Origin of the sequence: Henriciella mobilis (genome assembly GCF_003576315.1) — a bacterium.
Classification (GTDB): Bacteria; Pseudomonadota; Alphaproteobacteria; order Caulobacterales; family Hyphomonadaceae; genus Henriciella; species Henriciella mobilis.
On the sequence record NZ_QWFZ01000024.1, the window covers coordinates 1 to 55,735 of the forward strand.

Consider the following 55,735-nt stretch of genomic DNA (forward strand, 5'->3'; position numbering starts at 1 on the left):
GAAGCGGGGATCGAAAACCAGCAAGCCGCACGTCCCAACGGACGCTGCGGGCGCTGGTGCAGCCTGTTTGCTGGATGGATACCGCATCAGCGCGCTCGCGCCTTACATGGATCGCGCTCAGCCCTGTTTTGGAGTGGTCCTCAGCCTTCCCAATGCACGGCAAGAACGTTCGGGAAACAGATATCACACGTAAAGCTGGTAATCCCTTGCACTGGCGGGGGCTTCGAGACGTAATAGGACGGTGAGGGGTATGCACGCGGAGTGCATTGTCGACTCATGCTCAGGAAAGAATTCGACCCATGTACCGCCTCGTCTATGTCAGCACGGCTGTGGACGGCCTTTCGGATGCCGATATCGATCATATTCTGAACGTCTCGCAGTCGAACAATGATGAACGCTACATCACCGGCTTCCTTGCCCATAATGGCCGCAGCTTCATGCAGGCCCTGGAAGGCGAACGCAATGAAGTCGAGGAGATCTACGACCGCATCGTCAATGATGATCGCCATTTCGGCGTGACCCGCATCATTGGCGAGCCGGTCGGCAAGCGCGCCTTTCCCGAATGGTCGATGAACTATCACCGGGTGGACAATGACGAGGGCTCCTCAGCCATGGTGATCCGCAAAGATGATTCCGTCGATGCGCTGATGAACCCGGATATGCCGCGCGACCTGCTTTACCTGTTCTCGAAGTTCATCCGCATGCGCTAGGGCCCGCTGCGGCGGGCTGGCACAGGGCGCGCTAACGATCCGGAAACCCATGTCTGAAATGCTTCCCGGCACAGTCCGATCATTGCGTTCCCCGGGGGGCATATGGAAACCGAGATACAGCTGCTGATGGCGCGTGTCTCTCATCTCGGCGAGATGAGTGAAGCCGAAGCCCGGCGCATAGTGAACGAAGTCTACCGCGACGGCGTTGTAAACCGCCAGGAAGCCGAAGCGCTGTTCCGCCTCAACGAACAGCTGGCAGAACGCGACCCGGTCTGGGTCGAGCGCTTTGTCGAGGCGATAAAGGACTTCCTGCTGACGCGCGAAGCACCCGAAGGCTGGATCACGGACGAGGAAGCCGGCTGGCTGATCGGTATAATCGGCCGCGACGGGCATATCGAAACAGCGAGCGAGATCGATCTGATGCTGTCGCTGCTGCGCCATGCCGAGGGTGCGCCGGCATCCCTCTCGCACTACTGCCTCGAAGCGATTTCACGCCGGATCATCAAGAATGGTGTTGCCGACGAAGCCATGAGTGAGCGGATGCGGCGCATCCTGCATGCACCGGGCGGCGATTCGGGCCTCTGGGTCAGCCGGGATGAGGCGACGGTCCTGTTCCGGACCAATGACGCCATTGCCGAGGCGCCGAATGCCAAGAGCTGGAACAATGTCTTCGCCAAGGCCATCCTGAACCATCTCCTCGCTGCCGCTCATCCCGAACCGCAGACCGAATCTGATGCACTGTCGCGCGAAGCCTGGCTGCAGGACAACAAGGTCAGCGTCGGCGGCTTTTTCGGCAAGATGGCCAATGCCTTCACGAGCGGCGCCTGGTTCGACAAGGTCAGCTATGACCCGGAAGCGGCCGCCCGCGCGCGCTACATGGCCAAGGAGGCCGCAGCCAAGGCCGGCAAGCAGGTCACCGAGGAAGAAGACAAATGGTTCCTGCGCCGGTTGGGCTGGGACAAGTCAGTCAGTCCGGCAGAGCGCACGCTTATCGAATTGCTGAAAAGCGAAGCGCCGGGGTTCGCGCGCGGTCTCAAGGAGGCGACCCAGGCCATGGACGCGGCATAACACATGCTGATTGTCCTCGGCATTGCCGCCATTCTGGTCATCACCACAAATGCGATTCATCTGGCAGGGCTGGTCGGCCTCTCGGCTGTCATGCGCCGGCAGCGGTTTCACCCCGCACACCTGGAAACCAAGATCGGGCAGGGCATGTCGATCATCGTCTACGTGCTTTCGATTTTCCTGCTCCATGCAGTGGAAATCTGGGTCTACACGGCGGCCTTTCTCTGGGTGAACGCGTTCGATAATGTCTACGAGGCGCTCTATTACTCGATTTCGTCCTTTACGACGGTCGGCTTTGGCGACGTCCTCCCCGACCATCCCTGGCGCATGCTCGGGGCGACAGAATCGGCCAACGGTTTCCTGCTCATCGGCTGGTCGACGGCCTTCCTGGTTTCGATATCCAGCAAGATCCGCATGTTCGAGGCCAGTCTCGAGCGCGAAGGGCCCGCGTCTCAATCACTAAGCACTGCGGCCGAAAGCGAAAACTAAACGGCCTGACGCAAGGGCAGCTGATGGACAGCGCCGCATGCGGGCGATAAGCCACAACCCAGTGTTTTGTAGCTGCTGTTTCAGGGGGCAGTCATGTTCAAGAAAATCCTGATCGCCAATCGCGGCGAGATCGCCGTGCGGGTCATCAAGACCTGCAAGCGTTTGGGCGTGAAGACCGTCGTCGTCTATTCCGATGCCGATGCCGATTCCATGGCTGTCGAAATGGCCGATGAAGCGGTCCATATCGGTCCGCCGCCGGCTGCTGAGTCCTATCTTGTCATGGACAAGATCATCGATGCGGTGAAGCAGACGGGCGCCGAGGCGATCCATCCAGGTTTCGGCTTCCTGTCGGAAAACCCGGCTTTCGCCAAGCGCCTCGAGAAGGAAGGCATCACCTTTATCGGTCCCAACCCGCACGCCATCGAGGCGATGGGCGACAAGATCAGCTCCAAGAACCTCGCGGCCGAAGCAGGCGTCTCCACGGTCCCCGGCCATATGGGGTTGATCGAGGACACCAAGGAAGCGCTGAAGGTCTCGAAGGACATTGGCTATCCCGTCATGATCAAGGCTTCAGCGGGCGGCGGCGGCAAGGGCATTCGCGTTGCCTACAATGACAAGGAGGTCGAGGAAGGCTTCCCGGCCGTGAAGGCTGAAGCCAAGGCCTCCTTCGGCGATGATCGCATCTTCATCGAGAAGTTCATCGAGAGCCCGCGCCACGTCGAAATCCAGGTGATGGGCGACAAGCATGGCAATTGTGTCTACCTGTTCGAACGCGAATGCTCGATCCAGCGGCGCAACCAGAAAGTCATCGAGGAAGCGCCGAGCCCGCTGCTCGACGAGGAAACCCGCAAGAAGATGGGCGAGCAGGCTGTCGCGCTGGCCAAGGCTGTCAATTATGACAGCGCCGGCACGGTCGAGTTCGTCGCCTCCGGCGTCGACAAGAGCTTCTACTTCCTCGAAATGAACACCCGCCTGCAGGTGGAGCACCCGGTGACCGAAATGATCACTGGCGTCGACCTGGTCGAGCAGATGCTTCGCGTCGCTTATGGCGAAAAGCTTGCGATCAAGCAGAAGGACCTGAAGATCAATGGCTGGGCGGTCGAGAGCCGTGTCTATGCCGAAGACCCCTATCGCAAGTTCCTGCCGTCCATTGGCCGGCTGAAACGCTTCCATCCGCCAGAGGAAGGCCCACTCATGGGCGGGACCGTCCGGATGGATTCAGGCGTGCGCGAGGGCGATGAGATCTCGATGTTCTACGACCCGATGATCGCGAAGCTGGTCACGCACGGCAAGACGCGGGACGACGCGCTGGACGTCCAGGCCGCCGCGCTCGACCGCTTCCACATCGAGGGCATCCAGGACAATATTCCCTTCGTGGCCGCGGTGATGGACGAAGAGCGCTTCCGCTCCGGCGACATCACGACGAACTACATCAAGGAACAGTTCCCCGACGGCTTCAACGGCACCGAGCCGACAGACCACCAGACTCTGATCCTGACCGCAGCCGCCGCTTATGTGCACGGCGTCTTCGCCCGGCGCGCCGAGAAGATATCTGGCCGCATGAGCCAGCCCGGCCCACAGCGTAAGGACTGGGTCGTCATCCTGGGCGACACCCATCATGAGATCGAGCTTGATCTGGGCGACCATGAGGCCACCATCGCTATCGATGGGACCAACCATACGCTTTATACGCACTGGAAACCGGGCACCCACCTCTTCGAAGGCCAGCTGGACGGCGAATCCTTCGCAGTGAAGTTCTCCGACAAGACCGAAGGCTATGTCTTCCGCCATCGCGGCGTGTCAGTTCGGGCGCTGGTCTGCACGCCGATGACGGCAGCGCTGCATGCCCGTCTGCCAGAAAAGCCGAAGCCGGACACGTCCAAGCTCGTCATCTCGCCGATGCCAGGGCTTGTCGTCTCGATGGATGTCGAGGTCGGCATGGACGTCGAGGAGGGCGGGGCAGTCTGCATCGTCGAAGCGATGAAGATGCAGAACATCATCCGCGCAGAAGCGAGCGGCAAGGTGAAGGCGATCAATGTCGCAGCCGGCGACAGCGTCGCAGCTGACGAAGTGATGGTCGAATTCGAGTAGGAGGCGATTGTCCCCCTCCCTCGGACATCGTAGTAGTCTGTCCTTCTGACGCTGGAGACACGCTATGGGCAATCTACTATTCAACCCGCAAGGGCGGATCCTGAAGAACAGGTTCTGGCAGGGCCTGGTTGTGCTGACTGTCGCGTCTGTGATCGTCACGGCGCTGCCGGTCTATCTCGGCACGATGTTCGGCATCGTCTCGCTGCTGATGATCTATCCCTATATCTGCGTCTACGCCAAACGCTTCCACGACGCCGGAACGACGGGGTGGTGGGTGATCGTCGTCTGGCTCGGCACCCTGGTGCTCAGTTTCATTGAAGGCATGATTCTGGGCCCGATGTTTCTGGGAGAATCCGGCCGCGCCATCCAGGCAGAAGCGGCCGAACGACTGGCCCAGGGCGAGTTCGACGTCTTCATGCAGGCGCAGGAAAGGCTGGCTGAAATCATGCTGCCGCTGTCCATCATGACTGTTGTCGCAAACAATGCGATCGTAGGCTTCATCGTCGGTTCGCTGGCGACCGAGCCACGCACCAACAAGCATGGTCCGGTGCCTGGAACTGAGCATGACGAGTTCAGCTGACATTTTTCTTATCGTTTATTGATAAATTAGGAAAAGGGCGTATAAGCGTTTTTCGATAAGAACGCGAAGGCCCACCCGGATGTCAGACTCAAGCACGACTGCCCTTGACCGAAAGCGCCCCTGGCTGACGGATGAACGTGAGCTGCCAGCCAACATGAACTGGCTGCAGACGCTGTTCAATCCAACAGGCACGTCGCCGCGCCTGCATTTCACGCGGGCCTGGACCTTGCTGTTCATGCTGCAGCTGCTGGTGATCATCCTGCCGTGGTCGATCGCTCTGATCTTCAATTCAGCCGGCGGGGACGGCCAGCCGATTGGTGAGTTCGGGCTGTTCGCGACGCCGGTGGTGTTTATCGTCACGACGCTGATTTCCTATGTCATCCACTCGCGGCGACTCCTTGATGCCGGAAAGACGCCGCTGCTGGCGATCATCCCGCTGATTCCACTCATTATTGGACTGGCGGTCTTCATGATGACCGCGCAAGGGCAGTCGGCCCAGTATGACAAGCGGTTCGAGATGCGTCAGGACTATCTGGCCGATCCGGACGGCTTCCGCGCAAAGCAGCGTGAAGAGCGGGAAAAGGCGAAAGCCGAAGCCGAGAAGAAGGCCGCAGAGGCTGAGGCCAATGGCGAAGCTGCGCCCAGCCAGCCGCAGGGCCAGGGACGCCGTGGTCCCGGTGGTCCGGGCGGTATGATGAACTTTGAACAGCCATTGCCGCCGAAGGCCGAGTTCGTGCTGAAGAATGCGCTGCCCCCGATGCAGATGATCATGATCCTGCTCAGCGCGCCGATTGCGATCTGGAGCCTGATGTGGGTTGCGCGCGCGCCGTATTTCGGGCGGTATCCGGGCGAGAAAGAAGCCGTGCAGGCGGAAAGTGGCGACCGGCGTCCCTATGAAGCCTGAGCTTCGCTAAGCGGGGCAGGCGCGTCCACGACTTCCGACAGGAAGACCTTCCGGAACGCCTTTTTCAGCGCGTCGTCGGCATCGTCCATCGTCACTGGCAGACCGAGATCGACCAAGCTCGTGACGCCTAATCCGTCCTCGGCAATGCCACACGGTGTGATCCCGCCAAAGTGCGAAAGGTCCGGCTCCACGTTCAGGCTGATGCCGTGGAAGCTGACCCAGCGTTTCAGGCGCAGGCCGATGGCGGCGATCTTGTCTTCCCGCAGCGGGCCGCCCGGCTGGGTGCGGTCGACCCACACGCCGACGCGACCGTCGCGAATCTCGCCCTTTACATTGAACTGGTCCAGCGCCTCGATGATCCAGGCCTCGAGCCTTGCCACGAAATCGCGGACATCGCGCCCGCGCTGGCCGACATCGAGCATCACATAGGCCACGCGCTGGCCGGGGCCGTGATAGGTATATTGCCCGCCGCGGCCCGCCTCGTAGACGGGGAAGCGGCCAGCATCCTTCAGGTCTTCCGGCCGGGCGCTGGTCCCGGCTGTGTAGAGCGGCGGATGCTCCAGAAGCCAGACAAGTTCCGGTGCGCCCGTCTCCCGGATCGCCTGCACGCGGCGCTGCATGAAAGCCAGCGCGGCCTCGTAATCCACAGGCGCGGGGCTGACGGCCCATTCGACGGGAGGAAAATCTGTCATTCTGCGCATATAGAGGTGCAAGGAGGGCTTCACAAAGCCTTCCTGCGCACTTATACCGCGCGTTCTTCCCGTACGGGACTTAGCGGTCGTGGCGGAACTGGTAGACGCGCAGCGTTGAGGTCGCTGTGGAGCAATCCGTGGAGGTTCGAGTCCTCTCGACCGCACCATCCCGGGGAAGATGTGTTGGCAGTAGGGCAGGAATCCTGTCCATTCAGGATAGGAGGTTCTCCCCATGTCCGAGCTGCCTGAGACCCCACAGGAAGATCATGTCGAAGACGTCGTCCAGGCGAAGCATCTCGCCCTGGAGCAGGATGTCCGCGAGGCTGTCTGGGACAAGGATTCGCGCTGGCTGTCGCGTACGCTGAACCGGCTTCATCCGGCCGATGCCGCTGACCTTCTCGAACAGCTTTCGACCGACGACTTCGCCGATGCGGTTTCGCTGCTGGGTGGCCAACTGCCGACGGACATCATTATCGAATTGCGCGACGAGTATCGCGTCGAAGCCGTCGACGTGCTGCCTGACGATGCGGTGGCGGCGGTCCTGGGTGAGCTCGATTCAGACGATGTCACAACCATTCTCGAAGACCTTGAGGATGACCGGCGCGAGCGTATTCTCGACGAACTGACGCCGGCGGACCGGGCCTCCTTCGAACAGGGGCTCGCCTTCGACGAAGACACAGTCGGCCGTCTCATGCAGCGCGAGTATTTCGCGGCGCCTGAATTCTGGACGGTCGGGCATGCCATCGACCATGCGCGTGAAAACGCCGAAGCGCTGCCGGCTGAATTCTATGAAGTCTATGTGATCGACCCGACTCACCGCCTCAAGGGGCAGGTGCCGCTCGCGACGCTCCTGCGGACCCCGCGTGACGTGAAGCTCGACGACATCATGGAAGAGGTCCAGTCGGACATCAAAGGCAACATGGACCAGGAGGATGCAGCCTACCAGTTCCAGAAATACTCGCTTGCCTCCGCGCCAGTCACGGATGATGCCGGACGGCTTATGGGCATGCTGACCGTCGATGATGTGGTCGACGTCATCCAGGAAGAAAACACTGAAGACCTTCTGGCCCTGTCCGGTGTGCGCTCGGCTGAAGGCACAGACACCGTGCTGGATTCGGTGAAGGCGCGTGCCCCCTGGCTGGCGGTCAACCTGCTGACGGCTTTCATCGCCTCAGGCATTATTTCAATGTTCGAGACCACGCTTGACCGGTTTGTTCAACTGGCGATCCTGATGCCCGTCGTGGCAGCGCTGGGTGGTAATGCCGGCAGCCAGGGCCTTGCTGTTGCCGTTCGCGCCATTGCCGAGCGGGAGATGGACGGCGATGCGAGCCGCCGTGCCATTGTCCGCGAAACGCTGACCGGCATCGCCAACGGCGTGATCTTTGCCATCGGCGTGGCCGCGATTGCGGGCTTCTGGTTCCAGAGCGTGGCATTGGCTCTCACCATTGGCATAGCCATGTTCGCAACCTTCGTCTGGGCAGGCTTCTCGGGCGTTATCGTGCCCCTCGGCCTGCGAAAGATGGGCGCCGACCCGGCTGTGGCCTCGTCCGTTTTCGTGCTCACGCTGACAGATGTGATGGCCTTCTTCAGCTTTCTCGGCCTTGCGACCCTTATTCTGCTGTAATTGCGCAGGTTTCTCCTATCAGGCGTATGACTTGCAGTAATGCCTGATCGAACAGTGCCGTCTGTATCGGTTTGGAGCAAAGTATGAGTTCAGCCCTTCGTACGTCCGAAGCCGGACTGAAGCTGATCATGGCGTATGAGGGATTCAGGTCTCATTCCACGCGGCTGCCTGACGGTCGCTGGGTGATCGGCTATGGGCATATGCGTGCCGCCCGCGCCGGGTTGAAAGTCAGCCAGCCGGAGGCCGCTGCCATCCTGAGAGAGTTTGACCTGCCGCCGATTGAACAGGCCTTGCAGGAACTCGTTCTCGTGCCGCTGAACCAGCATGAATTCGATGCGCTGGTGTCCTTTGTATTCAATGTGGGCGTAGACCAGTTCGAATCCTCCGATGTGCTTTCGGCGCTCAATGCCGGTGACCGCATGGCCGCCGCACGGGCATTGGAACTCTGGTGCAATGCGAAGGTCGGCCCGAGGAACATGATCGTGGATCCACTCATCCGTCGCCGCGCAGACGAAAAAGCGCTTTTCCTGAAAACGACCGGCTCGGTTCCGCTCGCCGCCTCAAGCCGGTTCCGCCCGACGCCAGAGCCTCGCCCAGAGCCGGAACCATCCCGCTGGGGAGACTTCAAGGTCAGCGAAGCGGCCGCGCCGGAAGCAGAGGAACAACGCGCCGAAACACCGACGGAAGCGGCTGCGCGTAATGTGAAGGAGCGCCTCACCCGCATTCTGGGCGAGTATGAAGACACAAGCACCAAGGCTGGTTCGGAGGAGGAGGACACCGCCGAAGCTGCCGTCAAGGCGGCTGCCGAGCAGGAAGCGAGCGTTGAAGAAATTCGCGCCGCGATTTCCGCGCTTGTCGCCGAAGACGACGATCAGGACGATGGTGCGGGCCTTGATGCCCAGGATATCGCTGCCGATCTCGATCCCGACGCCTTCGATATTGAAACCGGCCAGCTTGATGTCGTCGAGACGTCGGCTGGGGCACGCCGAAACCGCCTGTATATCGACGATGTAAAGCCAGCCGAAATTCCGCCAGCCGACCCGGACCTGCGCCGCGGCGATGATGCGGGCAACCTGACCGAAATGGTCGTCTTTGCCGTTATCGCGATGGTTGGCGCCCTGATCTTCCTTCTGGGTGGAGCCTTTGGTCTTGGCTGGTTCGGGACAAGCCTTCCAGGCCACGCAAACGCTTATGGCTACCTGCCGCCATTCCTGATGATGACGGGCGCGCTGATTTTCGTGGTGATGATCTATTACTGGATACGCGCCATCATTTCCCGGCGCTGAGACAGGTCAGACCGCAACGCTGTGCAGTTCCGCCGGCTTGCCGAGGCTCAGCACCTGGCCCATGGCGCTGATCAGGCCGCGTTCGTCAATGGGTTTCGAGACGTAGCCGTCAAAACCCATATTGAGATACCGTTCCCTGTCGCCCTCCATCGAGTCGGCTGTCAGCGCGATCACCGGGACGAAGCGGTTGGGATTGGCAGACATGCGCAGCCTCTTCAGGGCCTCGATGCCGTCGAGGCCCGGCATATGGACATCCATCAGGACAATGTCGAACGCGCCGTCATTCAGGTGCTCCAAGGCTTCTGCACCATTGGACGCCTCAGTAATCTTGAGATCGTAGCTGTTCAGGAATGAGCGCGCGACGCGCAGGTTGATGTGATTGTCGTCAACGACCAGCACCCTGCAACCGCCGAGGCCGGAACGGGGTCTGTGGCTGGCCAGTTGAACCGTGTTGTTCTCCGCCGGCGCGCGGGCACTATCCGCGACGTCCGCGCTGAAGGTCAGCGTGAAGATCGATCCACGGCCAGGTTCGCTGACCGCGGTGACATCGCCGCCCATCATCTGTGCCAGCTGGCGTGTGATGGCCAAGCCAAGTCCCGTGCCGCCAAAGCGGCGGGTCGTCGAGCCATCCTCCTGGGAGAAGGACGCGAAGATGTGTTCGATCTTGTTCTCGGCGATCCCGCAGCCTGTGTCAGTGACGTGAACGGTCACAGTCGCCTTGCCGCTTTCAGCCGGTGAACAGGTCACAACGATCATCACCTCGCCTTCCTCGGTGAACTTGATCGCATTTGAGACAAGGTTGCCGATACACTGGCGAACACGGACAGGGTCGAAGGCAAGACGAGACGGCACGTTGGGGTCGACATGCAGGCGCAGGTCAATGCCCTTTTCTTCCGCGATCGACATATGCAGCTTGAACAGGCTGCTCAGCTTGTGGCGGATGTCGCTCTCGACGGGGGAGATTTCGAGCTTTCCGGCTTCGATCTTTGACAGGTCGAGAATGTCGTTGAGCAGCACCATGAGCGCGCGCCCGGAATCGAGGATGATCGAGACCTGTTCGGTCTGCGAGGCTGTAAGGTCTTCATGGGCCAGTGCCTGCGCCATGCCGAGGACGCCGTTCAGTGGCGTGCGGATCTCGTGGCTCATATTGGCCAGGAACTCCGACTTCATGCGGGTCGCTTGCTCAGCCCTGTGCAGGGCCTCGCGCAGCTCGTGTGCCTTGCGGCGTGTTTCACGAACATCCTCGATGTGGGTGATGAAGACTGTTGTGTCCTCACCTGGAAGCCGGGCGGCATTCATGGCGACCGATATCCGGATGAGTTCACCAGATTTGGTTTTCAGCTTGGCATCCGTCTTGTTCGAATAGCCTGTCCCCGGACCGGGGAACCGTGTCACCAACTCTTTGAAAGCGTCTTCCTCCATCAAAATGGCGGCGCTCTGGCCGATCAGATCGCCCGCTTCATAGCCCGACAGGGTAAGCATGGCATCGTTGACGTAGATCAGTGTGCCGTCACCATTCGCGATGGCAATACAGTGGGTTGCAGTGTCACACGCCAGCTTGAGCAATTCCGCCTGGCTGATCGCCTCGTCGCGCTCACGAGCCAGGTCCGTCACCTCGTGCGAACAGCAGATGACACTATCGCCATTGGGAATGACGACGGTTCGCATCACCTTGCTGAGCATCTTCACAGCGCGGCCCTGACTGGTGGTGAACGCAACGGTTTCGCCGGTGTTGAGGACTTTTCTGACGTTCCGGACCATTTCAGAGTCCCGGTAGGCCGGGTCGAACTCGAAGATGCGCATGCCCAGCACGCTGCCACCCTCGGGCAGGATTGACTTCTGCATCAGGCTATTGGCGCCAGTCCATTCGAAGTCGATGATCTCTCCCGCCTCATCGCGCACAGGGGCGACCTCGCAGACGATTATGGGTAGAAGGTCGAAGGTTGATGCGTCCATGGAAATCTCTGCGACTGTAGTGATTCCAGTAGAATCTGCGGCAACATGCTTAACGGTGTGTTTAGGATGAGGGCCTGTCTGCCTTTGACATCACCTACTCATTTGTCACTATCCGGACTTGGCTACCCGGAAAATGGTTGTCAGCTTCGTCAGGCGACACATGTCTGAAAAGAAACCCCGGTACCGTTGCAGCGTTGAGTGCCGGTCGCCAGTCCGAAAGGAGAACACAATGCCGATCGGAACGCATCCCGGCCATGAAAACGAAGAAACGGGCTTGAAGTCGAGCTTCGAACGCGTTCGCGCCACTTCTCTGGCGCTTGCCGAGGGGCTTTCAGATGCTGATGCGACGGTTCAGTCCATGGAGGATGCCAGTCCAGCAAAATGGCACCTCGCGCACGTAACGTGGTTTTTCGAGCGGTTTGTACTGTACGAGCACTTGCCGGGCTATTCGCCTTTCGATGAGCGTTATGACTACCTCTTCAATTCCTATTACGATGCCGTGGGTGACCGGCATCCGCGGCCCAGGCGGGGCCTGCTTACGCGGCCGGCCCTTGACGATGTGCTGGCTTACCGCGCGCATGTCGACCGGGCGATGGGGAGCCTCTTGTCGGGCGGGGCCAGCGACGCGCTTTCGAGACTTGTCATACTTGGCTTGCACCATGAACAGCAGCACCAGGAATTGTTCCTGACAGACATTCTGCACCTGTTTGCGCAGAGCCCCTTAAAACCGGCCTTCCGCGCGCCAGAGCCGCGCCTGATGAAAGGAGCAGCGGCACCTCTTGCCTGGACGCGCTTTGACGGCGGCTTGGTGGAGATTGGCCACACAGGCGGCGAATTCGCCTTCGATTGCGAAGGTCCGCGCCACAAGGTCTGGCTCGAACCGTTCGAGATCGCCAATCGCGCCGTCACAAACGAGGAGTGGATGGAATTCATTGCCGATGGCGGCTATGAGCGTCCGGACCATTGGTTGTCGGACGGCTGGGCCATGTGTCAGGCCGAGGGTTGGACCGCGCCGCTTTACTGGCGCATGGAGGACGGCGAATGGTCGACAATGACCTTGCGAGGCTGGCAGCCAGTCGACCCGCAAGCCCCCGTTTGCCATGTCAGCCAGTATGAAGCCGACGCCTATGCCAGCTGGGCGGGCGCACGCTTGCCAAGTGAAGCCGAATGGGAAACGGCAGCTGCTGGTACTGGTGCAAGGCTTGAGGGCAACGATGCTGGCACGGGACGGCTCAGCCCGGCGCCACAGGCGGGCAAGGGTTTGATCGGACTGTTTGGCGATGTCTGGGAATGGACGCAAAGTGCCTACTCGCCCTATCCGGGTTTCGAGGCTGAGGAGGGCGCTATCGGCGAGTACAATGGCAAGTTCATGAGTGGACAGTACGTCCTGCGAGGCGGGGCCTGCTCTACGCCGGAGGGCCATATCCGAACGACCTATCGGAACTTCTTCCATCCCGGCAAGCGCTGGCAGTTCTCTGGCTTGCGCCTGGCGAGGAATGCCTGATGGACGGCCTGACCAGGGATCCTTTCCGCGAAGATGTACTTGAAGGGCTGGCGAAGCCGCAAAAGGCTATCCCCAGCCGCTGGCTGTACGACGAGAAGGGCTCTCAGCTCTTTGACCAGATCACGCGCCTGCCGGAGTATTATCCGACCCGGACAGAGCTGGGCATCCTTCGTGAACGGGCAGATGAGATGGCCGAAGCCATCGGGCCGGATGCGGTCATCGTGGAGTACGGTGCCGGCTCACTGCTAAAGATTCGCCTCCTGCTGGACGCACTGGAACGGCCAGCAGTATTCGTGCCGGTCGATATATCGGCCTCCCACCTCGACGCGGCTGCAGACGAATTGCAGGCAGACTATCCCGATCTGGTCATACAGCCGATTGCGTCGGACTTCATGGCTTCCAACCTTGGCGAAGCCCTGCCGGAAACGGCGGGGCGTCGCGCCGGTTTCTTTCCCGGTTCGACGGTTGGCAATCTCGGCGATGACGATATCTGCCGGTTCCTGCGCAATGCGCGCGCTGACCTGGGAGGTCAGGCCTGCTTTGTGATTGGCCTCGACCAGCCAAAGTCACCGGATATCCTGGTCCCGGCTTATGATGATGCGCAGGGCGTGACAGCGGCATTCAACAAGAACCTCCTCGTCCGTATGAACCGCGAACTCGGCGGAAATATTGATATCGGTGCCTTTGCGCATGAAGCGCGCTGGAATGGTGCTGCCAGCCGTATCGAGATGCATCTGACAAGTCTCAAGGACCAGTCGGTGAAAGTGGCGGGAGAGACATTCGCCTTCCGGAAGGGAGAGACGATCCATACGGAGAATTCCCGCAAGATCGCGCTCGACGCGTTTTCGGCGCTGGCGGAGACAGCGGGCTGGGCGCTCACGCGGCACTGGACCGATCCGGACGGACTGTTTGCCGTCATGCTGCTGGAAGCGCAGTAGACGTCTGGCGGCATTAGGGGAGCGGGATGATGACCCTGGCTGAGTACAACGAATTCTGCGGCTCGCTCGCGCACACGACGCATGTCGTTCAGTGGGGCGGCAGCCACGTCTGGAAGGTGGGCGGGAAGGTCTTTGCAATCGGTGGGGAGAATGGCCCGGACGGTTTCCGGGTGAGTTTCAAGGTCTCTGACCTCGCCTTCGATATCCTGCGCGAGCAGCCAGGATGCCGGGGGGCACCTCATCTCGCTTCACGCGGCATGAAATGGATCCAGCGTTACAATACTGATGCTGTCGGTGATGATGCACTGAAGGACTATCTGAAGGAAAGCTACCGTCTTGTGTCTCTGGGCCTGACGAAAAAGCTTCAAAAGGAGCTAGGCCTAAATCAGAGCTGATGCTTGTTCTCTTTGCACCGCCAGGGCGGAACACAGATGGTGGCGATCCGTTTGCTCGGTTGCGTTTAGATATCAGGACAGACAGGAGAAGCGATGACCCTTACGACGAAACATTTTGGCGTCGATATTCCGAAGATCGGATTTGGTACGTGGAAGCTGCGTGATGAGACGGCGCAGATGTGCGTCACGAAGGCCATCGAGGCCGGCTATCGCATGATCGACACGGCGCAGGTTTATGAAAACGAGACTCATGTGGGGCGGGGCATCGCTGACTCTCCGACACCACGCGACGAGATCTGGGTGACGACCAAAGTCTGGATGTCCGAATTTGAGGATGGCGACCTGCAAGCGTCGATCTCCAAAAGCCTGGAACGCCTTGGTCTCGATTATGTTGACCTTGTCCTGCTGCACTGGCCGAGCAAGGACGTTCCGCTCGAAGAGACGATCAGCGCGCTGAACGATGCGCATGACCAGGGCATGACGCGGAACATCGGCATCTCGAATTTCACCGTCAGGCAAATGGACGAAGCGGTCAGGCTGTCGAAAGCGCCGATCGTGACTAATCAGGTCGAGTATCACCCCTTCATTGACCAGACCCCGGTTCTTGAGGCTGCGCATGCGCTGGGCATGTCGGTGACGGCCTATTGTCCGCTCGCACAGGGCAAGGTTCTTGACGATCCACTGCTTAAGGAAATTGGTGCTGCACATGGCAAGACACCGGCACAGGTGGTCGTACGCTGGTTTGTGCAGCAGCCCGGTATCATCACAATTCCGCGGTCATCGTCGCCGGAACACATTGCGTCGAACAATGATGTGCATGACTTCGAGCTGAGTGCTGACGAAATGGGGCGGATCAACGCGTTGAAAGCCAGTCATCAGCGTCTCGTCGATCCCGGCTGGGCCCCTGCTTGGGATAAAGCAGCGTAAGTCCGGCTAGACCTTATCGATCGTCACGCTTGGAATTTGCGCCTTTGGCCCATAGCAGAAGTCGATCAGCTCGCCTGACGCCAGGGCCTTCCGGGCCGCCTCGTACCCAGCCTGCACCGCTTCGTCATAAGCCTCCCAGTCGCGAAGCTCGATATCGCGCAGCTCGGGTACCACCAGAACATCGACCAGTTCGCGCCCGGCTGACGGATCGACACTCAGTGTTGCAGACCGCATCAGCAGTCCCGCAATTGGCGGCGCCGAGGAGAAGCCGTGCTTCCAGACCCAACCAAAGAAACCGGGCGGGTCTGCAAAATCCTCGGCGGCGAGGCCTTCCGGCGCGCGAGCGACATCCGATCCAACGACCACGCCGCGATGGAGCTCGCGCATGATACCGGTCGGGAAGTTGTTGAGAACCGCGCCGTCGACGAGCACTTCGCCGTCATGAACGACTGGCGGCAGGATGCCGGGTAGAGAAATGGTCGCACGCAGTGCTTCGCGCAGCAGCCCACGCCGATGGACAAGGTAGGTTCCGTCCGTCAAATTTGTTGAAACGGCAAAAAAGGGCACGCCGAGGTCGCCAATCTCCGCGTCTCCAAAATGCTCGTGCAGGCGCGTGTTCACACGTTTGCCGCGAACAAGGCCGACCACAGGAAGGACATAGTCGCCGAGCGGGTTTGTCTCGACGAAGGCCTTGCGGATGCGACGGTCGATCTCTGCATCGTCCCAGCCCATGGCGACACAGGCGGCCACAACAGCGCCCATGGAGGAGCCACCGACAAAGTCGATCGGTATGCCGGCTTCGCGCAGGGCTTTGACGACCCCGATATGGGCGTAGGCTCGTGCCCCGCCGCCCGACAGGACAAGCCCCACAGACCGGCCGGCCATGATCCGCGCCAGCCGCTCGCAAGAGGGGCCGTCCATGCCCTCCCAGTGCAGGATGCGTGACGCATTCGCGGCATCGAGCCATTCGGCAGGCTTGGCCGCCTGGCGTTCGCCGCCATGGTGGAGCAAAATCACATCGATCAGTTTCAGCGACCGGGCCGGCGAGTTGTCTTCCGGCATCAGAGGATTTGACGGCCGGGCGTCTGCGCGTCCGACGACCCAGATCCGGTCCGCCTGGCGAACCGACAACCGATACCAGCCTGTATCCCCGACAGAGGATACCAGCATCACGACATCATTCTCGGCTTCTAGCCTGTCGAAGAAGCCCGTCGGCTGGTCGGTACCTTCAGTCTCCTCGACGATCCGGCACTTCAGGCCAAACTTGTTGAGCGAGGCCTTGAGCGAACGGGCACGCAGTTTGAGGTCGATCGTCGGAGAGGTCGCGACCAGCGCAAAGACCTTGGGCGCGTTGCGCCGGTTTGGCTTGCGGCCCTCGCGCAAGCGGGTCAGCATCAGCCGGATCATGGCCGTCAGGATTTCAGGTTCCGCCTTTACCAGACGGTCGAAGCCTGCGCGGGAAATCTCAAGCATTTCCGCGTCACGCAGGGCGTAGACGGAACTCGTGTGAGGCGCATTGTCCGGAATGCCGTCGCCGTCGTCGTCGAAAGCGCCCTCGAACAGCGCCATCTCTCCGACCGGTTCTCCAGCGCGAATGTGGCCGATGAAGTCGCTGCGCCCGTCCGGCATGGTCCGGAATGCGCCGAGCGAGCCTGACAGGACGAAATAGATGGAGTTCGAGATTTCACCGGCCTTGAACAGCTCCCAGCCCGCCGGCAGCGAAAACCAGCGTGCTTCGCGTCCAGCCGCCCGCAGGGCGCGCTTGGGTACATCCTCAAGAAAGGGGATCGTCTTCAGCGTGGGCGCGATGTTCAGACTCATAGGTCTGAATGTGTTAGCAGCCGGCCCTTCTGAAAAGGGTCTTTTACCTGCAACGTTTCCCCACGGTGGTACGGTCCTGAACATGATCTCGTGTCCGGCATTCAAATGCCCGATTGCGGCAACAGTGCTGCAAGAAACGGTCCATGACAGGGCGTGATACGTTCAAAAACGTTCAGGGATCGCCCGCTGGTAAAGCGTTGAGCCGATTTAATGCACGCGCAACTGTCTGTTTAAAGAGCAGTTTCTGGCGCAATTTCGAAGAGTTAATCGGCCTGACCGAATCGTAACGCATCAAATTGGCTGGTATGTGCGTCTCTATGGCTGCGTCACAGAAATTCGACGCGAAAACGATTGGAGAAACCCATGAAACGCTTCGCAATTATTTCCACCTTTGCCGCAGCTGGAGCCCTGGCGGCATCTGCCGGCGAAATGGTCGCCTTCACCGATATCGACGCCAATGGTGATGGTTCGGTCAGTGAGTCGGAATTCGTCACCTACAAGACTGCGAAGGGCGATCATTCCGCGCAGGAAGCATCCGACATGTTCCTCATGGTCGATGCCGATGCCGACGGGTCGGTCTCCAAGGCCGAATTCGCTGCGGCGAAAGAAGCCTGGAAGAATAAGGATGCCGGCGTCGGCGCTGACGTCGAACTCGATGTTCGCACGGACACCGGCTCTTCTTACTAATCAGAGTTTTTCTGACCCCTTTTTTCAGACCCGACTCCAGCCCGTTCCCTTTGTGGGAGCGGGCTTTTCTTTGCGTGGTCACCTGCACCACCTGACTGTTTCTTCTTGATTTCCCGCGCCAAAGCCGCTTGCAACACAGGACTGGACTCAGGAGGCTTCGCTGGCCAGCAACCGCTTCGATTTTCTGCGCCTTGTTTTTGCAGGCGCTGTGTTTGCCTACCATGCCTGTGTGCTGTCGGCTGCCGGGCCTGGCGGTCAGGTTGAGACCGGGTTGGCGCGCGCAGCCGAACTTGGCATCCAGGGGTTTTTCATCGTATCGGGCGCGCTTGTTTTCGGGTCGCTCGAGCGATCACAAAATCTTGGAGTCTACGGTTCAAAGCGGGTCCGCCGGCTTTATCCCGCCTATGCCGTGATTATTCTATTGCCCGCCATTGTGAGTGGCTTCGTGACCGGCTGGGGCGATGTGGAAGCAATCGCAAGGTATCTCGGCACGAACCTGATTTTCCTAAACTTTCTCGAGCCGAACCTGCCAGGGCTGTTTGCCGGGAACCGGTTCACCGAGGTGAACGGCGCACTTTGGACCCTGAAGATCGAGGTCATGTTCTACCTGGCGCTCCCCGCGCTTGCCCTCGTCATGCGCTTGTTCGGGAAGGCCTGGTGGGTCCTGCTATTGATAATCTATGGTGCCGCCGAAGCCTGGCGGCTACTGCTGCCGGTCTATCTCGATCATCCGCTGGCGCCGGAACTGGCCCGGCAGCTGCCCGGCCAGATGGCCTTCTTTGCCAGTGGAATGGTGCTCTGGAAGGTCTGGGATCTGGCAAAGGCACGAGCCATCCGGTTAGGACTGGCCGGCACCGCCATCCTGGCTGCATCTTACGCTCACCCAATCCTTGAGCCCCTGCGTGCGGCAGGGCTGGCCGGTGTCATCGCCTGCCTGGCCTTCGCGCCTGGACCGGCCATTCGCGCCGCCCGTTTCGGCGACATCAGCTATGGGGTCTACATTACCCATTTCCCAATCCTGCAGGCCATGGTGATGGCGGGGCTTTTCGCCGCTTTGCCACTGCCTGCGGCATTTGTTCTTGCGGCGGTCGGTGTGCTGTTTGCCAGCCTGATGTTGTGGCATCTGGTTGAGAAACCGGCGCTGCGCAGGGACAGCCATTACAGGAAAGCGGATTCAGGCAGCTGATCCCCGTTTCACAAGACCGGCAGGAGGCCTATGCTTTCTGCAAAGCAGGAGGATTTCATGGACGAGTACGAGACCATCAACCTGGATGCGACCCCCGGCGGCATCGCCGTGCTGACGCTGGACCGTCCTGACCGTCACAATGCGCTGAACGCCCTGGTCATCGAGGAGCTCACCGATGCGCTGGAAACGCTGGAGGAGCAGGAAACGATCCGTATGGTGATCCTGCGGGGAAACGGGCCGAGCTTCTCCGCTGGCGCAGACCTCGAATGGATGAAGGCCGCGGCAGACTATACCCGGCATGAAAACGAGCAGGACGCCTACAAGCTGGCGGAGATGCTGCGTAAACTTGCTGCGCTGCCACAGATGACGGTCGCGCTTGTCCATGGCGCAGTCATGGGGGGCGGAGCCGGGCTTGTAGCAGCGTGCGACATCGCGGTTGCCATGGCCGACTCGAAGTTCCGCTTCTCGGAAGTGCGTCTTGGCCTGACACCAGCCACCATCAGCCCCTTTGTCATCTCGGCGATCGGGCCGCGCTGGGCGAAGGCGCTGTTTGTGTCCGCAGAAAGCTTCGATGCGGCGTTCGCTGAAAAGATCGGACTCGTCCAGTACGTCGTCCAGACGCAGGACGAATACACCGCGATGGAAGAGCACCTGGCCAAACTCGCCATGCATGCTGCGCCGGGGGCGATCCAGGATGCGAAACGGCTGGTGCTCGATCTTGCCGGGCTGGAAATCAACCAGGCGCTCAGCCACGAGACGGCAAAGCGGATTGCCGCACGCCGTGCCAGCGAGGAGGGCCGTGAGGGCCTGTCCTCATTCCTCGAGAAGCGGAAACCCTATTGGGTGGGCTGATCAGCCGCCGGGCGGTTGGCTCGCAACCTCGCCAATTGTCAGCCCGAGATTGCGCAGGATGTTCAGGACAGCTTCAACCGGGTTGATGCCTGTCATCTGCGTGATCGGGTCCTGCGCGAAATATATGATTGCACCGATCAGGACCAGGAAGACCAGAAACTGCGCCAGCGATTTGAAAATGAATGCGCCCGCCATGCCAACAACGAAGCCTGCGGCGCCAAATATCAGCGCGCCGAGTATGGGGCTGACGCCCGTTGCGGCAGCCTGCTCGAAACCGAGATAAGCGCCGATGCCGCCGATGATGACGCCGGCAGCCATGCTGACATTGCGATTGTCCATGTAAGCCATGATTCATCCCCTCTGATGGCACAGGCGCGAGCCTAGACCAGCGGAGCGGCGCTGACTAGTAACCCTATAAATGGTTGCGATTGCGCCACTTTCCTGCCGCGGTGCCCGGCAAAGAGAAACATATGCCGAGCGTATCATCCATAAAATCTGCCCTCTCGCGTCATCGCGAGCAACTTCGCGCGCGCGCTGTGCGCGGTCCATTCTCCAAAGCGGTTTTCGAGTTCGTGAGCTTCGGCATCAAGCAAGGCTGGGCGTGCATCTTCGGCGGCGCGCTGCTTGCCCTGATCCTTGCAACACATCTCTGGTATCCAGAGGGCGCACCGATCAGCCGGTACGATTTTCTTGTCATCGCGGCCATCGCCATACAGGTGCTCCTCATCGCGACCGGACTTGAGACCTGGGAAGAAGCCCGGATCATATTCGTATTCCACATCGTCGGCACCGTCATGGAGATCTTCAAGACGGGCGCCGGCAGCTGGGTCTACCCGGAAGACAACTTTCTGCGAATTGCGGGTGTGCCGCTGTTTTCAGGTTTCATGTATGCAGCCGTCGGCAGCTACCTGGCCCGGGTCTGGCGGATCTTTGATTTCCGTTTTGATCGGTTTCCACCGCTTTGGCTGCAGGGCCTTCTGGCGGCCGCGATCTATGTCAATTTCTTCGCCCATCATTATACGGTCGATATCCGTGCCGGGCTCTTCGTGGCGACGGTATTGATCTATGGGCGGTGCGTGGTCTGGTTCCGGGCGGACGAGACACATCGGCCTATGCCGCTCATTATCGGCTTTGGCCTCGTTGCGCTCTTCATATGGTTTGCGGAGAATATTGGCACGCTCGCGCGGGCCTGGACCTATCCTGGGCAGGAGACGGTCTGGACCATGGTGTCGCCGGCCAAGTTCGGCTCCTGGTATCTGCTGATGATTATCAGCTTCGTGCTGGTCGCGCTGGTTCATGGTGCGCGAGCGGGGCAGGGCGCGAGAAAGTCTACCGGTGCTGATCTCGTAACCTGATTTCTGCCGCATTCAGGCGATGTAAATCCCGCGGGTATTAGGCATGGGTCATGGTTAATTGCCGGCAGCAGGATGCGCCGGCCAGGAGGGTGCTTTGCCAGTCGGGCTGCTGATTGCGATCGCATATGAAATCTCGGCCTCGAGCGGCCCGGTTGATGCGGCGCTTTTGGCCACCGAAGCTCCTGAGACCCTGCGAGCGGCGTTTACAGTGGAACTTGTCAGCGACAGGGCGCGCCGGACGTTCCGCTACGACCCGCGCCTTGAAGGCGATGCACGTTGGCAGCCAGTGTCGGCGCGTGGCGAGGATGACGATCTCGACGAAGCAGCGGCCTCCTGGGGGGCTGAAGCGGCGCCGGACGGACGCCTGTTTCCCGATGACCTCAGGCCCAGCATTGGTCAGCGGGTGGACGTTGCCGATCTTGGGGCAGCCTGGCGGGTGAGCTTCCGCCACAAACCTTCATTGAACGACACGGAACTGGATGTCTGGTTCGCCGACCGGGTCAATGCGAAGGCCTGGCTTGATCCGGTGTCAGAGCGCTTCCTGCGCATCGACTATGATCTTCCCAACCCGGTCCGCGGTCCTGAAGGAGGGCGATTGACGCAATTCGATCAGACCTACCTGCTGGAGACTGAACCGAACTGGGGCCTTTCCTATGTCGCGTCCTATTCGGTCAGCCTCGAAGCCAAGGGCGGTTTCAGGACCATTCGCCGGCACTATACGGCGACAGTGACCTCCATCGAGATCTTCTTTGCGAATGAGCAGGCCAAGGCGGAATTCACAAGCCAGCGGCAGTCCGCCTCTGGTCCCGGGCTCGCAGCGCGCTAAACTTCGACTCGTGACATTGCACATGGTCAAACTCTGCGTCGGCGCGGATGATGTCGGCGACCTTGAAGCCTGGCAGACGCGGCTGATGACGCGCCATCCGGCGCCATTGCATCACACGCGCATGGTCCCCAAACAGATCGACGAGCTGCTGGACGGCGGATCGATTTATTGGGTGATCAAGGGCGTGATCCAGGTTCGCCAGGCCTTCACCGATATTCGCGTCATTGATGACCGCAACGGCCAGCGCGCCTGCGAGCTTGTTTTCGAGCCGGAGCTTGTTGCGGTCGAGCCGATGCCGAAACGGCCTTTTCAGGGCTGGCGCTATCTCAAGCCCAAGGACGCCCCGGCGGACCTGAAGGCCGGCCGCGGCGGCGATGACATCCCGCCTGACCTTCACGCCAAGCTCAAGGAAGCCATGGTCTGGTAAAAGAAAAGCGCCGCCCGGATGAAGGGCGGCGCTTCTGGTTTTGTGGGCTGGTTCTGGCCTAGTCGACCTGTTCCGGCTTGTCCTTTTTCTTCTTCGGCTTGGACTTCTTGCCCTTGTCCTCGATGAACTCGAAGGAGAGCTTGTCGTCGTCGTCCTTGTCGATGTCGATCTTTACCGCGCCGCCCTTGGCGAGCTTGCCGAAGAGAAGCTCTTCCGCCATCGGCTTCTTGACGTGCTCCTGGATGGTGCGTGCCAGAGGCCGGGCGCCAAACTCCTCGTCGAAGCCACGTTCAGCCAGCCAGTTGCGGGCTTTCTCTGACAGCTCGATTGTCACATTGCGGTCCGCCAGCTGGACTTCCAGCTGGAGAACGAACTTCTCAACGACCCGCTCGATGATTTCCGGCGTAAGGCCACCGAACAGGATGGTGGAATCCAGGCGGTTGCGGAATTCCGGCGTGAACAGGCGTTTCAGGGCGTCTTCCTGTTCGTCGGTCTTCTTGCCGCGGCCAAAGCCGATGGAGTTCTTCGCTGCATCCGATGCCCCGGCATTGGTCGTCATGATAAGGATCACGTTCCTGAAATCGACCTTGCGGCCATTCGCATCCGTCAGTGAGCCATTGTCCATGACTTGCAGCAGGATGTTGAACAGGTCCTGGTGCGCTTTCTCGATTTCATCGAGCAGCAGCACGCAGTGCGGATGCTGCATCACGCCATCGGTGAGCAGGCCGCCCTGGTCAAAGCCGACATAGCCCGGAGGCGCGCCAATCAGGCGGGAGACCGTATGACGCTCCATATACTCCGACATGTCGAAGCGCAGCAGCTCGACGCCCATGATGGACGCGAGCTGACGGGCGACCTCAGTCTTGCCGACGCCGGTCGGGCCGGTGAACAGGTAGGAGCCGATCGGCTTGTTGGGCTCGCGCAGGCCAGCGCGAGCTAGCTTGATCGAGGAGGCGAGCGCCTCGATGGCATCGTCCTGGCCATAGACCACGCGCTTGAGGTCCGGCTCGAGATTCTTGAGCGCGACAGCGTCGTCCTTGGTGACCTGCTTGGGAGGGATGCGGGCGATCTTGGCGATGATGGCCTCGATCTCCTTGGTCCCGATCTGCTTGCGCCGTTTGCTTTCGGGCAGCAGCCATTGCGTCGCACCAGCCTCGTCGATCACGTCGATCGCCTTGTCCGGCAGCTTGCGGTCAGTGATATATCGGGCCGAAAGCTCCACGGCGGCCTTGATGGCCTCATTGGTATAGCGGATGCCGTGGAACTCCTCGAAGGTCGGCTTCAGGCCGGTGAGGATTTTCACGGCGTCCGGCACGGACGGCTCGACCACGTCGATCTTGCGGAACCGGCGGGCGAGGGCACGGTCCTTTTCGAAGTGCTGCTTGAACTCCTTGAAAGTCGTCGAGCCCATGCAGCGAACCTCACCACTTTGCAGGGCGGGCTTCAGCAGGTTGGAAGCATCCATGGCCCCGCCGGATGTCGCACCAGCGCCGATGACCGTATGGATTTCGTCGATGAACAGGACACCTTTTTCCTGCTCGGCTATTTCCTTCATCACCGCTTTCAGGCGTTCTTCGAAATCGCCGCGATAGCGCGTGCCAGCCAGCAGGGCGCCCATGTCGAGGGCCCAGATGACGGCGTCTTCCAGGATCTCCGGCACTTCGCCATCGACGATCTTCTTGGCGAGGCCTTCGGCGATCGCCGTCTTGCCGACGCCAGGGTCACCGACAAGGATCGGATTGTTCTTGGACCGGCGGCACAGCACCTCGATGCAGCGCTCGATTTCGAAATCGCGGCCGATCAGCGGGTCGATCTTGCCCTGGCGTGCCTTCTCATTGAGATTCACGCAGTAGGCTTCGAGCGCCTCTTTGGCAGGACCTGCCTTTTGCTGCTGCTCGGTCTCTTCGGCGCCGCGCGGGGTCGAGCTGCGCGACATCCCGGGCGACTTGGCCAGGCCATGGGACACAAAGTTCACTGCGTCATAGCGGGTCATGTCCTGCTCCTGCAGGAAGTAGGCGGCATGACTCTCACGCTCGGAGAAGATGGAGATCAGCACATTCGCGCCTGAGACTTCGTCGCGGCCGGAGCTTTCGACATGCAGGATGGCGCGCTGGACGACGCGCTGGAAGGCGGCCGTCGGCTGCACGCTGGCGGCCGGATTGTCCGTGATCAGGCTGGAAAGTTCTTCATCAATATACTGGGTTAGCGACTGGCGCAGCTGGTTGATATCGACCTTGCACGCCGTCATCACTTCAACCGCGTCAGTATCCTCGGTCAGCGCGAGCAGAAGATGCTCGAGCGTCGAGTATTCGTGAGACCGCTCTCCAGCGAGGTTGAGCGCTTTCTCCAGGGCGGTTTCGAGGCTGTCTGTCAGTGACGGCATAGGCTTAGTCCTCTTTCTCCATCGTGCATTGCAGAGGATGCTCGTTGCGCCGCGCTAGGTCCATGACCTGAGCCACTTTCGTTTCAGCGACTTCGAAAGTGTACACTCCGCAGACACCAACCCCTTTTTGATGCACATGAAGCATGATGCGGGTCGCCTGTTCGCGGCTTTTGTTGAAAAACTGTTCGAGTACGAAGACCACGAACTCCATCGGCGTGTAGTCGTCGTTCAGGAGCAGCACGCGGTACATGGACGGCTTTTTCGTCTTGACCCGCGTTTCGGTCGCCAGGCCGGTACCATCCGTATCGCCATCGCGCGTTGGTCCGGAAGGTCCTTCCGGCTCGGCGAGTCTGGGTCTGTCGTCTCTAACGGTCATGTCAAACAGATATGGTTCAGTTTGGGCAATTTTAAGCCTGATCAGAAGTGCATTGCTGTTCAAGCTGCAGCTCATCTGAATTATTTCAACTCCGCGATCAGCGAATCCACTCTTTTCCGGTTCGCGCCCAAGTCATGATAACCGACTCGGGAACGAGAATAGACAGCTAATCGGGATTTTCCGTGATTTGCGCCGTCGGGCAGGACACGAATTGCCACATCGTCCTTGAATTTCAGCACCGGTGTCCTAGCGACGAGGTCGATCTGGCGCGTGGCGGGGTCACGATGTGTGACCGACCAGTTGGACTTGTCCGACAGTGCCGATTCGACTTTCGCGAAGAGCGCCTCGGGCGACAGGTCGAAGCTCGGGGCGTCTGCATCGGGCGTCGCATTTGCGCACAAGCCTTCGGGCGCGACGAGGTAAGTGTTCGGCGAGCCGGGGCGTTCAATCTTTTCGAAGTCTACACGTGCGCTCATCCAGCAACCTTAAACAACCAGGCCCCATGAGTATTCACCCTACATGAAAAAAATCAGGCAAAAAAATTGGCCGGCTGAAATCTCAGCCGGCCAACCAGAAAACTTGCCTGCGAAGTGCGCAGATCAGGAGGCTTTCGCCTTCGTCGTTGCCTTCTTGGTCTCGGCCATCATCTCTTTGGTGTAGCCGGCGAAGGGTTCCATGCAGTCCTTCATCGCCGTCGAGTAGATGCCGGCCAGCTCGCTGAGACCGTCGAGATGGGCCTTGAAAGCGCTGCGGACATAAGCCGACTGGATTTCCATGGCTTCTTCAACAGTCTTGGCGCCAGCCAGCGTCTTGCCGGTCTCAACCGTCATGCTGACGCGATCCTGTGCCTGGCGCATCATTGCGGCGCTGGCATCCTGAAGGCTCTTCACGGACGCTTTTGCGCTTTCCGTGCCAGCGGTCATTGCATCTTTGCCCATGTCGCCGAACTGTGTCGCGAACGGGAAAGCTTTTACGAAAGTCTCGGGCGTGAAAGCCCCGAACATGTTTGTATCGGTCTTGGCCATAGGTTACTCCTTTGATGAAGCCTATATAGACCAATCTGTTCGCACTTGCAACAATTTTTGTGCACCGCACAATATTTTCCGTGTTCATTAACGATTCAGTGGCGGTATGCATCGTGCAAGACTGTGCGCTTAACGGGTGGATAATACAATTTAGCCACCCTATGATCGAATCATCGGGAGGCCGGGGTTCGCAACGCTCTGAGGAGGGAAATCCATGGCATTTCGTGCTGGCGGGAAGAATATCCGGGCAGCTATTGGCGCACTCGTCATGCTTGTTGCGCTAGCGCCGGCGGCCATCGCAGAGAAGTATGCGTCCATTGTCGTCGATGCCGATTCCAACGAAGTCCTTCATGCCAGACACGCCGATGAACCGCGCTATCCAGCGTCGCTGACAAAAGCGATGACGCTTTACATGCTGTTCGACGCGTTAAAGTCGGGAGAGGTCTCGTATACCGAGCGCCTCTATGTCTCGCGCCACGCCGCGTCACAGCCGCCATCCTCGCTGCGCCTGACACCGGGTTCGACCATCAGTGTGCGCGATGCCATCGATGCGCTGATCACGAAATCTGCCAATGACGTGGCAGCGGTCGTCGCCGAAAGGCTCGGTGGGACCGAGTCGCGGTTTGCGACGCTGATGACCGCGAAAGCCAAGACATTCGGCATGAATAATACAACCTTTCGAAACGCCTCGGGCCTGCCGGATACGCGCCAGCTATCAACAGCACGCGACATGGCCATCCTTGCCGAACGTCTGCTCGAGGATCACGCCGACTACTATCATTACTTCTCCCGGGCCAGCTTCTCCTGGGGCAACCGGACTTATAAAAATCACAACAACCTGCTGAAGTCCGTCGACGGTGTTGATGGCATCAAGACCGGCTATACCCGGGCTTCGGGTTTCAACCTGATGGCCTCGGCCAAGCGTGACGGCCGTCGGGTCATTGCGATCATGTTCGGCGGATCGACGTCGAAATCACGCGATGCGCATGTCACCGACCTTATCGAGGCAGCTTACAAGAGCTTCGACGAGAACAAGCAGGCCGACGAGATCAAGGCGAGCTACGCCTTCAGCGCCCTGCAATCGCCGGTCAATCCGAATGGCGCGGCGCTGCCGATGCTCAACGGACAAGTGTTCACGCCGCCCGTTGGCGAGGGTGACGAAAGCACGAGCGACGATATGGCGTTTGAATCCCTGATCCCGTCCAAGCCTGTTATCGAAGGGCCCTAACCGGCCGTTTCCCCGGCGGGTTTCACCAACGTCCGATTTCGCGACAGTGAAGATACCCGCAGTCATGCTGAGAGACATGCGCCTGACGCTTCAGGGTAAACCAAAGCCTTGTGCGCCTGCGAACAGAGAAGCGAGAGCGTGCTTTAACTAGAAAGAAATTTCCGCGCCTGCGAGCGCCGGCAGCTGGAGCAGGATGACGAGGTCCCGCAGCTCCTGGCGGGCAGCAACATGGCTCATCGTGAAAGCCACATTCGAGCCGCGCTCGGTGAGATCCAGCAAGGTCAGGCCGGCCGGGAAAAGTTCGCGATAGATGACCCGTTCGGAGAGCCCTGGCGCAAGACGGAAACCAATCCGCTTGGACAGGTTATTCAGCGCTTCGCCGACCTTCTGCTTGTTGCGCGCCTCTAGCGGAGACACGCGGTTGCGCATCACAACCCAGTCAATCGGCTTGCGGGAGGTCTGAGCTTTCTTCTTGCGGCAGTTCCAGACCATCTCGGAATAGAAGCTTGGCCGGATGACCTCGAGTGTCTGCGGGTTCACATCGCCAAGAAGGTCGAAATCGACAAAGCTGTCATTCAGCGGCGTAATCAGCGTGTCTGCGATCGTGTGAGCAGAGCGGGAGAGGAAGGTGTCACCGCCCGGGGCGTCAATAATAATATAGTCACTGACCGCGCGTAGGCGCTCAACCGCGCCCATCAGGCGGTCTGTTTCTTCGCGCTCGGCGGTGTCCAGGTCACGGTCGGTGCTGGCATCCACGCGGATGATTTCCGGCATTGGCAGTTTCGAGCCAGTCGATTGCATCCAGCGCAGACGGTTCTCAAGATAGCGCGTTAGCGTCCGCTGGCGCACATCGAGGTCGATGACACCGACGCGCTGACCCATGCGCATGAGCGCCACGGACAGGTGCATCGCGACTGTAGACTTGCCGGCGCCACCTTTTTCATTGCCGACGACGAGAACGCGGCAATCACGGTCCGGCGAAGGCTGGAGCGTGACGGCGTCGTCGCGACTGGTGGTGACTGAGCCGAATCCATCTGCGGGCATTTGGGAAAACTCCACTTTCGCCTTGCGTCAGGGATGCGGGGGCTTAGGCGGCATGCTGGTAACGCGGTGCCTGACCTACCTCGACGCCGAAGACCAGAGCATCGCCAGCCTCTTCTTCAAAGAGGTCATGGTCGAGGGCCACGGTGCTTGCCGACCGCGAGGTTGCAAGCATGGGTTCGCCGTCGAACAGGTCATTATCGAAACTGAAGGCGCCGAGCGAGTGAATCGGCTCCGGCTCAACGGTAAGCGGTGCGAAGTCCGCGATGCCGGAGAGTGATTCGCGAAGCCGCATCATGGAGCGCGTCAGTGTATCGAGCGCACGGCCATGCGCGGTCGCCTCAGGCTGTGCGTCAAAAAGCCAGTCATCTGTATGTGCAGCCGAGTTGTCATCAAGCGGACGCCTGATAGGTTCCGGCTCGATCGCACTGGCTCGATCCAGATCGCGACGCTTCAGTGAGGACAGGCCCGCACAGGCGAGCAGCACTTTCAGTCGGGGCATGATGGGCTTTCTCATAAGTGAAGAATTCACGCGAATTGGTTAACAGGTCGTTTACGAAATCAGAGTTCGGAGCAGTCTCCAAGTGAACAATAAGAAGGCCAGGATCGTCAGGACGCGCGCTGATCTGCGTGCAGCCGTCGCGGCAGAGCGGAAAAAGGGCAATCAAATCGGGTTTGTACCCACAATGGGCGCGCTCCATGATGGCCACATCTCCCTGGTCAATAAAGCTGGGGAAAAGTGTGAGACCGTCGTCGCCTCAATTTTTGTTAATCCGACCCAGTTCGCCCCAGGCGAAGATCTCGAGCGTTATCCCCGAGACGAGGAGGGCGACGTAGCCCGTCTCAGCGAAGCTGGGTGCAGCATTGTTTACTGCCCCAGCGTCGACGAGATGTATCCTGAAGGCTCGCTGACCAATGTCCGCGTCGAGGAAATGTCAGACCTTCTGGATGGCATCTACCGGCCGCACTTCTTCTATGGGGTTGCGACAGTGGTCGCCCGGCTTTTCATTCACGTCCAGCCGGACGTCGCCGTCTTTGGCGAGAAGGACTTTCAGCAGCTGCAGATTATCCGCCGCATGGTGCGTGATCTCGGATTTAGCATTGAGATTGTTGGCGGGGCGACCTGGCGCGACCGCGATGGTCTCGCCCAGTCCTCGCGCAATGCCTATCTCAGTGAGGAGGAGCGCAGCCGAGCCAATGCGATCTTCGGCGCCCTCCACAGGGCGGCCTGCCGTATCCGGATCGGCGTGCCCATTGAAACGGCAGTGAGGGAAGCAAGGGGCCATATCCTGGCGGCTGGCTTTTCAAGGCTCGACTATGTCAGTGCCGTCGATCCGGCCAGTCTTCAGGATCTGGCTGACGGCCCGCTCGCAGAAGGCCAGGCGTGCCGGCTGCTCGCGGCGGCCTGGATGGGCTCAACCCGCCTGATCGACAATCTCGGAGTCTAGGCCGGCGCTTTTCTGCGGCCCGTAAGTGTAGACCAGAACGCCATTCGCGATTTTGGGGATGAGGTCCAAAGCGACCCTGCGCTCAAGCGCGGGGCAGCCCCAGCTGCGTCCCATTTTCTTTCGCTGCGGCGAAACATAATCGGCCCCGTGAATCACGATCGCCCGTTCGCGCGCCGCGCTGTTCTGCGTCTCCAGTCCGTCGAGCCTGAGGGATAGACCGTGCTTGCCGTAATAGGTCTCCGCTGTGACGAAGGCGCCGAGCGAAGTCATCTTCGAGCCGGGGACGTTCGAGAAGCGATCGGCCATGCCGTCATGGTCGGGGTCTGATCCGCGGCCATGCGAGACCAGAAAGGCATTGGCGGAGCCAGTCTTGAGGTCGACCAGGAAGAATCGAGGCTCTGCCGATGGCCGACTATAATCGATGACCACCATATATCTGTCGTTCTTCGCCTTGGCTGCAAAGCGCGTCTGAACTTGCATGGCCTCCTGCCAGAGGTGCTGTCCCATGACTTCAGGTGCTGACTTGGCCAGGGCCAGGCCAGCAGGCTTGCAAGCCAGAAGAAGCGAAACCAGAAGCAAGCGTGCGGTTCGTGCCATGCTCAATAATACCAAGGATATTCGACAGCGTTAGATATGGCTTACACGTTGCGGTGCGGATTTGTCTTTTTTGCGGCTGGTTCGGCCTGTTGCTGGAAATCTAGCTGCCGGTCGTGGCGGCAACGGTCGTGACCGTTGTCGCGGCGATGACGGCCGCCAGCGCCGCTTCAATCGCGGCCACCGTTGCTTTCGCGGCTAGCATGTCGCCTTTGGCGATTTCCTTGATCCGTGCCTTGTGGGCCCTGATTTCGGACTTGTCGAAGTTCTTCCCGAGCAATTGCGTCTTTTCGGCAAGCGCAATGATCACGCAGTCGCGTGCTTCAGCTGCTTTTCCGCCGAACATGACAGCGGCCAGATGTTCTTTGAGCGTCTCTTCAGTGATCGCGTCCGCTTCTGGATATTGCGTCCAGTTGAAGACGAGGAATGATTTCGACTCGGTGCGAAGGACGCCCTTTTCGACCAGCGAAAGCGCCTGCTCCCGGAACAGCTTCGACTTGCCGGCAAGTTTGTGCACATAGGTCGAGATCTTCTTGCCGCTTCCAGCCTTCAGGAGGATCGATAGACAAAAGTCGAGGAAGCGGTCACCGGTCGTCGCGGTGTCGATGATGTCCAGCCGTTTCGGCTTGGCTTGATCTTGTGCAAGCTTACCGCGAAGGATCAGCTCGGACAGGGCGCTTCCGGCGAGGCCATACTCCACAAACTGTCCCTGTTTTTCGCCAGACTCGTTTTTGAGTGCCAGCAACGCGAAACCCTCGGCAATGGTCAGGTCCATCCATTCTCCTCCAATCATCTGCTCAGTCGAACAGGGTTGATATGGAGACGAATATATCGATTTTCAATAAATAAGTCCGCAGGGACCGAATGCCTAGAAAACGCGGGGGCGTTCTTTCTTGTCGACATGCAGGCCGCACTCGGTCTTGGCCATACCGGCCCAGCGGCCAGACCGGATATCGCTTGGGTCCGCGGCCGGCTTCGTGCACGGCCAGCAGCCGATCGATGGATAGCCCTGGTCGACCAGCGGATGCTTCGGCAAGTTGCGGTAAGCGAAGTGACGGTCAACGTCTTCCTGAGTCCAGCTGGCGAGCGGGTTCACCTTGAAGCGGCCGCTGGCATGCTCAAACACAGGAAGCGAAAGCCGCGCGCCACCATGAAAGCGCTTGCGGCCCGTGATCCAGGCGTCGAACCCTTCCAGCGCCGGCTCCAGCGGGCGGACCTTGCGAAGCGCACAGCATGCGTCCGGATCCGTTTTCCAAAGACGGTTCTGAGGGTCTAGCACCTTCCGCTCGGTTTCGCTCGGCGGTGTTTCACGAACATTGGTCAGGCCCAGCCGGTCGATCAGCTCATCCTTGTAGTCGAGCGTCTGCGGAAAGTGCATCCCCGTTTCAAGGAAGATGACCGGGAAATCAGGGTCCACATCGGCGATCAGCGAAAGCATCACAGCGCTCTCGGCGCCGAAGCTGGAGACATAAGTCAGCTTCTGCGGCCACTCACGCACAAGCGAAGCGCGCAGGATCGTCGTGGCCGACGCATCACGCAGTTCAGCGTTGAGCCGGTCCAGCCGTTCGGTCACGGGCTCGCGCAGGCGTGTCTGATAGTCGGTATAGGGCATGAATGCCTCTAGTCCTTCTGGTGCCGGCGCTTGAACACATGGGTCGCGCCGTCGGCCGCTGGTTGATAGAACGCTGAATACTCTTCCAGCGCTTGCAGGACTGAAGGTAGTTCGGCGCGTGCCGTCTCAAAAGCATCGAAGCCTGAACGGTTCATATAGAGAATCTGATCTCGAAGGACGTGGCCGACCGCTCGAAGCTCGCCTTCATAGCCGAGACGCCGCCTCAAAAGCTGTGCCTGCGAGTATCCGCGCCCGTCGGTATATTTCGGAAAACTGATCTCGATCAGGTTCAGCCGGTGGAGATGCTCCTCCAGTTCATGCGGGTCATCGGCCGGCTCAAGCCTGACGCCGATGTTGCTGTTACGGGCGAGCAGAATTTCGGTTTCGCTGCGAAATCGTCCGAGCGAGACGGTTACACACCCGCCTGGTGACAGTGGTGTATCGTCCGGGACAAAAGCCCAGACATCATCGACTTCCTGTCGGTCTTTGATCAGTGGCATTTCTGGGTAACCTTACTGGTCTACGCGCCGGCGTAGATGACTTCCTTGAACGGCTCCATGCCTTCGCGCTCGAAGGTTTCAATGAAGGTCTCGTCCTTGCTGGTTCGCAGCTCACGGTAACGATCGACAAGGCGTTTCAGTGCCGATGGCACATCCTCCGCCTTAAGGCCCGGGCCGGCGATCTGGCCGATGGCAGCTTTCTCATCGGCACGCCCGCCGAGCGTGATCTGGTAGTATTCCTCGCCTTTCCGATCGACACCCAGAATGCCGACATGGCCAACATGGTGGTGGCCGCAGGCGTTGATGCAGCCGGAAATATTGATGTGGAACTTGCCGATATCGGCCTGGTCGTCCGGATCAGAGAAGGCCTCCTGGATCGCCATACCGACCGGGATCGACCGGGCATTGGCCAGGTTGCAATAGTCGAGGCCCGGGCAGACGATCATGTCCGAGATCAGGCCTTCGTTCGGCGTGGCCAGGCCGGCCGCGTCAAGCTCTCTGTAAACCTCGTAGACGTCATCCAGCGCGATATGCGGCAGGACCAGGTTCTGCGCGTGAGTAACCCGGATATCGTCATGACCATAGGTTTCGGCCAGATGCGCGACGACCATCATCTGTGAGTCGGTGGCATCGCCAGCCGCGACGCCAATGGGTTTCAGGCTGACGGTGACGGAGGAGTAGCCGTCGACCTTGTGCGGATGCAGGTTGGCGCGGGTCCAGCGGGCGAAGCCGGCATCGGCGACCTTTGCCTTTTCGAAGGCCTCGGATGTAGCTGGCTTGGGGGGCAGGGCCGGCGGCGTGAAATACGCGTTGATCCGGTCGATTTCCGCCTGCGGCAGGTCAATCTTTTCATGGTCACGCTGGGCGGCGAATTCTTCTTCGACCAGCTTGCGAAATTCTTCGTCGCCCGTTTCCGAGACGAGGATCTTGATCCGCGCCTTGTACTTGTTGTCGCGACGGCCAAAGCGGTTGTAGACGCGCATGATCGCCTCAAGATAGTCGAGCAGCTGGCTCTCCGGCACGAACTCTGAAACCTTGGCGGCGATGTGTGGCGTGCGGCCCTGTCCGCCGCCGACATGCACCTCGAAGCCAACCTCGCCGTCGCGCTCGCGCATGTGCAGGCCGATGTCATGGACGCGGATGGCCGCGCGATCATGTTCAGCTGCGGTGACCGCAATCTTGAACTTGCGCGGCAGGAAGGCGAACTCCGGATGGAAGGTCGACCATTGCCGGATGATCTCGCACCAGGGACGCGGATCCATGATCTCGTCCTTGGCTGCGCCTGCATAATGGTCGCTGGTCGTGTTGCGGATGCAGTTGCCGGAGGTCTGGATGGCGTGCATCTCAACCTCGGCCAGTTCGGCCAGTACATCCGGAATATCCTTCAGGGCGACCCAGTTGAACTGGATGTTCTGGCGGGTCGTGAAGTGGCCATAACCGCGGTCGTAGTTCCGCGCGATCTTGGCAAGGCGCCGCATCTGCCGGGGCGAAAGCTGGCCATACGGTACAGCGATCCGGAGCATGTAGGCATGCAGCTGAAGATAGACACCGTTCTGCAGGCGGAGCGGCTTGAACTCGTCTTCCTTGATTTCGCCAGACAGGCGGCGGGCCACCTGTCCGCGAAACTGTTCGACCCGATCGCGCACGATCTGCGCGTCGAATTCGTCATATCTGTACATCGGTAACCTCGTGGAGATGGGGCAGGCCGAGCTCGCGCTCGCAGCGCGCAATCCAGGCCTGGACGGCCGGAAACTCGGATACGTCGAAACCGCCTTCGTGAGCCAGGCGGGTATAAGCAAGCAGCGAGATATCGGCGAGCGTCATGGCCTCGCCGCCCGCGATCCAGTCATTGCCGAGCAGGGCGAGTTCCATCCGGCCAAGCGCGCGGCGGCCCTTGGCCATCAGGTGCGGATCGATCTCGTCGTCGCTTTTCTTCTCGTAATGCTTCTGGAAGCGGCGCACCGCGATCGCTGTCTCGTGGGAGTACTGTTCCCAGAACATCCATTCCAACACCTTTGCGCGCTCGAAGGCATCATCGGGGACGAGTTCGCTGCCATCGGCGAGATAGGAGATAATCGCATTTGACTGCGCCAGCGTTCTACCATCCTCAAACTCGACGACCGGCACCTGGCCGAAAGGGTTGATGGCGAGGAACGCGTCGGTGCGTGTCTCGCCCTTGAGAATGTCGACCTCGACCCACTGGTGTTCGACACCCAGACGGTCAGCCACCCATTTCACTTTCAGGCAGTTGCCAGAAATACTGTCGCCAAAAATGCGGATCATCGCGCAGACCTCTGGAATTGTGGGTGAATTGTCGGGCCGTTTGCGCGGATCGTTTCGCGCAGCGTCTCGCGGCCATCGATGGCGCCGTCATCAGTGACCTGCATGAAGTATGGATCGGTGACAATGCCTTCCTGGGCTTCCGCATCGGCCAGCCGCTTTTCGGCTTCTTCGCCGGTGAAGACACCGATCTGGTCCGGATCGTCTGACCAGCTGCCGTCAGGGGCCATCCAGACGACTTTGCCCGTGGCGGTTTCCCAGGCAGTGACAGCCTTGGGCTGCTCCGGCTTCAATTTCGGGCGAACGGATGTCATGCCAGGGCCTCTTCGATTGTTCTGTTCAGCGCTTCGGCTGGAAGGCCGGCAACCTCTCCTATAATGAGAAGTGCTGGTCCGCGAATGCCTTTTTCCTCGATGACGCGGGAAAGGGAATCCAGCGAGCCAAAGCCGCGTTTTTCATTTGCGCGCGTGCCGTTCTCGATCACGGCGACCGGCGTTTTTCCCGGTAGGCCAGCTTCCTGCAGCTTCTCCGAAATGACCGGCGCTGTGCCGACACCCATGAAAACGACGATGGTCTGGTGCGGCTTTGCAAGGCCCTGCCAGTCGAGATCGGGTACGCCGCCTTTCTGCGCGTGCCCGGTCACAAAGGTCAGCGTCTGGGCGTGGTCGCGATGGGTGAGCGGAATGTTGGCCGAAGCCGCGCAGCCAAGCGCCGAGGAGATGCCCGGCACAACATGCGCCTCAATCCCGGCTTCGCGCAGGGCCTCGACTTCCTCACCGCCACGTCCGAAGATGAAGGGGTCGCCGCCCTTGAGGCGGACGACGCGTTTGCCCTCTTCAGCGGCGGCGATCATCAGTTCATGAATGCCATCCTGCGGGACGAGGTGTTCGCCCTTGGACTTGCCAACCGGCACGCGTTCGGCATCGCGGCGGACGAGGTCCATGATCTCCTTTGAGACTAGCTTGTCGTGGAAGACCACATCGGCCTGCTGGATCAGGCGGAAAGCCTTGAGCGTCAGCAGTTCCGGGTCGCCCGGTCCGGCGCCGACGATGTGAACCGGTCCGGTTTCATTTCCTGCAGTTTCGTTGGCAAATTTCGAGAGGGCGTCTTCCATCAGCGCTTCTGCGCCCGCGTCATCACCCGCATAGACCGCCTCGGCGACAGCGCCCCGAAGTGCGGCCTCCCAGAAGTGACGTCGGCGGGTCTCGGTGTCGATGGCCGCCTTTACGGCAGGACGCCATCGTTCAGCCAGCGCGGCGAGCGATCCAATACGCTCCGGCAGGAGTGTCTCAAGCTTCGAACGTATGTCCTTGGCCAGCACGGGGGCTGCACCGCCGGTTGCTACCGCAGCGACGACCTGGCCACGGTCCAGCATGCTGGGAATCGTGAAATCACAGAGCTCTTTGCGGTCGACGGCGTTGATTGGCACGCCATAGGCGCGGGCAAGTTCATAGGCCCACTGGACTTCCGCTTCGTCGTCGCTCGCGATGATTGTGAAGCGGGCGGTGTCCAGCGCTTGTCCGGCATGCTCCGGTGTGACGATAGTCAGCTGGTCACTGAAAGGCTCGGCCCAGTCCGGACGTCTTTTTGTGACCAGCGAGATTCGGGCGGGCGTCTTCGCCACCAGCCGCGTCTTGCGCTCGGCATTCGTGCCAGCGCCGAAGATCACGACATGGGCATCGTCCATCTGGAAGAAGGCGGGGAAGAGGCGCATGGGGGACTCGCTTGAAAGAAATCTGGCTGGACTGGCGGGAAAATGGGACTTGTGGGGGCGCTTCGGCAAGCGTAGACCCCTGATCCGATCGTTTAGATAAACTATGAGAGGCCTGGCATGGCCGACAATAATGACCGTATTCCTCCCCTGAACGCCCTGCGTGCCTTCGAAGCCGCCGCCCGCAGGCTGTCTTTCAGCAAGGCGGCAGAGGAGCTGAACGTTACCCCGGGTGCGATCTCCCAGCATATCCGTCAACTGGAGGAATATGCCGGTACGCCGCTTTTCCGTCGGACGGGACGCAGTGTCCTGCTGACAGATGCCGCGCAGGCCAGCCTGCCACTGGTGCGTGAGGCCTTCTCGAAAATTACGGAAGCCGGCCGCATCATGCAGCAGCCAGCCCGCAAGGGTCGGGTGATGGTATCCTGTGCGCCGAGTTTTGCGGCCAAATGGCTCGCGCCGCGCCTCGACCGGTTTCACATCGCCTATCCGGGCATCGAGGCCTGGATCTCCGCCGACATCGCGATTACCGACTTCACGACGGCCGACGCCGACTTCGCAATCCGCTATGGGCGCGGCGAATATGATGGGCTCAAGTCAGAAAAACTCATGGACGAGACAGTGCTGCCGGTTTGCTCGCCGCGCCTTCTCGAAGGCTCTGATGCCATCCGCAAGCCCGAGGACCTGGCCAAGCACACCCTGATCCACGATGAGAGCACCGAACAGGATCCGTCCTGCCCGGACTGGACCAGCTGGCTTGCAGCGCGCGGTGTGACTGACAGGGTCGACTCAACCCGGGGGCCGCGTTTCAACCAGTCCTCAATGGCAATTGAAGCGGCATCGTCCGGACGTGGTGTCGTTCTCGCCAAGCGGGCGATTGCCTCATCCGACATGGCAGCCGGCAGGCTGGTTGCCCCCTTCGCTGACGGTTCTACCAGTATTGATTTCGGCTACTGGCTGGTCTGGCCCAAGGGGCGCCACCTGTCAGAGGACGTTCGGGCCTTTATCAAGTGGGTGAAAGCAGAGGCAGCCGCCGGAGAAATTCACGGCGTTTGAGAAAAATGCGCCTGACAGGCGAATCCGGCATCGAACTTGCTCAGTAACTCCCCGTTAAGACCAAATCAGGGACATCTTGTCCCAAGGCTTGCGGGGTACCGGGGATGCTGTTCCTGCTGAATGACCAGATCGTCAATGTGGCACTGCCCGAGATGCATCTTGAGCGGCGCTGGAAAATGATCGGCTGCGGAAAGCCTTATGGGCTGCGGGCCTGCGAAGTCGTTGAATTTGTCCAGGGCCGGCTCGAAGAAGTTCGCGTGACGCGCGAAACCCTCTCCGACAAGGAAGCGCGCGATCTGGCCGCCCTGATCATTTCCCGGACCGGGGCCAACAGTCTCATCCTGCGACACCGGTCCGACGGCTCGAGCGAGCCGATGCTGAGGCTTATACCGGCGCCGGTGCTCGACGTGTTTGCGCGCGGTTCACTGGCCGGACAGGCCAGCGTCCAGTCCCACGATGACCAGCAGGCAGCCGCCGCCCATTAGGGCGTCTGGGCAGCCGGCAGGGTGTATTCCATCGGCGCGCCCGGCCCTAGATCCCAGCCGAGATAGACCCAGGCGACGACCAGCAGCACGCCGGAAACCAGCATCCAGATCGAGTACGGGATCATCATTGCCATCAGGCTGCCAAGCCCGAAATCCTTCTCCCACCGTTTCGCGAAGACCAGGATCAGAGGGAAGTAGACCATGAGCGGCGTGATGATGTTCGTCGCCGAGTCACCAACACGATAGACCGCCGTCGCGCCTTCAGCGCTGATGCCGAGCAGCATCAGCATCGGGATCATGACCGGCGCCAGCAGGGCCCATTTCGCGCTGGCCGATCCGACGAAAAGATTGATCAGGGCCGAGAAGAGCACGATCAGGCCGAGCAGGATCGGCAGGGGCAGGCCGGAATTCTCGATGGCGTCGGCGCCGTGAACGGCCGAGATCAGTCCCAGATTGGACCACTGGAACATCGCCACGAAGTGCGCCGCCGCGAAGGCGAGGACCAGGTAATAGCCCATATCTTTCATCGCCTCAGCCATCATCTCGACGAGGTCCTTGTGATTGTTGATCGTATTGGCGGCCGCGCCATAGGCCCAGCCTGCCGAAAGGAACAGCACCAGGAAGAACGCCACCAGCGAATTGAAGAAAGGCGCGTATTCCGTGTACCACGGCACCGCTTCGTCTGCTGCAGACTCGTTGATCAGCGGTGTGCCCGGCCCCCAGGTCATGAAGGCCCAGAGCGCGAGTGTGCCAAGGCAGGCCAGGCCCGCCCATTTAAGGCCCTTGACCTGATCAGGTTCGAGCGGCTTGTCATCCTCATTGAAGCTGTTCGCGGCCATGCCGGTCGCGACAAACCGGCCGAGCTTTGGCTCGATTACGCGGTCTGTCACATACCAGATGATCGGAAGGTAGATGCACAGGATGGCCACAATGAACCACCAGTTCCCGGCAATGTTCGCATCGTAACTCGGCACCAGGATTTCGCCCGCCGCCTCCGTAATGCCAAAAAGCAGGGCGTCGAGCTGACCGGGAAAGAGGTTGGCTGAGAATCCGCCCGAAACACCTGCGAACGCGGCCGTGATGCCTGCAATCGGATGGCGGCCAGCCGAGGCGAAAAGAATACCAGCGAGCGGGATCAGCACGACATAGGCGGCGTCGGCGGCGTGGTTCCCAACCATGGCGACAAGCGCAACAACCGGCGTCAGGAGCGCCTTGGGGGCGCCGCGAACAGCAGACCGCATGCCGGCTGCAAACAGGCCCGACCGTTCTGCGACACCCGCACCGAGCATGACGACCAGCACATAGCCCAGCGGGTGGAAGTGCGTGAATGTCTCTGGCATGTCGACCCAGAGGCGCTGGATGTTGTCCGGCGAAAACAGGCTTATGGCCGGGATGATGCCATCCTCGCCGATCGAGAACCGCGTCTTTTGTGACTCCGCCATACCGCCGAGCACCTGATCGTTCAGGACGGCGTTCGCGCCCATCATCGATGCAACGACAGAGACGAGCATCAGCGCGATGATCAGATAGAAGAAAATGAAGACCGGGTCGGGTAGTTTGTTTCCCGTTTTCTCGACCCAGCCAAGAAATCCTTTCGCTTCACCTGCCACTGACTGATCCGACATGCCCTGACCCTTTATGTTTACGAAACGGCGACCCTAGCCGGGCTTGGGCTTGAAAGGCAATCCAGCGATCATCTTTCATTCAGCTGCAATATCGGGTAGGCGAGCGCGCTTGAGCCACCTTTCGAACGAGTACGCTTCCATGTCCCTTTCGCCAGCAGAAGAAGCCGCACGCCGGCGGACCTTTGCGATCATCTCCCACCCGGACGCCGGCAAGACAACGCTGACGGAAAATCTGCTGCTGGCAGGCGGGGCGATCCGGCTGGCAGGGCAGGTGGCTGCGCGCGGCGAACGGCGGCGTACCCAATCGGACTGGATGAAGATCGAGCGCGACCGGGGTATCTCGGTGTCGGCCTCCGTGATGACGTTCGAGCACGACAATCTCGTCTTCAACCTTCTCGACACGCCAGGCCACGAGGACTTTTCCGAAGACACTTACCGAACGCTGACCGCTGCCGACTCCGCCGTGATGGTGCTCGATGCGGCCAAGGGCATCGAGCCGCAGACGCTGAAGCTCTTCGAAGTTTGCCGTATGCGCGACATCCCGATCACAACATTCATCAACAAGATGGACCGGGAGGCGCTCGACCCGCTGGAACTGCTGGATGAAATCCAGGACAAGCTGCAGCTCGACACTGCGCCGCTGTTCTGGCCGGCTGCTTCCGGTCAGCGCTTTGCCGGCATGAAGGATTTGCGCAAGGGCGACTTCATTTCTTTCCGGAAGAAGACGGCCGATCAGCAGGCTGAGGTTGGCCCGAGCCACCGCATCGGCATGCAGGAAGCGCGCGGCACCATCGACACGATGGTCATGGATGAGCTGGAAGAGGGCGCAGAACTGGCGACCGAAGCCCTGCCGGAGTTTGATCGTCAGGCCTATGAAGAAGGCCATATGACGCCGGTCGTCTATGGCTCTGCACTACGCCATTTCGGCGTCAACGAACTTCTCGCGACGCTTGCTGAATTTGCACCGGGCCCACGCCCCCAAAAGGCGGAGAAGAAAGACCAGCCGATTGTCGTCGAGCGGTCCGACAAGGCCGTCTCGGGTTTTGTCTTCAAGATCCAGGCGAACATGGATCCGAACCATCGCGACCGCGTGGCCTTCCTGAGGCTGTGTTCGGGCGAGTTCAAGCGCGGCATGCGCCTTAAGACGACGTCGAACAAGCAGATCAATGTCCACGCGCCGCTGATGTTTCTGGCGCAGGATCGCGAGATCGCAGAGACGGCATACGCCGGCGATGTGATCGGCGTGCCAAACCACGGCCAGCTGCGTGTCGGCGACTCGCTTTCGGAAAACGGCGACATCAAGTTCCAGGGCATTCCGAACTTCGCCCCGGAAATCCTGCGACGGGCCCGACCCAAGGATCCAATGAAGTCGAAGCATCTGCGCAAGGCGCTCGAGAGCCTGGCGGAAGAGGGCGTGACGCAGCTTTTCACGCCGGCGCTCGGGTCGGACATGATCGTCGGCGCGGTCGGGTCCCTGCAGATCGACGTCATGGCTGAACGGGTCGCGGCTGAATACAATCTTGAAGTCGTCTTCGAGCCCGCTTCCTACAATGTCGCGCGCTGGATATCGTCCGATGATCCGGCCAAGCTCGAAGCTTTCCTCGAAAAGAACCGCTCGGCTGTGGGCACGGATCTCGACGGCGCGCCGGTTTATCTTGCGAAGAATGCGTGGGATGTCGGCTATGCTCAGGAAAAGAATCCCGAGCTGAAATTCACCGCCACGAAAGAGCGGTTGCTCTAGCTTCGCCCAATCCCTGCCAGAATTGGCCGCTAATCCATCTGGACAGGGCTGGCGGTCTTCAGTTCACTGGTATCTCACCAGCCGGATAACCCGAAGGCACAGTCGAATTGGGGGTTGCGCAATGCTGAGATTGGTTTCACTCATCCTGTTCCTCGCTGGCGTCGCCCTCGTCGGTTGGGGCGGCTATCGGATCTACTCAGGCGATTTCGGCGCCCAAGACGAAAAGGCCGTCGTCGAGAGCCAGCCCTTCCAGACCAAATCACTTGAAGCCGATGTCCCGCGCGGTTCGGCCGATGACATGGCCGCCTTCGAGGTGACACCTGACGAAGACAGCTTCGGTGCATTGGCCGATGAAGACACTTTTGGCGTTGCCAGCGCGACCGACCGGCTCATGGAACGGCTGCGCACGGTTCCGATTGCGCATGAGACCCCGACCCAGGCAAAGTTCAACCGCGCGTTCGAAGTGACCGTCGCGATCGATGCGACCGGCGACAGCAGCGCTGCCGACGCACTTCCCGGCGAAGGCAACATCGTCGAAGGCGAAGCGCAGGTGCTGGAGAAAGCGCAGGCGACCCTGTCAGGATCGGCATTCGATATCGAGATCGTCTCGCCATCCGTGCAGACGATATCGCCGGTGACCGAGAATATCTGGCGTTGGCGGGTGACACCGCTCGAGACGGGGACGCACGAACTGCGGATCGAGCTCTTCGCACTCGAAAACAATGAAGCCCTGCCGATCCGAACCTTTACCGACCGGGTGGAGGTTCGTGTTTCGAGGCTCGGTCAGGTCCTGGCGACGGCGGACTCGCTTGATCCGGTCTTCATGATTTTGGGTGGAGCGGGTTCTCTGCTGGCCGGGCTATTCGGCGTTTTCCGCTTTTTTCGCGGACGCTGATACCGGTCGGCGCCGGACGATTCCGATGCGGTTGAGAACCGCGCGCGGTATGGCGAAGGCCTGGATGATATCGCGCTGGTCGCGCAGCCCGTTCAATTCGCGCTGAAGGAAGTAGGCCTGAACGGCCTCTGCCGCGTCGAGCAGAAGGTCTTCCCGTGCCGTTTGATCTTCAGGATACTCCAGCCGCAGCAGGGCTGTCTCGATGGCGCGCCCGGCCCGGCCAAGAGCTGCGGCCTTCTCGGCTGCGACTTCCGCTTCGAGAGAGCTTTTGGCCTCGGCCGATTGGACACGGGTAAAGGCTCTGATTGTCGGAGACCGGACAGTCAGGGCTTATACCTCCATGAAGATCTTTCCGGGTGTGCCGATCACTTCGATCTTGAATGGCGCCGACTTCTCGCCGCCCATGCCCGGAGAGCCGGCTGGCATGCCGGGAAGCGAGAGACCGGTAATGTCAGGCCGTTCTTCGAGCAAGGTCTCGATGGCCTCAACGGGGACGTGCCCCTCAACGACGTAACCCTCCACAATGAGCGTGTGGCAGCCACCTTGTCGGGCAGGGATGCCGCGTTCGGCTTTCAGCTCATTGAGGGCGTCGGGCTGAAGCTCGACGATCTCGACCTCGAAACCGTGGTCTTCCAGGTACTTGGCATGGCCCAGGCAGCAGCCGCACCATGGCGTTTTGTACATGGTCGCTGCTTGGGCAAGTGCCATCAGCGGGATCATGAGTGCGGCGAGGGCAAGTGAGGCGAAACGGATCATAGGCCAGTCTTCCTTTGGGACATGACCGCCAGAATGGCCTTTATCCCAGGGCAGCGTCAATGAGCAGGAATGCGGAAAGCCGCGCGCTTGCATTCTTGGAGGACCGGCAGGTCTTGTCGAGCGCCATCAGGGCGTCCGGTTCTTCCATGACGAGAAACTCCCGCGACATCTGCATCAGCTGACTATCCACGTCGAGGCGCTTCTGAACCCGCTGGACCTGGCGTGAAGCCGCATCGCTAATCGCCTTGCGGCGCAGGCCCTCGCCTTTGCGGGACGCACTGGCGATCTTCTTCTTGTCACGGGGACGGAAGATTTCGCCCAGGCGAATGCCGGAGTCCATGAGGCGGTGAATAACCTCTTCGGCGATTTCCTCGCGTGGCATGGTCGGATGCTCATCGCGCTCCATGTCGGCGATGATGTCGCTCCATTGCTGGCTGTCGGAGCGCTTTGCCGCGTGCTGTTGCGGCGCGGTATTCGGTTCGGCTTCAGCCTTTACGTCCGTCTCGGGCTCGGCGACCTCTTCAGTCTCGGCCTCAGCCTCTGCGAAAGCAGCTTCATCTTCCTCATCGTCCGGTTCAGGCTCTTCGGCGGCGGCAAGGTTTACGGCCTGGCTGCCGCCAACCGGCTTCAGGTAGGGGGGGCGGTCCGTGCGGCGGCGGAAGAACTGGAGAGGCTGGTTTTGCCCGGATGGCTCGTCGCGGTCCTCTGGTGCGGGCGCGCTGGCATCCTCGTTCTCATTGTCCGCAGCCCCGGCCTGCTGGCCGAAGTCGTCCTCATTGTAGGTGTGGGAGGACTCGTTACTTTGGGAACGTGACGCGCTGCTCCCTTCGAACAGGTCGTCGTCACCAGCCTCGGGCGCTGTGTTCTCAGGTTGGGGCGTATCCTCGAAGACATCATCGTCTTCGAGCTTGGGCTGCGACGTCGCCGGTTTCTTGGGCTTCAGCCACCCTGACGGCGCGCTCGGCAGGCCTGGCGACGAGGCGAGGATTTGGGCCCTGCGCGAGGCGGAGTCTTCCGTCGGTGTTGTTGTTGGACCTGCGGGCGGATTATCTGCGCGGCGGGCATGCTCGGCATCTGCCTCGGCCCGCGCAGCCCGAACCGCCTGTGCAGCCTCAAGGCCCGCAGCTTTCAGCTGGGACAGAGACGCGGCAGCGCGTTCGGATGCTTCGAGCGCCTCTGCCTGGATATCCCGGGAAGCGGCCTTGGCGCGGTCGAGAGCTGAATTGACAGCTTCGGTCAGCCGGTCCCCCGTGGTGTGTGCGCTGGCGGCAACCATTTCGCCGGCACGGAGCGCCTGTTCGACCATCTTGCGGGACTGTTCGAGCTTTTCCTCCATCCGCGCGACGGCGAAGATCAATTCCTCGCTGCGCTTGGCGGCCTCGATGGACATCGTGTCGAGCGAGTTCACCTTCTCGGACAGCTTGGAGCTGGCGGAATCGAGGTTTTCAAGCCGCACTTCCAGGGCCTGGTCGGCCTGCGCAATATCGGCAGCGGCTGCGCGGGCGGAATCGCGCATCTGGGCGGCCTGGCGTGGGATCGCTTCACTCATCATTTCCGTCTGCTTGCGGATGTCGGCGGCCAGTGTCTCAAGCGACTTGCGCTCATCGTGCAGGCGTTTGGAGAGCTCCTTGGCATTGTCGGCTGTGACGTAGGAGACGCTTTCAAGGCGCTGTCTTTCATCGGAAATTTCCGCGGACATCGCCTTCATCGATGACAGAGCATGCGCCATCGAGCGGTCGACTTCACTGGCACTGCGGCGCATCTGGTCGGCAAATAGCGCGCCATCTTCACCGGTACTCTGCATCGGCATCAGCAAGCGGGCCGCCGCTTCCAGCACGACAGCATTGGTCGAGGCGGCGCGCGCATTCTCACGCGCCAGCAGGCCTGCCATCAGGATCATCAGGCCGGGGATGGCGAGCGCGATCGAGCCCGCACCAATCACCGCAGCGGAATAGGTCGACAACTGGTCGAGCCCCATCAGCGCAACCGCGCCGCCAAAGGCAGCGATCCACCAGGCGAAGGCGCCCGCGAGGCCGATCCAGAGGAAGCTGCGCCCGCTCTGGCGCGCATCGGAAAGGCTTCGGAGGTGCTCCGATGGGGTTCCGGCATTGTTCCGGACGGGAGTCACCGTCGGGAGATGCTCCGGATGTTTCGGGTCTTTTGCGTCCATGGCGGCCAATCTACGCGTTTTCCACAAGCGCCGCGACCCTAAAAGTCGCGGCAAACAGAGGCCCCAGCCCCGCCATTAGGGCGAGCGGCTTGGGGACGGTCAACCCGTATATGCATACATTATACCGGTTTAATGTCCCCTGAACGGCGCTTTTTGGGCGGAATCCCGGATCGGGACACTTTTCAGGCCATTTCTCCCGTCTCAGGCGAGAAATCGTCCTTCAGGATCTCGAACAGGATGTGATCGCGCCAAGCCCCATCGAGTTCAAGATAAGCTTTCGCGAGGCCGACTTCGCGAAAGCCGAGCCGAGCCGCCAGCGAACGGGAGCGTTGATTGTCCGGCATGATGGCGGCTTCCACGCGGTGCAGGTTGAATTCCCCGAACGAGAGTTCGAGTACGTCCTGGAGCGCCCTGCGCATCACCGACTGGCCTTCATGGCGACGGTCGAGCATGTAGCCAAGTGTGGCCGACTGGAAGGGGCCGCGTACGATGCGGTCGAGATCGATCTTGCCAATCACGCTTTCATTCCGGTGAACGATACAGAACCGGTAGGCGCGATCTTCCCGCCACTCGACCTTGGCGAGCTTGCATGCGGCCTTCCAGTGTTCGCGTGTGAAATAGTTGTCCGACCGGGTAGGAGAGTAGGGGCGGAAACGCTCGCGGTTGAGCGTCAGGAATTCTGCGACCTGGCGCGGATCGCACTCATGCAGCGCCACAAGCTCGAACATGCTTTCTTGCTCCCCGAGGCCCCTTCTGGGGTCATGATTGCAGGCGGGGCGATCTTGTAGACGGGATGGAAAGGCAGGGAAAGGGGGCCAGCGGCAGTTCCCTTGCGCCAAAATCAAAAAAAGAAAGGCGCGACTTCGCTCGTGAGAGAGCAAATCGCGCCTTCCACTGTGTTCCGAATCGTCATACTCAGACACTTGTGACAGCGAATGAGGCGTCCGTGGTTCAGAACACCCGGGCGCCTTTTCCTTTTGCCATTTGCGTGTGCACCGCTCGCGGCAATCGGTCAGACTCCCGTATCGATTGCATGACGCACCGGCCCGGTTTTGGGCCCGTCGGGCCTGCGCGCCTTCAATCGTTGGCTCCAGGGCGTTTCGCGGCTTTTGACACCACCATCGTTTCCCTTTGCCCGCCGCCGGCAAGTCGTCCCGTTAAAGGGGCTTCTGCCTTTGGCCTGCCGCCGACTTGCTTCCCAGCCGGGAAACATCTGCCTTTGGCGCCGTGCTTCGGTATCGCGCTCCGGTCACGGCTTACAGCACCGCTGTGGCAGGTCCGGACCCTGCCTCACGGACATCGCCTGCTTTATCCCGCCGCCTCTGCCTGGCCCTTTGCGCAACGGCTCTCACCGCTTTGCTCCTGGCCCGGCCGACGTATCGGGGGCGATGTGCTTCGCCTTCGCGCCGCAGCTGAGGTTTGCTCCTCATACGGACTTCGTTGGCGTTCCGAAACGATCTCTCAAAAACGGGGGTGAGTCGAGAGGGATCAAGGTTAATTTTTGGATTTGTTCACAGGTTTGACGCCCGGCTGTGGATTGGCCCGCCAGCCCTGTGGACACCCTCAAAAGCCCCGCCATGGCTTGCCATCCGGCCTTTTCGGGCGTCATAATATAAGCCCTGACTGTTGCTGGCATTATAGTTCTCAGCGAGGAGGAGGGGGGGATCATGAGCGAAAAGACATCGGGCGGCGGCATTGGCGGTTTTATCGGCACAATTGCCATCGTCGGCATTCTCTGGCTCGGCGCCCGGGCGACCGTTTTCCCGCAGACGGCGGTGAAGGACGAGACGGTCCGCGTGAATGCCAGCCAGAGCTACCAGTATTGCTACAAGCCGAACTTCGCCAACCGCAAACTCGTCGCTGACATCGCGGTGAGCGGCGGCGCGGTCGAAGGCGCCTTCGTGAAAAAATCCTCTGCCGACAGTATCATGACGAGCCGGGAGCTGCAGCTGGCCGCGCTGGGGTCGAGCTATTCGCCCTCCAAGATCGCCGGAAAGATCGCTGCATCGACCCAGGGCGGCGATGAAGCCTGCCTGATGCTCAATCCGAAGCCGGATCCGGGCGCGTCCAGCATTTCGGTGACGGTGACCATCAAATCCTATTACCGGTTTTGAGCCGGGCGGGACGCCCCAGGATGCGCCGGCGGGCAGCGGGGGCTGCGGCGTTTTTCCTCGTGTTTTCAACCGCCTGCAGCGGCGGGGGCGGATATGAGAAGCCGGCCAATCTCTGCGACAACCCGGAGACGACCTGTGTCAGTGCGTCGGTGCGAGACCTGCTGGCGGTCGATGGCGACACGTTCGAACTCCGGCGGCTCAATGCAGCCGGCGGGGAGGAGCGGGTCCGGCTGCGGCTGATCGGCTGGGACAGTCCGGAGACCGGCAATGCCGCCCAGTGCGCGGCGGAAGACGCGCTCGGCCGCGCGGTCGAAACCCGCGCGCGGGCGCTCTTCGAGGCGGGCAGCAAGGTCACGTTTTTGCCCGAAGAAACAGACAGGTACGGGCGCGTGCGTGCTCACGTCTATCTGGACGGCACGCATATTGGCTGGCTGTTGTCGAAGGAGGGCCTGGCCCGGCCGCTGGACGAGGGCCGCCAGGTGGACTGGTGCGCGGATTAGGCCGCGCCCGCCCCGTCAGCTCGTATCGTACCAGCCCGCCAGCGCGTCACCGATGGCGAAGGGCAGGTAATCCGCGATCACGCCGAGCTCGTGGCCGAGCCGGTGTGTGTGCTGCGGCGGCGGGCAGATCGGGCGCGGCTCACCAGCGGCCCGCAGCCGGGCAAGGTGGCGCGCCATGCGCCGGGCGAGGCGCTCGGGCTTGTCGAGGTGGCGCATCAGGGTCTGGAAACGGTCCAGAAGCGGTCTGATTCCAGTACAATTCCGGTATGATTGCGCCAGGCCTGCTTTTTGGCGTTCGCGCAGGGCGATCAGTTTGTCCGGGTCGAAGCCGGCTTTTGGCGTCAGGGCGAAATGGTAGGGCCGGGGTGTTTTCGGGCGGGGCGTGTCCGGATGGCCGGACTCGCGGCCTGAGGGCCCGGCCTTCGCCAGGATGACCGGATCGGTGTGGTGAGGGGCACGCGGCGGCTCGGGCGCGAGGTCGAGGCCGGCGGCGATCAGGACGATGAGGCGGCGCAGCAGGGTTTCCAGCTGGCGCACGGTGGAGCGGAACCGCCGCGCGGCATGGTGCGTGACATGTGTCTCCGCCAGCGTCAGCCCCGCCCGATCCGCCGCCGCCAACAGCGCGTCGCGGATGGCGTTCAGCCCCGTCTCGATGAACCCCTGTGTGATCATGGCGGAAAGTATGGGGGTGGTTTGGGAGGGGGTGGATATTTCCTTATCTCTTTCACCAAAGCGCACTTAGAATTGTGCGCGAAGTGCCTCCCGGTGTGCAAGGCGTAGAGACGTTATGTTGGATATGTGGTCTGGTATCCGAGTTACAGAAAGATACTCACGCAATCGGTTCCTTTTGTCCGCAGTCCTAAGTTTTGAATAAAGAGTTTTCAGAGGGTTATTGAAAACGCTTACGTAAGTTAAAAACACCACGATTACGGCATTAATGGCGAACAGGTAAGCGGGCTTTGGGCTTGGATAACCGTCGAACAGAATTGTTGCTGCTGATATAGAACCAGCTAATAGGAACATCAGCCCAAAATACTCAACCTTGGCTTTCTCTTCTGCGATTTGGATGGATCGCAAATAGGGAATGGCTCTCCGGTAATCTCGGCCCACGATTTCTCGCCGCTCACGCCGAGCTTGCTCGCTTGAGTGCTTAGTTGCTTCTTCAAGCTCTAGCACACGATTTTCGGCATTCTTTCTTTCTGCTTGTTCTTGCTCTGCTTGCCGCTTGAACCGAGCGTTCGACGATTTGTAACGAGCTTCAATTTCGCCCTTAACGTCTTCGGCGATTGTGTGCCTTGCTCTTTGGATGATCTCGTTTGTTATCCCAGCCGTTGCGTTAGCTGGAACGCCTTTGGTTGTGTCCATAATGAGGCGCGCAAAGTCATCGTCCTTCAGCAGGGCTACAATGTCATCCCGCCCATCAATCGACATTTTTTTAATGTTGGCAGCGATAGCCTCAAGTACTCCTGGATTGTAACTGATAGCGCTGCGTGCCGCGACCAGCAAATCGAGCTTTGATATCTCCTTACTTTTCTGAAGGCCGAATAAAGACATCATCATCGCAGAGAATCGGCTTCGAGCGATCACTAAAGGAACGGCGCCAATTCTGTAGTTCAGTTCCTGGCCGGCCAAGCTGTTCGAGACATTTGCCAGAATAGAGTTTTGCGTAACGAATACTGCTTTGGCATCGGCGAGGCGCATGTAGCCTTTGGGGCCCCTCCGTCCCATAACCCCCCGAACTACTTGGATATCGCGTTCGCAGGCGGCGAGATTCCTATAATAGGATTGAATTCTACCATAGAGTCTGCCGGAAAAGTCTTCGTTGAGTGGAGAGCGGGAGACATGATGCTCAATGGAGCTGTCAAGTTTCACGCCAGCATCTTCAATAAGTCGAGGAAGCGCCCCTCTTATCAACCCAATCGTATCTTCCGAGAGTTCTCCGCGTCGCAATGCTTCGGCGGTTGGGCCGTACCGATTATGAGGTAAGTTGTTCAGAACACCGTCTATGTTCGAATAAATTTCATCCAAATGCGGATCCGCAATAAGCAAAACTGCTCCAGCATCTGATGCGGATTTCACAAGAAATTCGCTATGTCGCTTTCGATCCGGCCCCGACAAGCCGACTAAGTCCATGACAATGGGAGAGTCCAAGTATATGTTTAGTAGATTGAGTTTTATATTCTTGTTTGAGCTGTCAAAAAGGTTGAGTATGAGCTCAACCATTATCGCCTGATGGCGAATTTCTGAAAGATACTCAAATTCGTCTGGTCTGTTGTTGGCGAGCCATTCGGTAAAACGGCCAAAAATATACGATTGCTCGCTATCATGTTTGCCGTTTGAGCTGACTGTGTCAGTGAGTTCAATTATAAGTTCATCGTGAATTATTGAAATTATATCGATATCTTTTTGCGCGAGCAGTAGATCGTCTTGCTCAGCACGAAAATCTTCAAACGAATTTGCAATCTGGCCGAGCTTTTCGTCTTCGGGGGCCTCTATTTCACTGCTTTCAGTCGCGTTCGACCAAACATACAAAGCGTCACCCGAATCTAACGACTGAGCCTGTTCGATGATGTGGTGAGTTAGCAGCGAACCCACCCAATAATTGATCAAATCTTCGGGAGCGTCCAATCCGAACTGGTCCGAGAGGAGTCTGGAGACCTCGCGAGTGTCGAAAACCGTACCGGACTTTGACTGGCCCATGGCGCGAAATATGGGAACCAGTATTGAAAACTTGTCGTGTTTTGCTGAAGAAGAGATTGCTTTTGAGGCCCCATAGGCCAAAAGAGCTCTTCTTTCTAACATACTGGAATTTTGTATATTTTTAGCGGGCGCGGCCCTCTGGCTACACCCTTCCCCTATAAAACCTCATGTTGAGGACAGCCCTCAACAATGACGTTATGGGTAGAGAAACGAATGCGCAACAGTATCAATTTGGGTTTGGCTCAGCTTATCTGCGCCAACTTTTTATCAAATTAAGCCCCTAAAGCCCCATCTCCAGCCCTTCGCGGCTTTCGCGGAGTTTCTTCACCTCATCCCTGAGCCGTGCCGCCTCTTCGAACTCAAGGTTCGCGGCGGCTTCGCGCATCTGTTTTTCGAGGTCGGCGATGACGGCCTGCAGGTTGTGTCCCGCGCCGGGTTCGAGCTTCGGCGCCTTGTCTTCGGCGACACCGCGGCCCGTGCGGCGGGACTTGCCGCCCTTGAGCTGCTGGGACTTGCCGCCGCGCGCCTCGCCAAGGTCGGCGAGGATGTCGGCCACGGCGCGCTTGATCGTGGTCGGCGTGATGCCGTGTTCCTCATTATGCGCGATCTGCTTCTCGCGGCGCCGCTCGGTCTCGTCCATGGCGCGCTGCATCGAGCCGGTGACCTTGTCGGCATACAGCACGACGCGCGCCTCGGCATTGCGGGCCGCGCGGCCGATGGTCTGGACCAGCGAGGTCTCCGAGCGGAGGAACCCTTCCTTGTCGGCGTCGAGAATGCCGACAAAGCCGCATTCCGGGATGTCGAGCCCCTCGCGCAGCAGGTTGATGCCGACCAGCACATCGAACTCGCCGAGGCGCAGGTCGCGGATGATCTCGATGCGCTCCACCGTGTCGATGTCGGAGTGCATGTAGCGCACGCGCACGCCCTGTTCGTGGAGGTATTCGGTGAGGTCCTCGGCCATCTTCTTGGTCAGCGTGGTGACGAGCGAGCGCATGCCGCGCGCGGCGACGTCCTTCACCTCGGCCAGGAGGTCGTCGACCTGGTTGATATTGCCGTTCTCCTTGGTGCCGGTGACGGGGCGCACTTCGACCGGCGGATCGACGAGGCCGGTCGGGCGGATCACCTGCTCGGTGAACACCCCGCCCGTCTGGTCGAGCTCCCACGGGCCGGGGGTGGCGGAGACGTGGATGGTTTGCGGGCGCATCGCCTCCCATTCGGGGAATTTCAGCGGGCGGTTGTCGATGCACGACGGCAGGCGGAAGCCGTATTCGGCGAGGGTGGACTTGCGGTTGAAGTCGCCTTTGAACATGGCGCCGATCTGCGGCACGGTCTGGTGGCTCTCATCGACGAAGACGAGGGCGTTGTCCGGCAGGTATTCGAACATGGTCGGCGGCGGCTCGCCCGGCTTGCGGCCGGTGAGGTAGCGCGAATAGTTCTCGATGCCGTTGCAGGAGCCCGTGGCGGCCATCATTTCGAGGTCGTAGGTGGTGCGCTGTTCGATGCGCTGGGCCTCGAGCAGCTTGTTGTGCTTCTCGAAGTGGGCGATCGTCTCGCGCAGCTCGGCCTTGATCGAGTTGATGGCGTTGTTCAGCGTCGGGCGCGGGGTGACGTAGTGGCTGTTGGCGTAGAGCTTGATGGCCGGCAGGTCCTGGATCTTCTTGCCGGTGAGCGGGTCGAATTCCACAATGCTTTCAAGCTCGTCGCCGAAGAAGCTGAGCTTCCAGGCGCAGTCGTCATAGTGGGCCGGGAAGATGTCGAGCACGTCGCCCTTGAGGCGGAAGCTGCCGCGCTGGAAGGCGGTGTCGTTGCGCGTGTATTGCAGCGCGACGAGCTTCTCGGCGACCTGGCGCGGGTCGATCTGCTGGCCTTCCTCGAGCTTGAAGGTCATCGAGGTGTAGGTCTCCACCGAGCCGATACCGTAGATGCACGACACCGACGCCACGATGATCACATCGTCGCGCTCCAGGATGGCGCGGGTGGCGGAGTGGCGCATCCGGTCGATGGCCTCGTTGATGGAGGATTCCTTCTCGATATAGAGGTCCGAGCGCGGGACGTAGGCCTCCGGCTGGTAGTAGTCATAATAGGAGACGAAATACTCCACCGCATTGTCCGGGAAGAAGGATTTCATCTCGCCATAGAGCTGCGCGGCGAGCGTCTTGTTGGGCGCGAGGATGAGGGCCGGGCGCTGCACCGCCTCGATGACCTTGGCCATGGTGAAGGTCTTGCCGGTGCCCGTCGCGCCGAGGAGGACCTGGTCGCGCTCGCCATTCTGGATGCCCTCGACGAGTTCCGGGATGGCGGTACGCTGGTCGCCCGCCGGCTCGTATTCCGAGGCGACCTTGAAGCGCTTGCCGCCCTCGATCTTCTCCCACTGCCGGTCAGGCCGGTGCGGCGTCCAGTTGTCGGACGGCAGCCCGCCCGCCGCATCGCGCGCGGCGCCGGACCAGTCGAATGTCGCAGAGGCGTCACGCACGCCGGAAGCAGGGGGAGGAGCCATGCCGCAGAAGATGGGGCAAGGGCGGGGGGAGGTAAAGGGGGCGCTGCTGACAGGGGTGTGTCAGGAGTGGTTAGTCGGTTCGATCGGCCGGCAGCTGGCACTATAGAATATGGCCAGGCGAAAGATCGCCCAGACGAGACCGATGATGCCTGTTGCGACGAGAACCAACGCCAGATCGGGCGAGAATCTGCCCAGTGTCCCAATCGAGACGCCGAAGAGCTGCGGGATAAGGAAGATGGTGGTCCATGCCAGCGCGAGCGTCATGAGCAGCGGAAACCAGAGGCTGAAGGCGCCTGAAACGCCAGCCTTGGCGCGAAGGCCGGAACGGCGAAGCCACGCGACAATGATGCCTCCAACGAACAGCAGAGGCAGCAGGGCGAACGAGGCGAACAGGGCCTTCCGGCCCCATCGCCCGTCGTCGCCCGTCTCATCAAGCCCGAGCGCTCTGGCGCTTATGCCGTTGATGAGGTCGGCGTTTTCTCCAAACCCCATGCCGCTGCCTGAGTTGAGCAGGATGACAACGCCTTTCTGCTCGGATGGGACCATAATTGCGAGCGTTTCCACGCCGGGGGTGAGGCCCGAATGGAACACGGTCCCGTCATCGGCATCGAGATACCAGCCAAAGCCGTAGAAGGGCGCGACATCGCTTGCCGGGCGCGTCATGTCTGATTTGCTCTGCGCGCTGATGATGTCGTCTTCGCCATTCATCAAGACAGCGAGGTATCGCGCCGTATCGCGGGCGGTCGATATCACGCCGCCAACCGGCGCTGACATCCGATCAGTGGCGCTCGCAGGTACCGCACGTTTCCCACCGAACCACGGTGTGTGGCCTCTCGCGATCCCGTCATGAGTCTCACCGTCAGCGACGAAACTCTGCGCCATGCCGACCGGTTCGAGGATTTCCGCCTCGATATAGCTGGCAAAGTCGCGCCCGCTCACAGTCTCGATGAGGGCGCCGAGAACATAGTAATTCGCATTGGAGTAATCCCATCTCGCACCGGGCTGATAGGCCGGCTCCCACGCGGCAATGCGCTCGGCCTGGCGCTGGAGCGCGTCAGCCCCATGCGAGCGGTCGCCCAGCGTGTCATTGCCCTGAAAGGTCGAATACCCGCTGGTGTGGCTGAGCAACTGCCGGATCGTGACGGATGCGCCGGGGCTGTCCGAGAAGGCCTCGAGATATTGCGATATCCCTGCATCGAGATCGACTTCGCCGGCTTCAACAAGCTGCATCACGGCCACGGCGGTGAAGCTCTTGGATATCGAGCCGATCACGAACGGCGTGTCGCGGCTTATCCGCCTGCCACTACCGGTCAGAATTTCGCCACGTGCGCCGGAATAGATCTCACCGCCTTCGACCACGGCATAAGCTACACCTGGCGTTCCCGACACGGGTATTTCAGAGGCGACGAAATCATCAATCGGCTCCGTTGGCACGCTTGCGTGCATGACTGATGTCATTCCAAATAGCGCGAGTACGACCAACCAACGCATCTTGCCCCATCCCCCTTTCCACTTTTCGTCGGTTCGCCGGGTTGCGAGTGTCACCCTCCACGCAGGTGTGGCTGGGACGTCCACCAAGGAGTGGCTAACTTTTGAACCGCTCCCGATGCCATCGCAAGTACTTAGGGTGCGGGCGCTCTCTCGGATCTTTCGGAACCGTCGCGAAGCCCGATGGATAGATCAAGTTTTCGATTTGCTCACGGTTGTTAATCTGTCGCGAGATCATGATTTTATAGTCGTCGGTTAGAGAAAGCAGCCCACGATCGAACATCCAATGCACTGTGCCCGACAGCGCGATACCATTTCGAATCGTGTCGGGACCATTCTCAGCTACGCCTTTAATGTGCGCTGCTTCCACTTCTGCGCGGCCTCCACCATTTATGAGCTGAAGACCGGTGAATGCGCAGCGTCTGTCATACGCATTTAGAACTAGGCGTCGAAAAACTCGGTCCCGAACGAGCCTATTTGTCTTCGTCTCGATGCGCTCGCGTTCATAGTCATACACAAACGGTTCGGGAGCGTCGTGGAAGCCAGGTTGTTCAGGCTCACCAATATCGGTGCGAGGGAGCAAATCAGCTTCGGCGGATAGCCCTCTGGCGAGTATTCGATTAAAATCTTGGTCAGAAATCGGACGAATAGCCCACTGAATTTTGCCCTGATTGAGCGATCCGTCCTCTTTTTCCAGTTCGCTCTCTAAGAAGCCTAATTCTGAGTGGTAGGGCACAAAGGTTTCTAGCGGCAGATACGAATTAGGTTCGATGATGGCTATAAACATATCATCGGCAGATGGGTCCGGAATAATCTCCGCAACCTTTGCAATCGCGTTGTACCCTAGTCGTCCGCCCCCACCACGCGGTTCATAGTACACGATCCAGTCGCCGACGAATTGGTTCGCGCGATTTAGATAGCGTTTTGGAAACTGGTACTGCTCTTCCGGAAAATCATCATAAATCGAATCTGCCCGGTGAACGAATACGCCTTTCGCCAATAAAGCCTCCACCCAGAACTGCTCTTCCGCACACGATCAAAATTCGCTTTGGGAGTCGAGTAGCGGATTCGCCTAACCTCCCGCCAGCCTGATCCCCCGCCCCGTGCTCAGATGATTGGCGGCGCTGACGATGGCGTCGGTGTCGATCGGGTCGTGTTTATAGGGATCGGGGAGGGTGCCGGTCTGGCCGACGTG

Annotated in this window: 54 protein-coding genes and 1 tRNA gene; 27 read left to right on the top strand and 28 right to left on the bottom strand. The window is 60.1% G+C overall.

Going from position 1 to position 55,735, the window contains the following annotated elements:
* Positions 1 to 299 precede the first annotated feature (299 nt).
* The 6 genes from D1227_RS13215 (at position 300) to D1227_RS13240 (ending at position 5,839) form a co-directional block, all read left to right on the top strand.
* Positions 300 to 710 carry a BLUF domain-containing protein gene (locus D1227_RS13215; protein WP_119404980.1) on the top strand — a complete coding sequence of 137 codons (411 nt, stop codon included), beginning with the start codon at positions 300 to 302 and terminating at the stop codon, positions 708 to 710.
* Positions 711 to 812: 102 nt separating this feature from the next.
* The gene (locus D1227_RS13220; protein ID WP_119404981.1) at positions 813 to 1,778 is read left to right on the top strand and encodes a hypothetical protein; all 966 of its coding nucleotides are present in this window, start codon (positions 813 to 815) and stop codon (positions 1,776 to 1,778) included.
* A 3-nt stretch (positions 1,779 to 1,781) separates the two neighbouring features.
* Positions 1,782 to 2,264: a potassium channel family protein gene (locus D1227_RS13225; RefSeq protein WP_119404982.1), complete on the top strand. Its 483-nt coding sequence runs from the start codon at positions 1,782 to 1,784 to the stop codon at positions 2,262 to 2,264.
* Between the two features lie 93 nt (positions 2,265 to 2,357).
* Positions 2,358 to 4,355, top strand: a complete 1,998-nt coding sequence (locus tag D1227_RS13230) for an acetyl-CoA carboxylase biotin carboxylase subunit (protein ID WP_119377257.1) — start codon at positions 2,358 to 2,360, stop codon at positions 4,353 to 4,355.
* 64 nt (positions 4,356 to 4,419) lie between these two features.
* A complete protein-coding gene (locus tag D1227_RS13235; RefSeq protein ID WP_119377256.1) occupies positions 4,420 to 4,935 on the top strand; it encodes a DUF805 domain-containing protein in 516 nt (171 codons plus the stop codon).
* Positions 4,936 to 5,014: 79 nt separating this feature from the next.
* Complete coding sequence (locus D1227_RS13240) at positions 5,015 to 5,839, top strand: DUF805 domain-containing protein (protein WP_119404983.1); 825 nt, start codon at positions 5,015 to 5,017, stop codon at positions 5,837 to 5,839.
* Here the strand turns inward: D1227_RS13240 and lipB are convergent.
* Positions 5,827 to 6,531: a lipoyl(octanoyl) transferase LipB gene (gene lipB, locus D1227_RS13245; protein ID WP_199288325.1), complete on the bottom strand. Its 705-nt coding sequence runs from the start codon at positions 6,529 to 6,531 to the stop codon at positions 5,827 to 5,829. The two genes, D1227_RS13240 and lipB, sit on opposite strands and share 13 nt — an antisense overlap.
* A gap of 82 nt (positions 6,532 to 6,613) precedes the next feature.
* On the opposite strand from lipB, the gene D1227_RS13250 reads away from it, so the two are divergent.
* The 3 genes from D1227_RS13250 to D1227_RS13260 all read left to right on the top strand — a co-directional run bounded on the left by D1227_RS13250 (position 6,614) and on the right by D1227_RS13260 (position 9,441).
* A tRNA-Leu gene (locus tag D1227_RS13250) sits at positions 6,614 to 6,698 on the top strand.
* A 65-nt stretch (positions 6,699 to 6,763) separates the two neighbouring features.
* Positions 6,764 to 8,155, top strand: a complete 1,392-nt coding sequence (mgtE, locus tag D1227_RS13255) for a magnesium transporter (RefSeq protein ID WP_119377253.1) — start codon at positions 6,764 to 6,766, stop codon at positions 8,153 to 8,155.
* An 83-nt stretch (positions 8,156 to 8,238) separates the two neighbouring features.
* Positions 8,239 to 9,441: a lysozyme gene (locus D1227_RS13260; protein ID WP_119404985.1), complete on the top strand. Its 1,203-nt coding sequence runs from the start codon at positions 8,239 to 8,241 to the stop codon at positions 9,439 to 9,441.
* Between the two features lie 6 nt (positions 9,442 to 9,447).
* Here the strand turns inward: D1227_RS13260 and D1227_RS13265 are convergent, their stop codons facing one another.
* A complete protein-coding gene (locus tag D1227_RS13265) occupies positions 9,448 to 11,397 on the bottom strand; it encodes an ATP-binding protein (RefSeq protein WP_119404986.1) in 1,950 nt (649 codons plus the stop codon).
* A gap of 229 nt (positions 11,398 to 11,626) precedes the next feature.
* Here D1227_RS13265 and egtB point away from each other — a divergent pair, with 229 nt between their 5' ends.
* The 4 genes from egtB to D1227_RS13285 all read left to right on the top strand — a co-directional run bounded on the left by egtB (position 11,627) and on the right by D1227_RS13285 (position 15,161).
* On the top strand, positions 11,627 to 12,901 hold the full coding sequence (gene egtB / locus D1227_RS13270; RefSeq protein ID WP_119404987.1) for an ergothioneine biosynthesis protein EgtB: 1,275 nt from the start codon (positions 11,627 to 11,629) through the stop codon (positions 12,899 to 12,901).
* Complete coding sequence (gene egtD / locus D1227_RS13275; protein ID WP_119404988.1) at positions 12,901 to 13,839, top strand: L-histidine N(alpha)-methyltransferase; 939 nt, start codon at positions 12,901 to 12,903, stop codon at positions 13,837 to 13,839. Before egtB ends, egtD begins: the two co-directional genes overlap by 1 nt.
* 29 nt (positions 13,840 to 13,868) lie before the next feature.
* Complete coding sequence (locus D1227_RS13280; RefSeq protein WP_119405044.1) at positions 13,869 to 14,234, top strand: MmcQ/YjbR family DNA-binding protein; 366 nt, start codon at positions 13,869 to 13,871, stop codon at positions 14,232 to 14,234.
* Between the two features lie 93 nt (positions 14,235 to 14,327).
* Positions 14,328 to 15,161, top strand: coding sequence for an aldo/keto reductase (locus tag D1227_RS13285; protein WP_119404989.1), 834 nt, complete (start codon positions 14,328 to 14,330; stop codon positions 15,159 to 15,161).
* Positions 15,162 to 15,167: 6 nt separating this feature from the next.
* Here the strand turns inward: D1227_RS13285 and D1227_RS13290 are convergent, their stop codons facing one another.
* A complete protein-coding gene (locus D1227_RS13290; protein WP_119404990.1) occupies positions 15,168 to 16,982 on the bottom strand; it encodes a patatin-like phospholipase family protein in 1,815 nt (604 codons plus the stop codon).
* Positions 16,983 to 17,345: 363 nt separating this feature from the next.
* On the opposite strand from D1227_RS13290, the gene D1227_RS13295 reads away from it, so the two are divergent.
* From D1227_RS13295 to D1227_RS13305, 3 genes are all read left to right on the top strand, one after another.
* Positions 17,346 to 17,669: an EF-hand domain-containing protein gene (locus D1227_RS13295; protein WP_119404991.1), complete on the top strand. Its 324-nt coding sequence runs from the start codon at positions 17,346 to 17,348 to the stop codon at positions 17,667 to 17,669.
* 184 nt (positions 17,670 to 17,853) lie between these two features.
* Positions 17,854 to 18,855: an acyltransferase family protein gene (locus D1227_RS13300; protein WP_119404992.1), complete on the top strand. Its 1,002-nt coding sequence runs from the start codon at positions 17,854 to 17,856 to the stop codon at positions 18,853 to 18,855.
* Positions 18,856 to 18,885: 30 nt separating this feature from the next.
* Positions 18,886 to 19,707, top strand: coding sequence for an enoyl-CoA hydratase-related protein (locus D1227_RS13305; protein ID WP_233349976.1), 822 nt, complete (start codon positions 18,886 to 18,888; stop codon positions 19,705 to 19,707).
* On the opposite strand, the gene D1227_RS13310 is transcribed toward D1227_RS13305, so the two are convergent.
* Positions 19,708 to 20,055 carry a hypothetical protein gene (locus D1227_RS13310; RefSeq protein WP_119377244.1) on the bottom strand — a complete coding sequence of 116 codons (348 nt, stop codon included), beginning with the start codon at positions 20,053 to 20,055 and terminating at the stop codon, positions 19,708 to 19,710.
* A 122-nt stretch (positions 20,056 to 20,177) separates the two neighbouring features.
* On the opposite strand from D1227_RS13310, the gene D1227_RS13315 reads away from it, so the two are divergent.
* The 3 genes from D1227_RS13315 (at position 20,178) to D1227_RS13325 (ending at position 22,315) form a co-directional block, all read left to right on the top strand.
* The gene (locus D1227_RS13315) at positions 20,178 to 21,062 is read left to right on the top strand and encodes a DUF817 domain-containing protein (RefSeq protein ID WP_119404993.1); all 885 of its coding nucleotides are present in this window, start codon (positions 20,178 to 20,180) and stop codon (positions 21,060 to 21,062) included.
* 94 nt (positions 21,063 to 21,156) lie between these two features.
* A complete protein-coding gene (locus tag D1227_RS13320; RefSeq protein ID WP_119404994.1) occupies positions 21,157 to 21,888 on the top strand; it encodes a hypothetical protein in 732 nt (243 codons plus the stop codon).
* Between the two features lie 22 nt (positions 21,889 to 21,910).
* Positions 21,911 to 22,315, top strand: coding sequence for a DUF1489 family protein (locus tag D1227_RS13325; RefSeq protein WP_233349978.1), 405 nt, complete (start codon positions 21,911 to 21,913; stop codon positions 22,313 to 22,315).
* A gap of 58 nt (positions 22,316 to 22,373) precedes the next feature.
* Here D1227_RS13325 and clpA read toward each other — a convergent pair whose 3' ends face one another.
* From clpA to D1227_RS13345, 4 genes are all read right to left on the bottom strand, one after another.
* Positions 22,374 to 24,698, bottom strand: coding sequence for an ATP-dependent Clp protease ATP-binding subunit ClpA (gene clpA / locus D1227_RS13330; protein WP_119377240.1), 2,325 nt, complete (start codon positions 24,696 to 24,698; stop codon positions 22,374 to 22,376).
* A gap of 4 nt (positions 24,699 to 24,702) precedes the next feature.
* Complete coding sequence (clpS, locus tag D1227_RS13335; RefSeq protein WP_119377335.1) at positions 24,703 to 25,074, bottom strand: ATP-dependent Clp protease adapter ClpS; 372 nt, start codon at positions 25,072 to 25,074, stop codon at positions 24,703 to 24,705.
* An 80-nt stretch (positions 25,075 to 25,154) separates the two neighbouring features.
* Positions 25,155 to 25,550: a DUF1499 domain-containing protein gene (locus tag D1227_RS13340; protein ID WP_119404996.1), complete on the bottom strand. Its 396-nt coding sequence runs from the start codon at positions 25,548 to 25,550 to the stop codon at positions 25,155 to 25,157.
* Positions 25,551 to 25,673: 123 nt separating this feature from the next.
* Positions 25,674 to 26,099, bottom strand: coding sequence for a phasin family protein (locus D1227_RS13345; RefSeq protein WP_119377238.1), 426 nt, complete (start codon positions 26,097 to 26,099; stop codon positions 25,674 to 25,676).
* Between the two features lie 214 nt (positions 26,100 to 26,313).
* Here D1227_RS13345 and D1227_RS13350 point away from each other — a divergent pair, with 214 nt between their 5' ends.
* Positions 26,314 to 27,327 carry a D-alanyl-D-alanine carboxypeptidase family protein gene (locus D1227_RS13350; RefSeq protein ID WP_119377237.1) on the top strand — a complete coding sequence of 338 codons (1,014 nt, stop codon included), beginning with the start codon at positions 26,314 to 26,316 and terminating at the stop codon, positions 27,325 to 27,327.
* 147 nt (positions 27,328 to 27,474) lie between these two features.
* Here the strand turns inward: D1227_RS13350 and D1227_RS13355 are convergent, their stop codons facing one another.
* Complete coding sequence (locus D1227_RS13355) at positions 27,475 to 28,371, bottom strand: division plane positioning ATPase MipZ (RefSeq protein WP_119377236.1); 897 nt, start codon at positions 28,369 to 28,371, stop codon at positions 27,475 to 27,477.
* Between the two features lie 43 nt (positions 28,372 to 28,414).
* Positions 28,415 to 28,870 (bottom strand): hypothetical protein, encoded by a 456-nt coding sequence (locus D1227_RS13360; protein ID WP_119404997.1) that lies wholly within the window; start codon positions 28,868 to 28,870, stop codon positions 28,415 to 28,417.
* Between the two features lie 82 nt (positions 28,871 to 28,952).
* Between D1227_RS13360 and panC the strand changes: the two genes are divergently transcribed.
* A complete protein-coding gene (gene panC, locus D1227_RS13365; RefSeq protein WP_199288326.1) occupies positions 28,953 to 29,816 on the top strand; it encodes a pantoate--beta-alanine ligase in 864 nt (287 codons plus the stop codon).
* On the opposite strand, the gene D1227_RS13370 is transcribed toward panC, so the two are convergent.
* From D1227_RS13370 to cysG, 8 genes are all read right to left on the bottom strand, one after another.
* Positions 29,784 to 30,413, bottom strand: coding sequence for a murein L,D-transpeptidase catalytic domain family protein (locus D1227_RS13370; RefSeq protein ID WP_119404998.1), 630 nt, complete (start codon positions 30,411 to 30,413; stop codon positions 29,784 to 29,786). The two genes, panC and D1227_RS13370, sit on opposite strands and share 33 nt — an antisense overlap.
* Positions 30,414 to 30,513: 100 nt before the next feature.
* A complete protein-coding gene (locus tag D1227_RS13375; protein ID WP_158586651.1) occupies positions 30,514 to 31,185 on the bottom strand; it encodes a GOLPH3/VPS74 family protein in 672 nt (223 codons plus the stop codon).
* Positions 31,186 to 31,278: 93 nt separating this feature from the next.
* Positions 31,279 to 32,022 carry a phosphoadenylyl-sulfate reductase gene (locus D1227_RS13380; protein WP_119377232.1) on the bottom strand — a complete coding sequence of 248 codons (744 nt, stop codon included), beginning with the start codon at positions 32,020 to 32,022 and terminating at the stop codon, positions 31,279 to 31,281.
* 8 nt (positions 32,023 to 32,030) lie between these two features.
* Positions 32,031 to 32,522 carry a DUF934 domain-containing protein gene (locus tag D1227_RS13385; RefSeq protein ID WP_119377231.1) on the bottom strand — a complete coding sequence of 164 codons (492 nt, stop codon included), beginning with the start codon at positions 32,520 to 32,522 and terminating at the stop codon, positions 32,031 to 32,033.
* Positions 32,523 to 32,542: 20 nt separating this feature from the next.
* Positions 32,543 to 34,201, bottom strand: coding sequence for a nitrite/sulfite reductase (locus D1227_RS13390; RefSeq protein ID WP_119405000.1), 1,659 nt, complete (start codon positions 34,199 to 34,201; stop codon positions 32,543 to 32,545).
* Positions 34,188 to 34,805 carry a glutathione S-transferase family protein gene (locus tag D1227_RS13395; RefSeq protein ID WP_119377229.1) on the bottom strand — a complete coding sequence of 206 codons (618 nt, stop codon included), beginning with the start codon at positions 34,803 to 34,805 and terminating at the stop codon, positions 34,188 to 34,190. Before D1227_RS13395 ends, D1227_RS13390 begins: the two co-directional genes overlap by 14 nt.
* Positions 34,802 to 35,116, bottom strand: coding sequence for a DUF2849 domain-containing protein (locus tag D1227_RS13400; RefSeq protein WP_119405001.1), 315 nt, complete (start codon positions 35,114 to 35,116; stop codon positions 34,802 to 34,804). The genes D1227_RS13395 and D1227_RS13400 overlap by 4 nt, the downstream gene beginning before the upstream one ends.
* Entirely contained in the window at positions 35,113 to 36,516 is a 1,404-nt protein-coding gene (gene cysG, locus D1227_RS13405) for a siroheme synthase CysG (protein ID WP_119405002.1), read from the bottom strand. The genes D1227_RS13400 and cysG overlap by 4 nt, the downstream gene beginning before the upstream one ends.
* Positions 36,517 to 36,633: 117 nt before the next feature.
* Here cysG and gcvA point away from each other — a divergent pair, with 117 nt between their 5' ends.
* Positions 36,634 to 37,569, top strand: a complete 936-nt coding sequence (gene gcvA, locus D1227_RS13410; protein WP_119405003.1) for a transcriptional regulator GcvA — start codon at positions 36,634 to 36,636, stop codon at positions 37,567 to 37,569.
* Positions 37,570 to 37,673: 104 nt separating this feature from the next.
* Positions 37,674 to 38,054 (top strand): hypothetical protein, encoded by a 381-nt coding sequence (locus tag D1227_RS13415; protein WP_119377225.1) that lies wholly within the window; start codon positions 37,674 to 37,676, stop codon positions 38,052 to 38,054.
* On the opposite strand, the gene D1227_RS13420 is transcribed toward D1227_RS13415, so the two are convergent.
* On the bottom strand, positions 38,051 to 39,679 hold the full coding sequence (locus D1227_RS13420; RefSeq protein WP_119405004.1) for an AbgT family transporter: 1,629 nt from the start codon (positions 39,677 to 39,679) through the stop codon (positions 38,051 to 38,053). The two genes, D1227_RS13415 and D1227_RS13420, sit on opposite strands and share 4 nt — an antisense overlap.
* Before the next feature lie 139 nt (positions 39,680 to 39,818).
* Here D1227_RS13420 and D1227_RS13425 point away from each other — a divergent pair, with 139 nt between their 5' ends.
* Both D1227_RS13425 and D1227_RS13430 read left to right on the top strand, forming a co-directional pair.
* The gene (locus D1227_RS13425) at positions 39,819 to 41,420 is read left to right on the top strand and encodes a peptide chain release factor 3 (RefSeq protein ID WP_119377223.1); all 1,602 of its coding nucleotides are present in this window, start codon (positions 39,819 to 39,821) and stop codon (positions 41,418 to 41,420) included.
* A gap of 121 nt (positions 41,421 to 41,541) precedes the next feature.
* Positions 41,542 to 42,315 carry a hypothetical protein gene (locus D1227_RS13430; protein ID WP_119405005.1) on the top strand — a complete coding sequence of 258 codons (774 nt, stop codon included), beginning with the start codon at positions 41,542 to 41,544 and terminating at the stop codon, positions 42,313 to 42,315.
* Here the strand turns inward: D1227_RS13430 and D1227_RS20475 are convergent.
* From D1227_RS20475 to D1227_RS13450, 4 genes are all read right to left on the bottom strand, one after another.
* The gene (locus tag D1227_RS20475; protein WP_411710422.1) at positions 42,280 to 42,642 is read right to left on the bottom strand and encodes a DUF6665 family protein; all 363 of its coding nucleotides are present in this window, start codon (positions 42,640 to 42,642) and stop codon (positions 42,280 to 42,282) included. The genes D1227_RS13430 and D1227_RS20475 overlap by 36 nt on opposite strands.
* A gap of 3 nt (positions 42,643 to 42,645) precedes the next feature.
* On the bottom strand, positions 42,646 to 43,071 hold the full coding sequence (locus tag D1227_RS13440; protein WP_119377221.1) for a DUF411 domain-containing protein: 426 nt from the start codon (positions 43,069 to 43,071) through the stop codon (positions 42,646 to 42,648).
* Between the two features lie 40 nt (positions 43,072 to 43,111).
* Positions 43,112 to 45,241, bottom strand: coding sequence for a hypothetical protein (locus D1227_RS13445; protein ID WP_119405007.1), 2,130 nt, complete (start codon positions 45,239 to 45,241; stop codon positions 43,112 to 43,114).
* 182 nt (positions 45,242 to 45,423) lie between these two features.
* A complete protein-coding gene (locus D1227_RS13450) occupies positions 45,424 to 45,969 on the bottom strand; it encodes a GNAT family N-acetyltransferase (RefSeq protein WP_119377220.1) in 546 nt (181 codons plus the stop codon).
* A 939-nt stretch (positions 45,970 to 46,908) separates the two neighbouring features.
* On the opposite strand from D1227_RS13450, the gene D1227_RS13455 reads away from it, so the two are divergent.
* Both D1227_RS13455 and D1227_RS13460 read left to right on the top strand, forming a co-directional pair.
* Positions 46,909 to 47,355 (top strand): hypothetical protein, encoded by a 447-nt coding sequence (locus D1227_RS13455; protein WP_119405008.1) that lies wholly within the window; start codon positions 46,909 to 46,911, stop codon positions 47,353 to 47,355.
* A gap of 20 nt (positions 47,356 to 47,375) precedes the next feature.
* Positions 47,376 to 47,855 (top strand): thermonuclease family protein, encoded by a 480-nt coding sequence (locus D1227_RS13460; RefSeq protein ID WP_119405009.1) that lies wholly within the window; start codon positions 47,376 to 47,378, stop codon positions 47,853 to 47,855.
* A 15-nt stretch (positions 47,856 to 47,870) separates the two neighbouring features.
* On the opposite strand, the gene D1227_RS13465 is transcribed toward D1227_RS13460, so the two are convergent.
* The 5 genes from D1227_RS13465 to D1227_RS13485 form a co-directional block, all read right to left on the bottom strand.
* Positions 47,871 to 48,527, bottom strand: a complete 657-nt coding sequence (locus D1227_RS13465) for a hypothetical protein (protein WP_119405010.1) — start codon at positions 48,525 to 48,527, stop codon at positions 47,871 to 47,873.
* Between the two features lie 66 nt (positions 48,528 to 48,593).
* On the bottom strand, positions 48,594 to 50,657 hold the full coding sequence (locus tag D1227_RS13470; RefSeq protein ID WP_147373312.1) for a DUF4670 domain-containing protein: 2,064 nt from the start codon (positions 50,655 to 50,657) through the stop codon (positions 48,594 to 48,596).
* 178 nt (positions 50,658 to 50,835) lie between these two features.
* Entirely contained in the window at positions 50,836 to 53,052 is a 2,217-nt protein-coding gene (uvrB, locus tag D1227_RS13475; protein ID WP_119405012.1) for an excinuclease ABC subunit UvrB, read from the bottom strand.
* A gap of 60 nt (positions 53,053 to 53,112) precedes the next feature.
* Positions 53,113 to 54,498, bottom strand: coding sequence for a serine hydrolase domain-containing protein (locus D1227_RS13480; protein WP_119405046.1), 1,386 nt, complete (start codon positions 54,496 to 54,498; stop codon positions 53,113 to 53,115).
* Positions 54,499 to 54,637: 139 nt separating this feature from the next.
* Positions 54,638 to 55,540 (bottom strand): HNH endonuclease, encoded by a 903-nt coding sequence (locus D1227_RS13485; RefSeq protein WP_119405047.1) that lies wholly within the window; start codon positions 55,538 to 55,540, stop codon positions 54,638 to 54,640.
* Positions 55,541 to 55,735 lie beyond the last annotated feature (195 nt).

What these genes read in the sequence shown, in the direction of transcription:
- D1227_RS13215 (WP_119404980.1), top strand. Translation starts at nt 300, where the DNA reads ATGTACCGCCTCGTCTATGTCAGCACGGCTGTGGACGGCCTTTCGGAT.
- D1227_RS13220 (WP_119404981.1), top strand. Translation starts at nt 813, where the DNA reads ATGGAAACCGAGATACAGCTGCTGATGGCGCGTGTCTCTCATCTCGGC.
- D1227_RS13225 (WP_119404982.1), top strand. Translation starts at nt 1,782, where the DNA reads ATGCTGATTGTCCTCGGCATTGCCGCCATTCTGGTCATCACCACAAAT.
- D1227_RS13230 (WP_119377257.1), top strand. Translation starts at nt 2,358, where the DNA reads ATGTTCAAGAAAATCCTGATCGCCAATCGCGGCGAGATCGCCGTGCGG.
- D1227_RS13235 (WP_119377256.1), top strand. Translation starts at nt 4,420, where the DNA reads ATGGGCAATCTACTATTCAACCCGCAAGGGCGGATCCTGAAGAACAGG.
- D1227_RS13240 (WP_119404983.1), top strand. Translation starts at nt 5,015, where the DNA reads ATGTCAGACTCAAGCACGACTGCCCTTGACCGAAAGCGCCCCTGGCTG.
- lipB (WP_199288325.1), bottom strand. Translation starts at nt 6,531, where the DNA reads ATGACAGATTTTCCTCCCGTCGAATGGGCCGTCAGCCCCGCGCCTGTG.
- mgtE (WP_119377253.1), top strand. Translation starts at nt 6,764, where the DNA reads ATGTCCGAGCTGCCTGAGACCCCACAGGAAGATCATGTCGAAGACGTC.
- D1227_RS13260 (WP_119404985.1), top strand. Translation starts at nt 8,239, where the DNA reads ATGAGTTCAGCCCTTCGTACGTCCGAAGCCGGACTGAAGCTGATCATG.
- D1227_RS13265 (WP_119404986.1), bottom strand. Translation starts at nt 11,397, where the DNA reads ATGGACGCATCAACCTTCGACCTTCTACCCATAATCGTCTGCGAGGTC.
- egtB (WP_119404987.1), top strand. Translation starts at nt 11,627, where the DNA reads ATGCCGATCGGAACGCATCCCGGCCATGAAAACGAAGAAACGGGCTTG.
- egtD (WP_119404988.1), top strand. Translation starts at nt 12,901, where the DNA reads ATGGACGGCCTGACCAGGGATCCTTTCCGCGAAGATGTACTTGAAGGG.
- D1227_RS13280 (WP_119405044.1), top strand. Translation starts at nt 13,869, where the DNA reads ATGACCCTGGCTGAGTACAACGAATTCTGCGGCTCGCTCGCGCACACG.
- D1227_RS13285 (WP_119404989.1), top strand. Translation starts at nt 14,328, where the DNA reads ATGACCCTTACGACGAAACATTTTGGCGTCGATATTCCGAAGATCGGA.
- D1227_RS13290 (WP_119404990.1), bottom strand. Translation starts at nt 16,982, where the DNA reads ATGAGTCTGAACATCGCGCCCACGCTGAAGACGATCCCCTTTCTTGAG.
- D1227_RS13295 (WP_119404991.1), top strand. Translation starts at nt 17,346, where the DNA reads ATGAAACGCTTCGCAATTATTTCCACCTTTGCCGCAGCTGGAGCCCTG.
- D1227_RS13305 (WP_233349976.1), top strand. Translation starts at nt 18,886, where the DNA reads ATGCTTTCTGCAAAGCAGGAGGATTTCATGGACGAGTACGAGACCATC.
- D1227_RS13310 (WP_119377244.1), bottom strand. Translation starts at nt 20,055, where the DNA reads ATGGCTTACATGGACAATCGCAATGTCAGCATGGCTGCCGGCGTCATC.
- D1227_RS13315 (WP_119404993.1), top strand. Translation starts at nt 20,178, where the DNA reads ATGCCGAGCGTATCATCCATAAAATCTGCCCTCTCGCGTCATCGCGAG.
- D1227_RS13325 (WP_233349978.1), top strand. Translation starts at nt 21,911, where the DNA reads ATGGTCAAACTCTGCGTCGGCGCGGATGATGTCGGCGACCTTGAAGCC.
- clpA (WP_119377240.1), bottom strand. Translation starts at nt 24,698, where the DNA reads ATGCCGTCACTGACAGACAGCCTCGAAACCGCCCTGGAGAAAGCGCTC.
- clpS (WP_119377335.1), bottom strand. Translation starts at nt 25,074, where the DNA reads ATGACCGTTAGAGACGACAGACCCAGACTCGCCGAGCCGGAAGGACCT.
- D1227_RS13340 (WP_119404996.1), bottom strand. Translation starts at nt 25,550, where the DNA reads ATGAGCGCACGTGTAGACTTCGAAAAGATTGAACGCCCCGGCTCGCCG.
- D1227_RS13345 (WP_119377238.1), bottom strand. Translation starts at nt 26,099, where the DNA reads ATGGCCAAGACCGATACAAACATGTTCGGGGCTTTCACGCCCGAGACT.
- D1227_RS13350 (WP_119377237.1), top strand. Translation starts at nt 26,314, where the DNA reads ATGGCATTTCGTGCTGGCGGGAAGAATATCCGGGCAGCTATTGGCGCA.
- D1227_RS13355 (WP_119377236.1), bottom strand. Translation starts at nt 28,371, where the DNA reads ATGCCCGCAGATGGATTCGGCTCAGTCACCACCAGTCGCGACGACGCC.
- D1227_RS13360 (WP_119404997.1), bottom strand. Translation starts at nt 28,870, where the DNA reads ATGCCCCGACTGAAAGTGCTGCTCGCCTGTGCGGGCCTGTCCTCACTG.
- D1227_RS13370 (WP_119404998.1), bottom strand. Translation starts at nt 30,413, where the DNA reads ATGGCACGAACCGCACGCTTGCTTCTGGTTTCGCTTCTTCTGGCTTGC.
- D1227_RS13375 (WP_158586651.1), bottom strand. Translation starts at nt 31,185, where the DNA reads ATGGACCTGACCATTGCCGAGGGTTTCGCGTTGCTGGCACTCAAAAAC.
- D1227_RS13380 (WP_119377232.1), bottom strand. Translation starts at nt 32,022, where the DNA reads ATGCCCTATACCGACTATCAGACACGCCTGCGCGAGCCCGTGACCGAA.
- D1227_RS13385 (WP_119377231.1), bottom strand. Translation starts at nt 32,522, where the DNA reads ATGCCACTGATCAAAGACCGACAGGAAGTCGATGATGTCTGGGCTTTT.
- D1227_RS13390 (WP_119405000.1), bottom strand. Translation starts at nt 34,201, where the DNA reads ATGTACAGATATGACGAATTCGACGCGCAGATCGTGCGCGATCGGGTC.
- D1227_RS13395 (WP_119377229.1), bottom strand. Translation starts at nt 34,805, where the DNA reads ATGATCCGCATTTTTGGCGACAGTATTTCTGGCAACTGCCTGAAAGTG.
- D1227_RS13400 (WP_119405001.1), bottom strand. Translation starts at nt 35,116, where the DNA reads ATGACATCCGTTCGCCCGAAATTGAAGCCGGAGCAGCCCAAGGCTGTC.
- cysG (WP_119405002.1), bottom strand. Translation starts at nt 36,516, where the DNA reads ATGCGCCTCTTCCCCGCCTTCTTCCAGATGGACGATGCCCATGTCGTG.
- gcvA (WP_119405003.1), top strand. Translation starts at nt 36,634, where the DNA reads ATGGCCGACAATAATGACCGTATTCCTCCCCTGAACGCCCTGCGTGCC.
- D1227_RS13415 (WP_119377225.1), top strand. Translation starts at nt 37,674, where the DNA reads ATGCTGTTCCTGCTGAATGACCAGATCGTCAATGTGGCACTGCCCGAG.
- D1227_RS13420 (WP_119405004.1), bottom strand. Translation starts at nt 39,679, where the DNA reads ATGTCGGATCAGTCAGTGGCAGGTGAAGCGAAAGGATTTCTTGGCTGG.
- D1227_RS13425 (WP_119377223.1), top strand. Translation starts at nt 39,819, where the DNA reads ATGTCCCTTTCGCCAGCAGAAGAAGCCGCACGCCGGCGGACCTTTGCG.
- D1227_RS13430 (WP_119405005.1), top strand. Translation starts at nt 41,542, where the DNA reads ATGCTGAGATTGGTTTCACTCATCCTGTTCCTCGCTGGCGTCGCCCTC.
- D1227_RS13440 (WP_119377221.1), bottom strand. Translation starts at nt 43,071, where the DNA reads ATGATCCGTTTCGCCTCACTTGCCCTCGCCGCACTCATGATCCCGCTG.
- D1227_RS13445 (WP_119405007.1), bottom strand. Translation starts at nt 45,241, where the DNA reads ATGGACGCAAAAGACCCGAAACATCCGGAGCATCTCCCGACGGTGACT.
- D1227_RS13450 (WP_119377220.1), bottom strand. Translation starts at nt 45,969, where the DNA reads ATGTTCGAGCTTGTGGCGCTGCATGAGTGCGATCCGCGCCAGGTCGCA.
- D1227_RS13455 (WP_119405008.1), top strand. Translation starts at nt 46,909, where the DNA reads ATGAGCGAAAAGACATCGGGCGGCGGCATTGGCGGTTTTATCGGCACA.
- D1227_RS13460 (WP_119405009.1), top strand. Translation starts at nt 47,376, where the DNA reads ATGCGCCGGCGGGCAGCGGGGGCTGCGGCGTTTTTCCTCGTGTTTTCA.
- D1227_RS13465 (WP_119405010.1), bottom strand. Translation starts at nt 48,527, where the DNA reads ATGATCACACAGGGGTTCATCGAGACGGGGCTGAACGCCATCCGCGAC.
- D1227_RS13470 (WP_147373312.1), bottom strand. Translation starts at nt 50,657, where the DNA reads ATGTTAGAAAGAAGAGCTCTTTTGGCCTATGGGGCCTCAAAAGCAATC.
- uvrB (WP_119405012.1), bottom strand. Translation starts at nt 53,052, where the DNA reads ATGGCTCCTCCCCCTGCTTCCGGCGTGCGTGACGCCTCTGCGACATTC.
- D1227_RS13480 (WP_119405046.1), bottom strand. Translation starts at nt 54,498, where the DNA reads ATGCACGCAAGCGTGCCAACGGAGCCGATTGATGATTTCGTCGCCTCT.